Annotated in this window: 45 protein-coding genes; 20 read left to right on the top strand and 25 right to left on the bottom strand. The window is 73.3% G+C overall.

The annotated features are described in order from the left end of the window. On the bottom strand, positions 1–2,496 hold a 2,496-nt coding region (locus ACFV6I_RS07690; RefSeq protein ID WP_380423878.1), incomplete at its 3' end, for a helicase-associated domain-containing protein. 343 nt (positions 2,497–2,839) lie between these two features. On the opposite strand from ACFV6I_RS07690, the gene ACFV6I_RS07685 reads away from it, so the two are divergent. Further along, entirely contained in the window at positions 2,840–3,673 is an 834-nt protein-coding gene (locus tag ACFV6I_RS07685) for a hypothetical protein (protein WP_380423877.1), read from the top strand. Here ACFV6I_RS07685 and ACFV6I_RS07680 read toward each other — a convergent pair. Next, positions 3,570–4,304: a TetR/AcrR family transcriptional regulator gene (locus tag ACFV6I_RS07680; RefSeq protein WP_380341644.1), complete on the bottom strand. Its 735-nt coding sequence runs from the start codon at positions 4,302–4,304 to the stop codon at positions 3,570–3,572. The genes ACFV6I_RS07685 and ACFV6I_RS07680 overlap by 104 nt on opposite strands. A 102-nt stretch (positions 4,305–4,406) precedes the next feature. On the opposite strand from ACFV6I_RS07680, the gene ACFV6I_RS07675 reads away from it, so the two are divergent. Continuing rightward, entirely contained in the window at positions 4,407–5,057 is a 651-nt protein-coding gene (locus ACFV6I_RS07675; protein WP_380423876.1) for a hypothetical protein, read from the top strand. A 153-nt stretch (positions 5,058–5,210) separates the two neighbouring features. Here the strand turns inward: ACFV6I_RS07675 and ACFV6I_RS07670 are convergent, their stop codons facing one another. Beyond that, positions 5,211–5,573: a nuclear transport factor 2 family protein gene (locus ACFV6I_RS07670; RefSeq protein WP_380341650.1), complete on the bottom strand. Its 363-nt coding sequence runs from the start codon at positions 5,571–5,573 to the stop codon at positions 5,211–5,213. A 70-nt stretch (positions 5,574–5,643) separates the two neighbouring features. Here ACFV6I_RS07670 and ACFV6I_RS07665 point away from each other — a divergent pair, with 70 nt between their 5' ends. Then, positions 5,644–6,522: a LysR family transcriptional regulator gene (locus ACFV6I_RS07665; RefSeq protein ID WP_063348217.1), complete on the top strand. Its 879-nt coding sequence runs from the start codon at positions 5,644–5,646 to the stop codon at positions 6,520–6,522. Between the two features lie 28 nt (positions 6,523–6,550). Here the strand turns inward: ACFV6I_RS07665 and ACFV6I_RS07660 are convergent, their stop codons facing one another. Then, complete coding sequence (locus ACFV6I_RS07660) at positions 6,551–7,165, bottom strand: TIGR03086 family metal-binding protein (RefSeq protein WP_380423875.1); 615 nt, start codon at positions 7,163–7,165, stop codon at positions 6,551–6,553. 235 nt (positions 7,166–7,400) lie between these two features. Here ACFV6I_RS07660 and ACFV6I_RS07655 point away from each other — a divergent pair, with 235 nt between their 5' ends. After that, entirely contained in the window at positions 7,401–8,810 is a 1,410-nt protein-coding gene (locus ACFV6I_RS07655; protein WP_380423874.1) for an MFS transporter, read from the top strand. Here the strand turns inward: ACFV6I_RS07655 and ACFV6I_RS07650 are convergent. Beyond that, positions 8,807–9,250: a MarR family winged helix-turn-helix transcriptional regulator gene (locus tag ACFV6I_RS07650; RefSeq protein ID WP_371517520.1), complete on the bottom strand. Its 444-nt coding sequence runs from the start codon at positions 9,248–9,250 to the stop codon at positions 8,807–8,809. The genes ACFV6I_RS07655 and ACFV6I_RS07650 overlap by 4 nt on opposite strands. Positions 9,251–9,351: 101 nt before the next feature. Here ACFV6I_RS07650 and ACFV6I_RS07645 point away from each other — a divergent pair, with 101 nt between their 5' ends. Beyond that, positions 9,352–10,185 carry a DUF6597 domain-containing transcriptional factor gene (locus ACFV6I_RS07645; protein ID WP_380341665.1) on the top strand — a complete coding sequence of 278 codons (834 nt, stop codon included), beginning with the start codon at positions 9,352–9,354 and terminating at the stop codon, positions 10,183–10,185. On the opposite strand, the gene ACFV6I_RS07640 is transcribed toward ACFV6I_RS07645, so the two are convergent. The 4 genes from ACFV6I_RS07640 to ACFV6I_RS07625 form a co-directional block, all read right to left on the bottom strand. Continuing rightward, on the bottom strand, positions 10,148–11,119 hold the full coding sequence (locus tag ACFV6I_RS07640) for an ABC transporter substrate-binding protein (RefSeq protein WP_380341668.1): 972 nt from the start codon (positions 11,117–11,119) through the stop codon (positions 10,148–10,150). The two genes, ACFV6I_RS07645 and ACFV6I_RS07640, sit on opposite strands and share 38 nt — an antisense overlap. A gap of 67 nt (positions 11,120–11,186) precedes the next feature. Then, positions 11,187–11,993 carry an ABC transporter ATP-binding protein gene (locus ACFV6I_RS07635; RefSeq protein WP_063348212.1) on the bottom strand — a complete coding sequence of 269 codons (807 nt, stop codon included), beginning with the start codon at positions 11,991–11,993 and terminating at the stop codon, positions 11,187–11,189. Then, positions 11,993–13,096: an iron chelate uptake ABC transporter family permease subunit gene (locus tag ACFV6I_RS07630; protein ID WP_063348211.1), complete on the bottom strand. Its 1,104-nt coding sequence runs from the start codon at positions 13,094–13,096 to the stop codon at positions 11,993–11,995. Before ACFV6I_RS07630 ends, ACFV6I_RS07635 begins: the two co-directional genes overlap by 1 nt. After that, positions 13,093–14,124 carry a FecCD family ABC transporter permease gene (locus tag ACFV6I_RS07625; RefSeq protein WP_380341672.1) on the bottom strand — a complete coding sequence of 344 codons (1,032 nt, stop codon included), beginning with the start codon at positions 14,122–14,124 and terminating at the stop codon, positions 13,093–13,095. The genes ACFV6I_RS07630 and ACFV6I_RS07625 overlap by 4 nt, the downstream gene beginning before the upstream one ends. Before the next feature lie 100 nt (positions 14,125–14,224). Between ACFV6I_RS07625 and ACFV6I_RS07620 the strand changes: the two genes are divergently transcribed. Beyond that, entirely contained in the window at positions 14,225–14,851 is a 627-nt protein-coding gene (locus tag ACFV6I_RS07620) for an HAD family hydrolase (RefSeq protein WP_363377331.1), read from the top strand. 47 nt (positions 14,852–14,898) lie between these two features. Here ACFV6I_RS07620 and ACFV6I_RS07615 read toward each other — a convergent pair whose 3' ends face one another. Next, complete coding sequence (locus ACFV6I_RS07615) at positions 14,899–15,141, bottom strand: hypothetical protein (RefSeq protein WP_063348208.1); 243 nt, start codon at positions 15,139–15,141, stop codon at positions 14,899–14,901. 472 nt (positions 15,142–15,613) lie between these two features. On the opposite strand from ACFV6I_RS07615, the gene ACFV6I_RS07610 reads away from it, so the two are divergent. Next, positions 15,614–15,997 carry a cold-shock protein gene (locus tag ACFV6I_RS07610; RefSeq protein ID WP_063348207.1) on the top strand — a complete coding sequence of 128 codons (384 nt, stop codon included), beginning with the start codon at positions 15,614–15,616 and terminating at the stop codon, positions 15,995–15,997. Positions 15,998–16,007: 10 nt separating this feature from the next. Here ACFV6I_RS07610 and ACFV6I_RS07605 read toward each other — a convergent pair whose 3' ends face one another. The 4 genes from ACFV6I_RS07605 to ACFV6I_RS07590 all read right to left on the bottom strand — a co-directional run bounded on the left by ACFV6I_RS07605 (position 16,008) and on the right by ACFV6I_RS07590 (position 19,585). Beyond that, on the bottom strand, positions 16,008–16,859 hold the full coding sequence (locus ACFV6I_RS07605) for a 1,4-dihydroxy-6-naphthoate synthase (RefSeq protein WP_380341677.1): 852 nt from the start codon (positions 16,857–16,859) through the stop codon (positions 16,008–16,010). Then, entirely contained in the window at positions 16,852–17,616 is a 765-nt protein-coding gene (locus tag ACFV6I_RS07600) for a futalosine hydrolase (protein WP_380341679.1), read from the bottom strand. Before ACFV6I_RS07600 ends, ACFV6I_RS07605 begins: the two co-directional genes overlap by 8 nt. A gap of 10 nt (positions 17,617–17,626) precedes the next feature. Further along, on the bottom strand, positions 17,627–18,157 hold the full coding sequence (locus ACFV6I_RS07595) for a hypothetical protein (protein ID WP_063348205.1): 531 nt from the start codon (positions 18,155–18,157) through the stop codon (positions 17,627–17,629). Between the two features lie 72 nt (positions 18,158–18,229). Beyond that, complete coding sequence (locus ACFV6I_RS07590; RefSeq protein WP_380341709.1) at positions 18,230–19,585, bottom strand: MFS transporter; 1,356 nt, start codon at positions 19,583–19,585, stop codon at positions 18,230–18,232. Positions 19,586–20,161: 576 nt separating this feature from the next. On the opposite strand from ACFV6I_RS07590, the gene ACFV6I_RS07585 reads away from it, so the two are divergent. Together ACFV6I_RS07585 and ACFV6I_RS07580 are read left to right on the top strand one after the other, a co-directional pair. Beyond that, positions 20,162–21,043 (top strand): DUF3027 domain-containing protein, encoded by an 882-nt coding sequence (locus ACFV6I_RS07585; protein ID WP_063348204.1) that lies wholly within the window; start codon positions 20,162–20,164, stop codon positions 21,041–21,043. A gap of 176 nt (positions 21,044–21,219) precedes the next feature. After that, positions 21,220–24,516, top strand: a complete 3,297-nt coding sequence (locus tag ACFV6I_RS07580; protein ID WP_380341684.1) for a sacsin N-terminal ATP-binding-like domain-containing protein — start codon at positions 21,220–21,222, stop codon at positions 24,514–24,516. Between the two features lie 4 nt (positions 24,517–24,520). On the opposite strand, the gene ACFV6I_RS07575 is transcribed toward ACFV6I_RS07580, so the two are convergent. From ACFV6I_RS07575 to ACFV6I_RS07565, 3 genes are read right to left on the bottom strand one after another with little or no spacing between them, the layout of a single operon-like run. Next, entirely contained in the window at positions 24,521–24,778 is a 258-nt protein-coding gene (locus tag ACFV6I_RS07575) for a hypothetical protein (RefSeq protein WP_063348203.1), read from the bottom strand. Between the two features lie 57 nt (positions 24,779–24,835). Next, entirely contained in the window at positions 24,836–27,310 is a 2,475-nt protein-coding gene (locus tag ACFV6I_RS07570; RefSeq protein WP_380423873.1) for an HAD-IC family P-type ATPase, read from the bottom strand. A gap of 52 nt (positions 27,311–27,362) precedes the next feature. After that, on the bottom strand, positions 27,363–27,665 hold the full coding sequence (locus ACFV6I_RS07565) for a DUF2530 domain-containing protein (protein ID WP_063348201.1): 303 nt from the start codon (positions 27,663–27,665) through the stop codon (positions 27,363–27,365). Between the two features lie 162 nt (positions 27,666–27,827). On the opposite strand from ACFV6I_RS07565, the gene ACFV6I_RS07560 reads away from it, so the two are divergent. From ACFV6I_RS07560 to ACFV6I_RS07540, 5 genes are all read left to right on the top strand, one after another. Continuing rightward, positions 27,828–29,288: an NCS2 family permease gene (locus ACFV6I_RS07560; protein WP_063348200.1), complete on the top strand. Its 1,461-nt coding sequence runs from the start codon at positions 27,828–27,830 to the stop codon at positions 29,286–29,288. Positions 29,289–29,525: 237 nt separating this feature from the next. Next, the gene (locus ACFV6I_RS07555) at positions 29,526–31,205 is read left to right on the top strand and encodes a recombinase family protein (RefSeq protein ID WP_380423879.1); all 1,680 of its coding nucleotides are present in this window, start codon (positions 29,526–29,528) and stop codon (positions 31,203–31,205) included. A 396-nt stretch (positions 31,206–31,601) separates the two neighbouring features. After that, positions 31,602–31,838, top strand: coding sequence for a hypothetical protein (locus tag ACFV6I_RS07550; protein ID WP_380423872.1), 237 nt, complete (start codon positions 31,602–31,604; stop codon positions 31,836–31,838). A gap of 1 nt (position 31,839) precedes the next feature. Continuing rightward, entirely contained in the window at positions 31,840–32,340 is a 501-nt protein-coding gene (locus ACFV6I_RS07545) for a hypothetical protein (RefSeq protein ID WP_380423871.1), read from the top strand. A gap of 117 nt (positions 32,341–32,457) precedes the next feature. Beyond that, positions 32,458–32,952: a phage terminase small subunit P27 family gene (locus tag ACFV6I_RS07540; RefSeq protein WP_380423870.1), complete on the top strand. Its 495-nt coding sequence runs from the start codon at positions 32,458–32,460 to the stop codon at positions 32,950–32,952. Positions 32,953–33,096: 144 nt separating this feature from the next. On the opposite strand, the gene ACFV6I_RS07535 is transcribed toward ACFV6I_RS07540, so the two are convergent. The 3 genes from ACFV6I_RS07535 to ACFV6I_RS07525 form a co-directional block, all read right to left on the bottom strand. Next, complete coding sequence (locus tag ACFV6I_RS07535) at positions 33,097–34,341, bottom strand: tetratricopeptide repeat protein (RefSeq protein WP_380423869.1); 1,245 nt, start codon at positions 34,339–34,341, stop codon at positions 33,097–33,099. 35 nt (positions 34,342–34,376) lie between these two features. After that, a complete protein-coding gene (locus tag ACFV6I_RS07530) occupies positions 34,377–35,303 on the bottom strand; it encodes a hypothetical protein (RefSeq protein ID WP_380423868.1) in 927 nt (308 codons plus the stop codon). Between the two features lie 114 nt (positions 35,304–35,417). Further along, the gene (locus tag ACFV6I_RS07525) at positions 35,418–35,573 is read right to left on the bottom strand and encodes a hypothetical protein (RefSeq protein ID WP_380423867.1); all 156 of its coding nucleotides are present in this window, start codon (positions 35,571–35,573) and stop codon (positions 35,418–35,420) included. 246 nt (positions 35,574–35,819) lie between these two features. Here ACFV6I_RS07525 and ACFV6I_RS07520 point away from each other — a divergent pair, with 246 nt between their 5' ends. Then, positions 35,820–37,175, top strand: a complete 1,356-nt coding sequence (locus ACFV6I_RS07520; RefSeq protein WP_380423866.1) for a tetratricopeptide repeat protein — start codon at positions 35,820–35,822, stop codon at positions 37,173–37,175. A gap of 22 nt (positions 37,176–37,197) precedes the next feature. Here ACFV6I_RS07520 and ACFV6I_RS07515 read toward each other — a convergent pair whose 3' ends face one another. After that, a complete protein-coding gene (locus ACFV6I_RS07515; RefSeq protein ID WP_380423865.1) occupies positions 37,198–37,491 on the bottom strand; it encodes a winged helix-turn-helix domain-containing protein in 294 nt (97 codons plus the stop codon). A gap of 839 nt (positions 37,492–38,330) precedes the next feature. Beyond that, positions 38,331–38,786 carry a VOC family protein gene (locus tag ACFV6I_RS07510; RefSeq protein ID WP_380423864.1) on the bottom strand — a complete coding sequence of 152 codons (456 nt, stop codon included), beginning with the start codon at positions 38,784–38,786 and terminating at the stop codon, positions 38,331–38,333. Between the two features lie 129 nt (positions 38,787–38,915). Here ACFV6I_RS07510 and ACFV6I_RS07505 point away from each other — a divergent pair, with 129 nt between their 5' ends. Both ACFV6I_RS07505 and ACFV6I_RS07500 read left to right on the top strand, forming a co-directional pair. Then, positions 38,916–39,839 (top strand): DUF4231 domain-containing protein, encoded by a 924-nt coding sequence (locus tag ACFV6I_RS07505; protein ID WP_063348198.1) that lies wholly within the window; start codon positions 38,916–38,918, stop codon positions 39,837–39,839. A 260-nt stretch (positions 39,840–40,099) separates the two neighbouring features. Beyond that, entirely contained in the window at positions 40,100–41,812 is a 1,713-nt protein-coding gene (locus ACFV6I_RS07500; RefSeq protein WP_380341695.1) for a hydrogenase maturation protein, read from the top strand. 224 nt (positions 41,813–42,036) lie between these two features. Here ACFV6I_RS07500 and ACFV6I_RS07495 read toward each other — a convergent pair whose 3' ends face one another. Beyond that, a complete protein-coding gene (locus tag ACFV6I_RS07495) occupies positions 42,037–42,852 on the bottom strand; it encodes an MHYT domain-containing protein (RefSeq protein WP_063348196.1) in 816 nt (271 codons plus the stop codon). Positions 42,853–43,175: 323 nt separating this feature from the next. Then, the gene (locus ACFV6I_RS07490) at positions 43,176–43,607 is read right to left on the bottom strand and encodes a VOC family protein (RefSeq protein WP_380341698.1); all 432 of its coding nucleotides are present in this window, start codon (positions 43,605–43,607) and stop codon (positions 43,176–43,178) included. Positions 43,608–43,758: 151 nt separating this feature from the next. Between ACFV6I_RS07490 and ACFV6I_RS07485 the strand changes: the two genes are divergently transcribed. After that, a complete protein-coding gene (locus ACFV6I_RS07485; protein WP_063348195.1) occupies positions 43,759–44,193 on the top strand; it encodes a MarR family winged helix-turn-helix transcriptional regulator in 435 nt (144 codons plus the stop codon). Between the two features lie 237 nt (positions 44,194–44,430). Next, a complete protein-coding gene (locus ACFV6I_RS07480) occupies positions 44,431–45,840 on the top strand; it encodes an MFS transporter (RefSeq protein WP_380341712.1) in 1,410 nt (469 codons plus the stop codon). 81 nt (positions 45,841–45,921) lie between these two features. Here ACFV6I_RS07480 and ACFV6I_RS07475 read toward each other — a convergent pair whose 3' ends face one another. Beyond that, complete coding sequence (locus ACFV6I_RS07475) at positions 45,922–46,440, bottom strand: GNAT family N-acetyltransferase (RefSeq protein ID WP_208869080.1); 519 nt, start codon at positions 46,438–46,440, stop codon at positions 45,922–45,924. Positions 46,441–46,485: 45 nt separating this feature from the next. Between ACFV6I_RS07475 and thpR the strand changes: the two genes are divergently transcribed. Further along, positions 46,486–47,073: an RNA 2',3'-cyclic phosphodiesterase gene (gene thpR, locus ACFV6I_RS07470; RefSeq protein ID WP_363378227.1), complete on the top strand. Its 588-nt coding sequence runs from the start codon at positions 46,486–46,488 to the stop codon at positions 47,071–47,073. Positions 47,074–47,403 lie beyond the last annotated feature (330 nt).

Genomic DNA, 47,403 nt, shown 5'->3' with positions numbered 1-47,403 from the left:
CCCTCCCTCGTTCGTCGACCAACCCCGGAACGGAGAATCCGCCCCTGGGCCCCACCCCCCCCCCCCCGGGGGGCCTCCCCCCCCCCCCCCCCCCTTGACCGGGTCGATGATCCGCTGGCTGGCGATGCCCTCGGCGTTGAGGTAGCCGATCCACATCCGTTCGCCGAGCAGGACGGCGGTCTGCAGGGCCGCGAGGGTCTCGGCGGCGGCGGTGCGGGGCAGCTGGCGCGGGTCGGGGGTGGAGTCACGGCGGTTGACGGTGGCGGCGCGGTCGCCGGCCCGGATGGCCTTGATGGCGGCGGCGAGCAGGGTGTCGTCGGGGGTCGGCGGGCCGTCCGGGACGGGCGCGGGGGCGGTGCGGGGCGGGGTGCGGTGGCTGTCCTGGCGGGTGATCAGCACGTCGCCCTCGGCGGACTCGGCGGCCGGGGCGTAGCCCATCGTGCGCAGGGCGGCGAGCAGGACGTCCGGGGCGGCCTGGGCGGCGAGGACGGTGGGGGCGAGCAGCCGCAGCCGCAGGTCGGCGGAGCGGCGGTCGGCGAGGACCTCGTTCAGCAGGGACGGGTCGTCGCAGCGCAGGTAGGAGGAGGCGGCGCCGACCCGCAGGATGCCGTGCCGGCGGGCGACGTCGTCGATCAGGTAGCCGAGCGGCTGCGGGACGGGCGTCCGGGAGTGCTGCTCCAGGAAGGCCCGCAGGTCGGCGGCGGTGCGTCCGGCGTCGAGGGCGCGGCGCACGGACACCGGGGTGAAGCGGTAGACGGTGGCGCCGCCCTTGGACTCGATGTCGGCGCACAGCGCGAGGGCCTGGGCGAGCGGGGTGAGCAGCGGGCCGGGGGCGATCGCGGTGAGGTCCGGTTGCAGGATCACGTGGTCGAGCGGCTGCGGCAGCAGCGGGGCGAGCACCTCGGCCGGGTCGGATTCTGCGGTGAGCAGGGCGCGGGCGGGGGCGGCGAGGGCGCCGCGGCCGGTGACGCCGAGGAGTTCGGCCTCGGCGAGGGTCCAGGCGGTGAGGTCGTCGCGCAGCTCGTGGCCGTCCGGGCCGGTCGGGCCGCCGCGCAGCGGGCGCTGCCAGCGCAGGGTGGGCAGGAGCTCGGCGGCGGTGGCGGGGGTGCCGGGCGGGAGTTCGGCGAGCAGCGCGAGGGTGGCGCGGCGGACGGACGGGGCGAGGGTGCGGTCGAGCTCGGGCCCGAGGGCGGCGCGCGGCTTGCCCTTGCCGTCCGGGGTGCCGGTGAGGGCGGGGACGCGGGTGGCGGCGAGCCAGGCGGCGGCGAGGACGGACCAGCGTTCGGCGGTGTCCCGCTGGAGCCAGCCGTCGTAGGCCGGGGTCGGGGCCCAGCGTTCGTCGGCCTCGCCGTCGGGGGCCAGCAGCCCGGCGGCGTAGGCGAGTTCGAGCCAGAAGGCGGCCTGCTGCTCGGTGGTCTCCAGGGCCTGCGCGGTGCGCTTGAGGTCGCGGATGCCGAGGCCGCCGGCGCGCAGTGTGGGCGGTGGGGTGAGGCCCCAGGTGTCGAGGAGTTCCTCGACGGTCTTGACGGCGGTGTGGGCCTGGCCGGCCGCCGCGCCGTCCACAGCCTGCGGATCGCGCGGGGCGGCGGCCGGGGCGGGCTCGGGCTGGACCGGCTCGACGGCGCGGTGGGTGCGGCCGCCGCGCAGGTGCAGGGCCAGTTCGCGCGGCAGGACGACGCTGCCCGGCCCGCTGGGCAGCAGCAGCCCGCGGGCGAGCAGCCACTCGACGGGGCTCTGCGCGTCCTCGGCGGTGACCGGGCGGGTGGCGTCCGGGACGGTGCCGGTCGGCGGCCCCCAGACCAGCCGCTCCAGCAGCCGCAGCGCGGCCTCGGGGGCGGTGTCGAGCAGCGCCGCGCAGCGGGCGCGGTCGTTCAGCAGGGCGGCGAGCGCGTCGACGGCGGTGACCGGGTCCGGGGTGGCGGGTTGCCCGGCGGAGGCGAGCAGCTGCTGCAGCCGGGCAGGGGACATGCCGACGGTCGCGTCGGAGAGGGTCGGGCCGAGGCCGGTGCGGCCGGGGTTGGCGGCCGTCGGGGCGAGTGCCTCGCGGACGGCGAGGACCAGCCGCAGGCCGTTGTCCGGGCCCCAGAGCAGGGACCGGTCGCGCAGGGTGGCGATCGCCCGGGGGAGGGCGGCGGCGACGGCGGACCGGTCGGCGGGCGTCAGCGGGGTCGCGCCGGGGTGCGGCTTGACCTTGGCCGGGCCGGTCAGCAGGGTGCGGACGGTGGCCAGGCCGGTGCCGTCCGGGGCGGTGGCCAGGACCTCGGCGACCTGCAGGGTGAAGCGGTCCAGGCGCTCCAGGGCGCGCAGCGCCGAGGCGCGGGAGGAGAGCCGGGCGGACAGCTGGGTGAGGTCGCCGGGGACGGGGTTGAGCAGGTCGGGGCGGGAGCGGAGCAGGGCGGCGAGCGCGTCGTCGGGGCGGGCGCGCAACTCCTCGGCGAGGGTGCGGGGGCCGGCGGCGGACCTGCCCTGGCGTTGAGGGCCCTGCTGTGTGGTCATTCGACCTAGGTTAGTCGGGCGGGCGGACGGCGGGGTGTCCGTGCGGCGGCCCGTGGTGGACCGGTCCTCAGGACTCGCGCGGGCGGGGGCGGGGTGGGTAGCGTCACGGCCGAGGGTGGTTCGGTGGGCCGGGGTTCGGGCGCGAGGCGGGGTGTCGGTGATGACGGACGGCGAGTGGTGGCGCAGGAGCGGGCCGTGGAGCGGCCGTTCGGGGGGCGGGGCGGGGGCCTCCGGCGGGTCTGCCGGGGCCGGTGCTGCCGGCGACAAGGGCGGTTCGGGCGGTCCGGGTCCGTCGGGTGGGTCCGGGGCCTCCGGTCCGTCCGGCGCCTCCGACGGGGACAGCGTGTACGACACGGCGGCGCCGGGCGGCGGGACTCCGTCGGTGCCGCTGGATCCGCCCCGGACGCCGCGCGCCCCGGGGGCCGGGGCGCCGCCCGTACAGCTGGACAAGTCGCGTTTCGACGGGCCCGAGGACGATTCGGACTCCATCCCGCCGCCCCAGGTGTACAGCTCCGGTGCGAACGGCTGGGATCTGGTGTTGCTCAACTTCTCGGACTCGCCGCAGGCTCCGCCGAAGCCGATCCCTGAGCAGCGCGCCGGGGGCGGGGCGGGTGCGGCGGGCGCGCAGGCTGCCGATCCGGCGGGAGCTGCGGCGGGGGCGGCTGCGGCGGCTGCGGGGAAGGGTAAGAAGCAGCGCAAGGCCAAGGCGAGGGCGGCCGCCGCGGGGAAGGCGAAGGCGCAGCCGGCCGCCCCCGTCGGCCAGGCCGGTGCCGATGCGGGTGCGGGTGCGGGTGCGGGCGCGAGCGCGGGTGTCGGGGCCCGGCGGCCGTCCCTGCTGGTCCTGCTCTCCTGCGGGCTGCTGATCGGCGGCGCCGCCATGAGCTTCTTCCCGGCCATGCTGGTGGGCTGGGCCCTCGGCTACCTGTCCCGCCAACTCTCCGATCTGATGCGCAAGTTCGTCATCCTCGGGATCCCGCTGATCACGATGAGCGCGGCCACCCTGCACGCCATGCAGGCCAAGCCGGGCGCCCAGGGCGGCGCGGGCGTGCAGGCCGGTGCGCAGTTCAGCCAGATCAGCTGGTCGGCGGCCCCGGGCGTGCTGCGCCTGTCGGCGGTGCTGTCGGCGGTGGTGCTGCTGCTGTTGAGCCTGCGCCGTCGCCCGCCGCAGCAGGGCTGAGGCCCGGGACGAGGGCGGCGAAGCCGGTGCAGAGCAGCCGGATGCTCTGGGTGAACTTCTCGTCCTGGCTGATCCGGGGGATCAACTCGCCCATGATCAGCGGGAACTGCGCGCACAGGTCGGCGTAGAGCTCGGCGCTGACGGGTGGTGGGGCCGGTGGCTGGTTCTGTTCCTGGAGGACGAAGCCGGTGACGTGGCTGAGCAGGATGTCGGCGGCGATGCCGCAGTGGACGGTGGGCAGGCCGGCGTCGAGGAGGGTGCGCAGCAGGCGTTCCATCAGGGAGAGGCCGCCGGAGCTGAGGACGCCGGGGCTCTCGGCGAGGAGCAGTGCGCCGCCGGGGTGTTGCTGGATGCTGCGGCGCAGGGTGGTGGCCTGGGCCTCGACCCGGTCCCGCCAGGTGGCGTCGGGGCCGAGGGCGGCGAGGGCTCCGGTGCCGGTGTCGTAGGCCTGCCGGCAGACGCGGTCGGCCATCAGGGTGAGCAACTCGTCCTTGCCGCGCACGTGGTAGTAGAGGCTGCCGGCGTGGGCGTCGAGGCGGTCGGCGACCTGGCGCATGGACAGGTTGTGGTAGCCGACCTCCGCGAAGACGGCCATGCCCGCATCGACGATGCGCTCCTTGGTGAGCTTCATGGCTCCACCGTACAACGTTTTCAAACACCGTTCGAAAGCTGTGCTAGCTTTGCCCTGCCCGGTTTTCGAACGGTGTTGGAATGCAATGGGGGAGGGGCAGTCATGGGGGCGATCCTGTTCAACGTGACCACGGCCGCGCTGATGGTCATGATGGTCAACTGCGGGCTCGGCGTGGTCGGCCGGGACACGCTGCGGGGGCGGCCGATCCCGTGGGCGGCAGTCGCCCTGACCACGCTCGCCGTCGGCGGCGTGCTGCTCCAGCTGCTCTGGTCCGGCGCCATGGACGCGCTCGACGCCGACCCCGCCAAGTCCGGCTGGTGGCGCGAGTTCACCTCGGTCTTCCTGCAGAACGGCGGCCTCGGCGGCGGCCTGTGGAACCTCGCCACCCTCGCCGCCGTCGCCGCGCTCGCCCAGTGGTACTGGGGCGGCCCGCTCACCCTCGCCTTCTTCCTCGCGGGCATCCTGCTGCCCGGCCGGATCGACGACCTGCTCGGCTTCGGCGACGGCCCCAGCACCGACCCCCGCAACTTCGCCGGCAGCTCCGGCGCCACCTACTTCCTCGGCGCCACCCTGGCCCTCGCCTTCCTCACCCGCACCCGCCTGCCCAAGGAGCGCGCCCTGGCCGTCGGCGTCCCGGTGCTGGGCCTCGCCATGTGGCTCGCCCAGGACAACGGGCACGGCCTGGTGGCGGTCTACGGCTTCGCCCTCGGCGCGGCGGCCTGGGCGGTTCGCGGCCGGCTGGCGCGACGGTAGCCGGGGCCGCCGCGATCCGACCCGCCGGGCTGGGCGATCCGGCCCGGCGGATCGGACCGCTTGGCCCCGCTTGGCCCGGCGGCGGATCGCTCAGCCCCTCAGTCCCTCAGTCCCTCAGTCCCTCAGCCCGGTGGCGCGGTGCGCCCCAGCCGCTCAGCGGGCGAAGCCCGCCAGCAGCTCCCGCGGGTCGAAGGTCACCCGGATCCGGGTGATCCGCCCGTTCTCCACGTGGCTCCAGTTCGCCGTCGGCGCCGGCGGTGCGACGCTCGTGTGCAGGTCGAACCAGGTGATCACGTCGTCCCCCTCGACCACTCGGGCGTGCACCTCGATCTTCTCCAGGACCTGCCCGAGCCCCTTCAGCCCGGCCAGGGCGTTCTCCACCCCCGACACCGTGGCCAGCGGCCCCACGAAGTCGACGTCCTCCGCCAGCAGCCCCCGCAGCGTCTCGAAGTCGCCCGCCTGCCAGGCCGCGAAGTAGGTCTCGGAAATCTCACGCGCAGTCTTCGTCGTCGTCATGCCTCCATCCTCCCGAGCACTCCGCCATCCGTCCAACAGATGGATCAGATCCCGGCTATCATCATTGGTTATGGAGATGCACCAGCTGCGCTACTTCGCGGCCGTCGTCGACGAGGGCTCCTTCACCGCCGCCGCGACCCGCCTGCACGTCAGCCAGTCCGGCATCAGCACCCAGGTCGGCAAGCTGGAACGCGAGTTGGGCCAGCTGCTCCTCGACCGTTCCGGCCGCCGGGTCCGCCTCACCCCCGCCGGCGAGGCCGTCCTGCCGCTGGCCAAGGACGCCCTCGCCACGCTCGAAGCCATTCAGCACACCGCCGCCGAGTTCGCCGACGCCGTCCGCGGCCGCGTCCGGCTCGGGATGATCATGGGGTGCGCGATCCCGCCGTTCCTCGACGTCGTCGCCGACCTCGGCCGCACCCACCCCGGCATCGAACTGAGCCTGCACGAGGGCCACTCCGAGCTGCTCCAGGCGCAGGTCCTCTCCGGCGCCCTCGACCTGGCGCTGATCGGTTTCGCCAAGGAGGCCGACCCCGGCCTGGACGTCACCGTCGTCGTCGACGAGCCGATCGCCGCCATCGTCCCCGCCGGCCACCGCCTGGACCGCCCCTCCCTCCGGCTCGCCGACCTCGCGTCCGAGAAGATCCTCTGCCTCTCCCCGGGCACCGGCATCCGCGCCGCCTACGAGCACTCCTGCCTGCAACTCGGCCTCGAACCGCGGGTGGACATCGACGCCAGCTCCCCGGCCACGCTGTTCCGGCTCGCCCAGCGCGGGGCCGGCGTCGCCGTCCTCAGCCCCTCCTCCGCCGCCGGCGAGGGCCTCCGGACCGTCCCCGTCGCCGATGCGCCGGTCCGGGCCCGCCTCGGCCTGGTCGCCCGCCCTGGCCAGCACTCGCCGGCCGTGCGCCTGCTGCACGCCCGGCTCCGCGCGTCCCTGCGGGCGACGGGCTGAGGGTCTGACCAGCTGAGCGCTCAGCCGCTCAGGCGTTCCAGCGCGGATCGCGCCCGGAGGCGGCCAGCGCGCGGTCCAGCGCCGGGGCGCCGTCCGGCACCGCCACCGGGGCGGCGAACCCGCCGTACTGGCGGTACAGCTCGGCGTTCTCCCCGACGACCTCCAGCACCAGCTGCGCGAGCTCCTCGTCGATCCCGATCCGACCGCCGGTCGCCCGGGCGACGTCCCAGCCGTGCAGGACGAGCTCCGCGATCAGCATCCGGGCGACGCCCTCCGCCGGTGCCGGGGAGCCGCCGAGGTCGACGTCCCCCGCCCAGGGGGCCGGGTCGGCCCAGGCCGCGACGGCGCGGTCCAGCTGAGCCGCGTAGGCGGCGGGCCAGCCGGGGTCGGCGGTGAAGTCGTGGTCGACCAGCGCCTTGGGCAGTTCGGTGCGGCGGGCCCGGTGCTCCAGGCCGTGCGAGGTGTAGAGCACCCAGTGGTTGACGAGCGCGCGGGTGTCGAAGTCCGCGCAGGGCGTCGGGCCGTCCAGCGGGTGGCCCGCCGGGACGCCGTCGGCGACGCGTGCGGCGGCCGCGGCGGCGCGGGCCAGCAGGGGGTGCAGGGGGTGCGGCGGGTGGGTGTCCGGGGTGGGGTGATCGTTCATGCCCCGATCCTGCGCCGGTCGGGGCTGCCGGGTCTTGAAGAAACGCGACGGTCGGCGCTCTGACCAGGAGCGTCGGGCCGGGGCTCGCGGCGGCCCGCCCCGACTGCGGCGAACGGTTCAAAATAGGCAGGCAGACTGCTAATGTTAAGCAGGCAGCCTGCCTATCTCCGCCGGGATCTCCCCAGCAGGCCCCGCCCCGTCGCAGAGGTCCCGGAGGAAGCGGAAGGAACCCGGCATGCCTCTCCCCGGCGACACCCGCACCCCGCGGCAGACGACCCCGGCGCCCGCCGGAAACCCCTTCGGCCCGCGCTTCGTGGCCCCGCTGTACCTGGGGGCCTCGCTCAACCCGGTCAACAGCTCGATCATCGCGACCGCGCTGGTAGCCATCGCGGCCGCCCTGCACCTCCCCGTCGGGGACACCGCGGTCCTGATCTCCTGCCTGTACCTCACCAGCGCGCTGGCCCAGCCCGCCGCCGGGCGGCTCGCCGAGGAGTTCGGGCCCCGGCGGATCTTCATCGCCGGGATCGTGCTCGTCTTCGCGGCCGGAATCGTCGGCACGCTGGCCCACTCGATGGCCGCCCTGATCACGGCCCGGGTGCTGATCGGCGCGGGCACCTCGGCCGGCTACCCGGCCGCGATGCTGCTGATCCGCCGCCGCGCCGAACAGGCCGGTTACCAGGCCCCGCCGCGCGGGGTGCTCGGCGGTCTGGCGATCACCGGCGCCGCCACCGTCGCCGTAGGCCCCGCCCTCGGTGGGCTGCTGGTGGGCTGGTTCGGCTGGCAGACCGCCTTCTGGATCAACATTCCGGTCGCCGCCGTCGCCCTGGTCCTGGCGGTGGTCGGGATCGCGCCGGACCCCGACCCGGTGCGCCCCGGTTCACCCCGCGCCCTCGCCTCCCGCCTCGACCTGCCCGGCATGCTGGGCTTCGGCGGCTCGCTGACCGCCCTGATGGTCTTCCTCTCCGCCCTGCCGCGCCCGGACTGGCCCGCGCTCGCCGCCGCCCTCGTCCTCGCCGCCGTGCTGGTCGGCTGGGAACTGCGCGCCGCCCACCCGTTCCTCGACGTCCGGCTGCTCGCCTCCAACGGGGCCCTGACCCGCGCCTACGTGCGCAACGGCCTGACGCTGATGGGGACGTACGTGATCCTCTACGGGCTCACCCAGTGGCTGGAGGCGGCCCGCGGGCTGTCCGCCTACCAGGCCGGCCTGGCGCTGATGCCGATGGGCGTCCTGAGCGCCGTGGCCGCCCGGGTGGTGGCACGACGGACGGGCGTGCGGCTGCCGTTGATCGTCTGCTCGGTGCTGCTGCTGTTCGGCGCCGTGGCCGTGCTGTTCGTGGGCGGCGGCACCCCGATGGCGGCGGTCGTCGCCGTCAGCGCGGTGTTCGGACTGACCTCCGGCGCCGGGACGGTCGCCAACCAGACCGTCCTCTACCAGGAGGCCCCCGCCGCCACGGTCGGCACCGCCTCCGGGCTGCTGCGCACCTTCGGCTACCTCGGCTCCATCGCCTCGGCGGCGATCACCGGCACCGCCTTCCACGACCGGGTGGACGACGGCGGCCTGCACTCCATCGCCTGGGTGCTGGTCGCGATCTCCGCACTCCTCCTCGCCCTGACCGTCTGCGACCGCCGACTCGCCGAGTCCTAGCTGTCCGCCAGGCGGTTCATGATCTCGGCGGCCCGGTCGAGCGTCTTGCGCTCGCCGGCCCGGAGGGTGGAGCCGATCACCTCGGCCAGCCACGCCTCCCGCGCCGCCGGGATCCGCTCGCACAGGTCGGCTCCGGCCGGGGTCGCGCTGAAGAGGGACTTGCGCCCGTCGTTCGGGTCCTTGGCGGCGCTGACCAGGCCGCCGGCCCGCAGCGCGGCCACGGTCTCCGCCATGGACTGGCGGCGCACGTGCTCGGCCTGGGCGAGTTCGGTCACGGTCGCCGGGCCCTGCTGCACGACGCGGTGCAGGGTGGTCAGGTGCGACCAGTTCCACGGCAGGTCGTCGATCGGGGCCTCGGTGCGCAGCCGTGCCCGCAGCCGCGTCATCGCGCGCATCAGCTCGACGGCGGTGTCCTCGGGCGGGGCCGGTTCGCTACTCACCGCGCCAGCTTATGGCAGGGTGCAGCCACCCCGACCGGCGCCGGAACCCGGGCGTCGCGGGCCCGGAGAGTCCATACCGGACAAGGCCTAGCCTGGTGGGTATGGACTCTCCCGACCTCGGACGCGGCGTGCTCCACCCCGCCCGTGCGGCGGAGGCGATCAGGGTGGAGCGGCGCGCGCCCGCCCCCGCCGTGGCGCGCTTCGTCGAGTTCTACTGGCTGGTCCGCTGGGACCGGCGCGGCCGGCCCCCGTACGAGCAGAAGGTGCTCGCCCACCCGAACGTGCACCTGGTCTTCGAGGCCCCGAGGGCCCGCGTCTACGGGGTCGACCGGTCGCTCTTCGTCCGCCGCCTGGAGGGCGCCGGGCACGTGCTGGGAGTGAAGTTCCGGCCGGGCGCGTTCCGTTCGTTCGCCGGGCACCCGGTGGCCGGGCTCGCGGACCGGTCGGTGCCCGCGGCCGCCTACTTCGGCCCCGAGGCGGACCGGCTCAACGAGGACGTGCTCGGTGAACGGCTGCGGGACCAGGCCGCCCTCGCGGACGCCTTCCTGCTGCCCCGGCTGCCCGCGCCCGACCCGGTCGCGCAGGAGGTCGCCGCCATGGTGGAGCGGATCACCGGCACACCCGACCTGTGCCGGGTCGACGACCTGGCGCGGGAGCTGGGCCTCACCGTCCGCCGGCTCCAGCGGCTGTTCGCCGAGTACGTCGGCGCCTCCCCGAAGTGGGTGCTGCGCCGCGCCCGCCTCCACGAGGCCGCCGAACGCGCCGACGCGGGCGGCGCGTTGGACCTGGCGGCGCTCGCGGCCGAACTCGGGTACGCGGATCAGGCCCATCTCACCCGCGACTTCACGGCCGCCGTCGGCACCTCCCCGGCCCGCTACGCCGACGCCGCGCGGCGGGTCACGCCTCCAGGAAGCGCTGCAGCTCGGCCAGCATGAAGTTGGCGCCGGTGTACCCGATCCCCTGGAACCACAGCTGGTCGTCCACCGGGAACGCCCGGTGCGCCTTGACCGCCCCCAGCGCCTGCCAGCCCGGGCTCTCCAGCGCGGCGTCGGTGCCGGCCAGGGCCGGGTCGCCGGAGGTGGCGTACAGCAGCAGGTCGCCGTCCGCCTTCGCGATCTGGTCCAGCGGGATCTCGACGTCGGACTGGTCGACGTTCTGTGCGTCCGGCCGCCCCACCTGGGCGTCCGACAGCACGATCCCGGGGAAGCTCTGCTTCCCGAACAGCCGGATCCCGCCGCCCTCCACGAACCGCACCAGGCTCACCTTCCGGCCGGACGCCTTCGCCGCCGACAGGGCCTGCACCACCTGGTTGGCGTGCCGCTGGTACGAGGAGACGAAGGCCGCCGCCGCGGCCTCCCGGCTCAGCGCCTGGGCGTGCACCTGGAAGTCGGCCTTCCACGGCGCGCCGGTGGTCTGGGTGAGTACGGTCGGCGCGATCTCCCGCAGTTGGTCGTAGCGGTCGCCGTCGCGCGCCTGGTTGGAGAGGATCAGGTCCGGCCGCAGGGCCCGGATCGCGACCAGGTCCGGGGCGCCGGCCAGGCCGACCCGGTGGATCCCGGCGACCCGGGAGGCCGGCCAGTAGCTCGGGAACCGGATGTCGGCGGCCGGCAGCGCGGCGCCGACCGGGGTGATGCCGAGGGTCAGCGCCGAGTCCAGCACGTCCGTGTCGAGGACGACCACTCGCAGCGGCTCGCCCGGCACCAGCACCGGCCCGGTGGCCGTGTCCACCGTGACCGGCGGTACCGGGGTGGGCGAGGCGGCCGCGCCCAGGCCGTCGGCGGTCGGCGGCGCCGGCCGCCGGGTGGTGCAGGCCGCGAGCGCGGCCCCGCCGAGACCGGCGAGGAACGAACGGCGGGCGATCCGGTGCATCGGCGGTCCTCAGGCGGTGAGGCTTCGGGGGCGCGCCGATTATGTCCGGTTTGGTGTGGAATTTCCGTCAGGCGTCCACGGCCGCCGCCCACGGGGCCCCCGGAACGACCAACGGCGTGCCCGTCACCGGGTCCGGCACCACCACCGACTCCAGCCCGAACACCTCCCGCACCAGCTCCGCCGTCACCACCTCGGTCGGCGCGCCCTGCGCCACCACCCGGCCGTCCCGCATCGCCACCAGGTGGTCCGCGTACCGGGCCGCCTGGTTGAGGTCGTGCAGCACCGCCACCACCGTGCGGCCGCGCTCGACGTTCAGCCGGCGGACCAGGTCCAGCACCTCCACCTGGTGCGCGATGTCCAGGTAGGTGGTCGGCTCGTCCAGCAGCAGGATGTCCGTGCCCTGCGCCAGCGCCATCGCGATCCACGCCCGCTGCCGCTGGCCGCCGGACAGCTCGTCCATGCTGCGCTCGGCCAGCTCCGCCGTGGACGTCCGCTCCAGCGCCTCCGTCACCGCCGCCTCGTCCTCCGGCGACCACTGCTGCCACCAGCTCTGGTGCGGTTGGCGGCCCCGCGAGACCAGGTCCGCCACCGAGATGCCCTCCGGCGCCGTCGGCGACTGCGGCAGCAGCCCCAGCCGCTGGGCGATCCGCTTCGTCGGGATCCGCGCCAGCTCCTCGCCGTCCAGCAGCACCGCGCCCCGGACCGGCTTCAGCAGGCGCCCCAGGGCCCGCAGCAGCGTCGACTTGCCGCAGGCGTTCGGGCCGACGATCACCGTCACCCGCCCGTCCGGGATGCCGACGTCCAGGCCCTCGACGACCGTGCGCGCCTCGTAGGCCAGGGTGAGGCCCCGGGCCTCCAGTCGGTGAGCGGACATCAGGAACCTCCACGACGGATGGGGGTACCCCCGAACGGAGTTCGGGGGAGGATCAGCAGCCACATCAAGTACGGCGCGCCGACCATGCCGGTCACCACGCCCACCGGCAGTTCGGTCGGCGCCATCAGCCGCCGGGCGATCAGATCGGCCAGCACGACCACCAGCGCGCCCGTCAGCGCCGAGCAGAACAGCGGGACCTGCGCGGACCGGACCAGCCGCAGCGCGATCTGCGGCGCCATCAGCGCCACGAAGTCCACCGGCCCGGCGGCGCCCGCCGCGCACGAGGCCAGCACGATGCCCAGCAGCGCCATGCCGAGGCGGATCCGGTCCAGCCGCAGGCCCAGACCGACGGCCGTCGCGTCGTCGAAGGAGATCGAGCGCTGCGCCCGCGCCGCCCACAGGACGACGGGCACGGCGGCGAGCAGCACCCAGGCCAGCCAGCCGGCCTGGTCGTAGCCGGCGCCGTTCAGGCTGCCCGTCATCCAGACCTTCGCGGCCTGCGCCTGGAAGCCGTCGCCCTTGGTCAGGAACACGGAGGTCAGCGAGGACAGGGCCACGCTGATCCCGATCCCGATCAGCACGAAGCGCTGCGCGTGCAGGCCGCGCCGCCATGCCAGCGCGTACACCAGCAGCCCGGCCACCAGCCCGCCCGCGACCGCCGCGTACGGGGCCTGACCGGTCGAGCCGACCACGCCGTACGCCATCAGCCCGACGACGGTGGCGGTCGCGCCCCAGGTCACGCCCACCACGTCGGGGCTGGCCAGCGGATTGCGGGCGACGGTCTGGATCAGTGCCCCGGCCAGCCCCAGCGCCGTGCCGACCAGCAGGCCCACGACCACCCGGGGCAGCCGGAACTCGCCGACCACCAGCTCGTGCGGGCTCGGCTGCCCGAGCACCACCTTCACCACCTCGACCGGCGACACGGCCGACTCGCCCAGGCAGAGCGAGGCGACGACCGTCCCGGCCAGCGCGACCAGCAGGCCCAGCGCCACCACCGCCGACCGGCGGTGCAGCAGCACGGACGCCCGCCCGGCCCGCAGCACGGCGTACCCGCGCGGGGAGACGGCGCCGCGCCCGACGGTTCGCCCGCCCTGCGCGCTCATGACGCGACCACCTTCCGGCGGCGCACCAGCGCGACCAGGACCGGGACGCCGACGAGCGCCGTCATCACGCCCGCCGGGACCTCCGACGGCGGGAAGAGGACCCGCCCCAGGGTGTCGGCGAGCAGCAGCAGGGTGGGGCCGAGGACGGCGGAGAAGGCGAGCACCCAGCGGTGGTCCGCGCCGGCGACGGCCCGCGCCGCGTGCGGGACGGCGAGGCCGATGAAGGCGATCGGCCCGGCGGCCGCGACGGCCGAGCCGGTCAGCACCGTCGCGCCGAGCGCGCCGATCGCCCGGACCAGGCCGGTCTTGGCGCCGAGGCCCTTGGCGGTGTCCTCGCCGAGCGCGAGCGCGTCCAGGCCGCGGGCCACCGCGACCACCAGCACCGTGCCGACGGCGAGGAACGGCAGCAGCTGCCAGGCCACGTCCGAGGTCCGCCCGGAGAGCGAGCCGACGTGCCAGAAGCGGAACTGGTCCATGGTGGCCGCGTCGGTCGTCAGCACCATGGTGTTGAGCGAGGCGATGAACGCGGACATCGCCGAGCCGGCCAGCGCCAGCTTGATCGGCGTGGCCCCGCCCCGGCCGCGCCCGGCCAGGCCGTACACGAGCACGGTGGCGATCACGGCGCCCGCGAAGCCGAACCAGACGTAGCCGGTGAGGGTGGAGACGCCGAAGCCGGAGATGGCGAGGACCACGCCGGCCGCCGCGCCCTGGGAGACGCCGAGGATGCCGGGGTCGGCGATCGGGTTGCGGGTGAGGCCCTGCATGACGGCCCCGGCGAGGCCGAGCGCCGCGCCGACGGCCAGCCCGACGACGGTGCGCGGCACCCGCAGCTCGCGGACGACGACGGCGTTGGCCGTGTCGCCGCCGTGCAGCAGGGCGTCGAGGGTGTCGCCGAAGGGGATGGTGCGGCTGCCGACCGCCAGGCTCAGCAGCACCGCGGCGGCCAGGACGGCCAGCGCGGCGGCGAGCCACAGTATTCGGCGGCGCGCTGTCCGTCGCGCGCCGGGTGGCGCGGTGGTGTCGGTCATGGGCCCTCTCCGCAGACAACTCAGGTAAACCTAAGTTCCCGTCGGAAGCCGGGGCAAATTGCCCCGGCTCCCCGCACCGCCCGTTGGATAGCCTGGCGGCATGCCCGAGACCCGCACCGCCCCGCTCACCGTCGGCTTCGACCTCGACATGACGCTGCTGGACACCCGGCCGGGGATCCACGCCACTTACCTGGCGCTCGCGGCCGAGACCGGCGCCCGCATCGACGCCGACCTGGTGGTCACCCGGCTCGGCCCGCCGCTGCTGGACGAGATCCGCAACTGGTTCCCGGAGGACGAGGTGGAGCGCGCCGCCACCCGCTACCGCGAGCTCTACCGCGACCTCGCCTTCGCCCCGACCGTCGCCCTCCCCGGCGCGCACGCCGCCGTCGAGGCGGTCCGCGACCACGGCGGCCGGGTCGCGGTGATCACCGGCAAGTACGAGCCGAACGCCCGCCTGCACCTGGAGCACGCCGGGCTGCACGCGGACGCGCTGGTCGGCGACCTCTGGGCGGAGACCAAGGGCGAGGCGCTGCGCGAGTACGGCGCGAGCGTCTACGTCGGCGACCACCTCGGCGACATCCGGGGCGCCCGGCACGCGGACGCCGTCGCGGTGTGCGTGGCCACCGGCCCGTACAGCGCGGACGAACTGCGCGCGGCCGGGGCGGACGTGGTGCTGGCGGACCTCACCGGGTTCCCGGCCTGGCTCGACGCCCACCTGGCCGGCTGAGCCGCGGCCCCGGGGCATGCCCTGGGGCCGGGTCCCGGGGTCGCGTTCTAGGACGCGGCCGCGGACTCCACCCGGCGGCGCTGGGCCCGCGCGTTGAGGAACAGCCCGGTCAGCGCGGCCAGGAAGCCCGCCGGCATCAGCATGCTCAGCCAGTACGCGGCCGTCGGCAGCGGCGTCAGGTGCAGGAACAGCGGGACGAAGGTGACCAGGGTGGCGAGCGCGCCCAGACCGAAGACGATCGTCCCGGCCTTGACGTACACGTCGCCGGGGTCGGCGCTCTGGCTGCTCACGTCTGCTCGCTCCTCGGGGCTGGTCGGGCGGTCGGTCCAGTCTGGCAGAGCGGCCGCCGGGCCCCGCCACCGGAGCGGTCCGGTCACGTTGCGCAGTTTCTCGGAAGCTGAACGTTTTGATCCCTGCTGGGCGGGGGTATGCAGGGGGTGCCGAGGGGTGCGACACGTGCGCCCCGTTTCCTCAGACCCGGGGGTGTGAGCCGATGGACCGTGCTGAGCCGCGCCCCGGCTGTGCCAGTACCGGGTCGCCCGTGATCGCGAGAACGCCGCGCCCGTACCGCCCCCAACGGGCCTTGGAACGCGGATCTTTCGCGGAACGCGGATGAGGCAGTGACGGACCGTTAGTCTGCTCCTGACAGCGTGCTGACCATGAGCGCCCGCGGGCGCCGAGCCGAGGTCGGCTGCCTTCCCCACCACCCAGTGATCCCCGGCCAGGGCCGGGATCCCTCACACCCATTCGAGGACTGTCGAGATGCCCACCGGCCAGGTCAAGTGGTTCAACGAGACGAAGGGCTTCGGCTTCCTGTCACGCGACGACGGCGGCGACGTCTTCGTCCACACCAAGGCGCTGCCCGCCGGTGTCACCGTGCTGAAGCCGGGCCAGCGGGTCGAGTTCGGCGTGGTCGCCGGCCACCGCGGCGACCAGGCGATGGCCGTGCAACTGCTGGACGCACTGCCGTCGGTGGCCGCCGCCCAGCGCAAGAGCGCCGACGACATGGCGCCGATCGTCCAGGACCTGATCACCACGCTGGACGCGGTGCTGCCGGGCCTCCAGCACGGCCGCTACCCGGCCAAGGCGACCGGCCAGAAGCTGGCCGGCCTGCTGCGCGCGGTGGCCGACCAGTTCGACGTCTGACCGAGGGGGATCAGAACGCCAGCGCACCCGGGTCGAGCGGGGGCACCAGCCCCTCCGCGGCGGCCCGGGTGAGCAGCGCGCGGACGGCCGCGTAGCCCTCCTCGCCGAGGTCCGCGGTGAACTCGTTCACGTACAGGGCGATGTGCTGGTCGGCGACGGCCGGGTCCATCTCCTGGGCGTGCGCCAGCACGTACTCCCGGCTGGCGCTCGGGTCCGCCCAGGCCTGCCGGACGGAGGCGCGGACGGTGTCGGTGAGCGCGCGCAGCCGTTCGGTGCCGAGCGAGCGCCGGGCGACGATCGCGCCGAGCGGGATCGGCAGGCCGGTCTCCTGCTCCCAGGCCTCGCCCATGTCGGCCAGGCTGTGCAGGCCGTACTGCCGGTACGTGAACCGGGCCTCGTGGATCACCAGGCCGGCGTCCACCCGGCCGTCCCGGACGGCGGGCATGATCTCGTGGAACGGCAGGACGACGATCTCGCCGAAGCCGCCCGGCACCGCCTTCGCGGCCCAGAGCCGGAACAGCAGGTAGGCGGTGGAGCGCTCGGACGGCACCGCCACCGTCTTCCCGGTGAGGTCCGCGGGGGCGTCCGTGCCCGGCCGGGTGAGCACCAGCGGGCCGCAGCCGCGCCCGAGCGCGCCGCCGCAGGGCAGCAGGGTGTACTCGTCCAGGACCCAGGGCAGCGCGCCGTAGCTGATCTTCAGGACGTCCAGTTCGCCGCGCTCGGCCAGGCCGTTGGTGACGTCGATGTCCGCGAAGGTCACCTCGGGGGCGTCCGCCCCGGGCACCAGGCCGTGCGCCCAGGCGTGGAAGACGAAGGTGTCGTTCGGGCAGGGCGAGTACGCGATGCTCAGCCGTTCAGCCACGGCCGGCCTCCTCGATCAGTTCGTGGACGGGCAGTGCGGCGAAGGCCCGCTCCAGGGCGGCCAGCGCCTCGCCGATCCGCCAGGCGGCCCGGTCGCGCGGGCCGACCGGGTTGGAGACGGTCCGCAGTTCGAGCACCGGCACGCCGTACCGGGCGGCGGCCTCGGCCACGCCGAAGCCCTCCATCGCCTCGGCCAGGGCGCCCGGGTGGCGGGCGGCCAGTGCGGCGGCCCGCTCGGCGCTGCCGGTGACGGTGGAGACGGTCAGCACCGGGCCGGTGGCGGCGCCCAGGGCCCGGGCGGCCAGCGCGACGGCGGCCGGGGGAGGGGTGTGCCGGACGGTGCCGAAGCCCAGTTCGGTGACGTCGGCGAAGCCCTCGGGGGTCTCGGCGCCGAGGTCGGCGGTGACGATCGCGTCGGCCAGCACGGTGGTGCCGACCGGGGCGTGCGGGGCGAACCCGCCGGCGATCCCGGCCGAGACGACCAGGCCGTAGCGGCCCCCCGAGGCCGGCTGCGCGCCCAGCGCGGCGGAGGCGGCGGCCGCGGCGGCGGCCGGGCCGACCCCGCCCGCCAGGACGTCCACCGGGGCGCCCGCGGCCCGGTGCAGCGCACCGCCGGGCAGCGGCAGCACGGTGGCCGGGCCGGGCAGGCCGCGCAGGACGGCCTCGGCCTCGGCGGGCACCGCGACGACGACGAGCAGCCGGGCCCGGTCGGGGCCCGGCTGCTCGCTGCGCTCGTCCGCGACGGCGTGTGCGGTCATCGCGGGAGCGTCAGCTGTCCTGGGTGTTCAGCTGGAAGTACCAGACGGCGACCGGGTTGTCCGAGTTCTTGTCGCCCTCGACCACGGTGACCAGGGTCTTGCCGGAGGCGTTCAGCACCTGGCTCGCCGGCTGGGAGCCGGAGAAGGTCGGGCCCTTGGCGTAGGAGAACAGGCTGAAGCGCCCGCCCTGGCCCTGCGAGCCGCCGTTGGTGAAGGCCCACCAGCCCTTGTCGGCCACGTTCGGGGAGACGCCGACGCCGACCCGGTCGCTCACCACGACGTCGGAGGTCGGGAGGGTGCCCTCCGCGAGGGCCTGGGTGGCCTTCTGCTGGCACTCCTGCTGCAGGTCCTCCGTGATCGGGCTGCCGCCGTTGAAGCACAGCGGGTCCGCGACGATCGAGGAGTTGCCGACCGTCAGGGTCGCGCGGTGGGAGCTGTGCTCGGTCTGGCCGCTCGCGATGGCGACGGACGTGCCGACCGTGGCAGCACCGACCACGACGACGGCGCCGAGGGCGGCGATGGCACGGGTATTGAGGCTCATGCGTCAGAATCTACCGGGCTTCGCCGATCACGCTACGCGGGGGTCGGCCACCGCGTGTTGCCCATGGCCGGTTCAGGCCACCCTGGGCGCCGCCGGGCGCCGCCGCAGGCCCACCCGGAACAGCGTGTGGACCGTCCACAGCAGCATCAGGCCCACCACTCCGGCGGCCACCGACAGACCCAGCACGCCGTTCAGCGGCAGCAGGATGCCGACCGCGCCGCCGGCCACCCAGGACAGCTGGAGCAGCGTCTCCGACCGCGCGAACGCCGAGGTCCGCACCGCCTCCGGGACGTCCCGCTGGATCAGCGCGTCCAGCGACAGCTTGCCCAGCGAGGCCGCCACCCCGGCCACGCCGGCGACCAGGACCACCGTCACCACGCCGTACCAGAGTGCGGCCGCCGCCGTCGCGCCGGTCGCCAGCAGCAGCATCGCGGTGACCGTCGCCTCCGGGCCCCGGGTGCGCAGCCAGGAGCCCAGCACCGAACCCAGCGCGTTGCCCGTCCCCGCCGCCAGCGCCACCAGGCCCAGCGCCAGCGTCGGCCGCAGGCCCCCGATCGGCTCTTCGCGCAGCAGGAACGCCAGGAACATCACCAGGAAGCCGACCAGCCAGCGCAGCGCCGACATCGCCCGCAGCGCCAGGATCACCGACGGGCCGACGGTGCGCAGCGAGGCCTTCGGGGCGCGGGCGTCCTCCGGCGCCCGCTCGCCGTGCATCTCGGCGTGCACCTCGGCGTGCAGGACGGCGCGCTGCTCGCCCTTGGCGGAGTCCACCGCGTGCGGCAGGTGGAAGGCCATCAGGGTGCCGATCACGAAGACCAGGAACGCGCCGCGCAGCGGCCAGCCCGGCCCGATCAGGTGCAGCAGACCGCCCACCCCGGCCGCCACCCCGGTGGCCAGCAGCCCGGCCAGGGTGACCCGGGAGTTCGCCTTCACCAGCGACAGCCGGCTCGGCAGCAGCCGCGGCACCACCACGCTGCGCACCACCCCGTACGCCTTGGACGCCACCAGCACGCCCAGCGCCTCCGGGTACAGCGCCAGACCGCCGCCGGTGATCACCCCGGCCATCGTCCAGGCCAGCACCGCCCGGGCCAGCATCGACATCGCCATCGCCGCCCGGCGGCCGTGCGGCAGCCGGTCCAGCAGCGGGCCGATCACCGGGGCCAGCAGGGCGAACGGGGCCATCGTGATCAGCAGGTACAGCGACACCCGGCCGCGGGCCTCGCCGGTGGGCACGGAGAAGAAGATGGTCGAGGCCAGCGCGACGGTGATCAGCATGTCGCCGAAGGAGTTCAGCGCGTGCAGTTCGATCAGCTTCGCCAGGCCGGATTCGCCCGCGCCCTCCGCGGAGGTGGCCTTGCGGATCCGGCGGCCGGTGCCGTGCACCACCCGGCCGGTGCGGGCGCCGGCGGCGGAGGCGGTCCGGACCAGGAGGTTGCGGCTCGGCTCGGGGTCCTCTTCGCCAGGGTCCCCGTCCAGGGCGGCGAGCTGCCGGGCGTGGACGGCCGGGTCGGCGCCGGCCACGGTGGCGGTCGCGGCGCCGGTCTTGACGAGGCTCACGGGGGCGGTGGGCGACTCGAAATCGCCCCCCGGCTGCGGTTCGCCCGCAGCGGGGGCCGGAGACTGCTGTCGCGGCACGGCGTCCGCCTGGTCGGGGCTGCCGGCCTGCGAGGCGTGCAGTGCGTGCTGCGACGGGTCCTCGTCCGCCACATGCCCATCCTGCCCCAGAATCGCCGCAGTGACGCGGGAATCCACCCCCCTCGGCGCGGCCCCGGAACGGCCGCCACCGCCCCGGACTGTGCTGGGGCGCCGACCGGCGGGTAGCCTGCCCAGGGGCCGCGTGCCGAGCGCCGGGGCGCCGGCAGGCCCGGACGAGCGGCGCGGCCGGTATCCGCGGCGGCCTCTGGTCGCGCAGAATGGACAAGGGACTATCGAGCCGCGACGGAACAGGCAACACGCCGTGGGCGACAGAAGAACTGGGAGAGAATCGACGCCGTGAGTGCTGCGATGCGAAGCCGTACCCCCGATCGGCTCTGTGCCGAGGCCGTCGAACTCGCCCGGAAGGCGGCCGAGGAGGCCGTCGGCCCGGAGACCGTCGGACCACATCTCGGCGCCCAGGCGGACGCCGACCGCGTCGTCACCCACACCTTCGAGTGCCTGGACGCCGCCTACCGTGGCTGGCACTGGGCGGTCACCGTCGCCCGTGCCCCGCGCGCGAAGAACGTCACCCTCGACGAGGTCGTCCTGCTGCCCGGCGCCGACGCCGTCCTCGCCCCCCAGTGGGTGCCGTGGAGCGAGCGGCTGCGCCCCGGTGACATGGGCCCGGGCGACCTGCTGCCCACCGACGCCGACGACGCGCGCCTGGAACCCGGCTGGAGCGGCGAGGACGAGCCGGCCCCGAACTCCGCGGTCGCCCTCGCGGCGGAGGAGGACGTGGTCGTCACCGACCCGGGCATCCAGCCCGCCCCGGCCCGGGCCCGGATCAACGCCGTCGCCGAGGAGCTCGGCATGGGCCGCAGCCGGGTGCTCTCCCGGCTCGGCCTGCACCTGGCCGCCGACCGCTGGGAGAAGGCGCACGGCTCGCAGACGCCGATGGCGCAGGCCGCGCCCGCCGCGTGCGGCAGCTGCGGCTTCCTGATCCCGATCGGCGGCTCGCTCGGACAGGCCTTCGGCGTGTGCGGCAACGAGTTCGGGCCGGCGGACGGGCAGATCGTCTCCTTCGCGTACGGCTGCGGCGGGCACTCCGAGGCGGCCGTCATCCCGGCCCCGCCGGCGCCGTCCGAGCTGATCCTGGACGAGCTGGTGGTCGAGCCGATGCAGCTGCACCCGGACCGCACCTCCGGCTCGGTCGAGCCGGACGCCCCGGCGGAGGAGCTCGGGCACTCCTGACCGGACCTGTTCTCGCTTGCGGCCCGCTCCACCGAACCGGTGGGGCGGGCCGTGGCGTTCGTGCGGGTGGGGGCCCTGCGGGCGCCCGGCGGCGGGGGCGCGGTCCGGAGCAGCGGCCGGGGCGGGGGAGAATGCCCCCCGTACGAAGTACAGGGCGGCGGAAGGCGGCAGGTCCAGTGGAACCTCGGATCATCGGCAGCAGCACGGACGAGCACCTCGCGGACCCCTTCGGGAGCGCCGCGCTGCGCCGGCGGGTGCTGGACGCCTGGGCCGCCTCGCCGGCCCGGTTCCGGGAGGACGCCAACGCCGAGGAGGAACTCGCGCTCGGCGGCTACCGCGACCGCCTGGTCGTCGAGTTGGCGCAGAACGCGGCCGACGCCGCGGTCCGGGCCGGGCACGGTCCCGGCCGGCTGCGGCTCACCCTCGCCGACGGCGTGCTCGCCGCCGCCAACACCGGGGCCCCGCTGGACGCGGCCGCCGTCGAGTCGCTGTCCACCCTGCGCGCCTCCTCCAAGCGCGGTGAGACGCCCGCCGTCGGCCGGTTCGGCGTCGGCTTCGCCGCCGTGCTCGCCGTCACCGACGAGCCCGCCGTGCTCGGCGCCGCCGGCGGGGTGCGCTGGTCGCTCGGCGAGGCCCGCTCGCTGGCCCAGGCGCAGCCCGCGCTGGCCGAGGAACTGCGCCGCCGGGACGGCCACGTGCCGCTGCTGCGGCTGCCGTTCGCCGCGGAGGGCCCGGCCCCCGAGGGCTACGACACGGTGGTCGTGCTGCCGCTGCGGGACGCCGCCGCCGAGGACCTGACCCGCCGTCTGCTCGCCGGCATCGACGACGCGCTGCTGCTCACCCTGCCCGGCCTCGCCGAGGTCGTGGTGGAGACCCCGGAGGGCACCCGGACGCTCACCCGCGCCGCCGCCGAGCCCCGCCCGGACGGCGTCACCGAGGTCACCGTCACCGACGACGCGGACGGCCGGCCGCGGCGGACCCGCTGGCAGACCGCCGGCGCCACCGGCACCCTGGCCGCCGAACTGCTCGCCGACCGCCCCACCGAGGAGCGCGCCCGCCCGTACTGGACGGTCACCTGGGCCGTCCCGGTCGCCGCCGACGGCACCCCGCAGGCGCCCGGCATCGCGCCGGTGCTGCACGCGCCCACCCCCAGCGACGAGCCGATCGGCCTGCCCGCGCTGCTCATCGCCTCCTACCCGCTGGACTCCACCCGCCGGCACGTCGCCCCCGGCGCGCTCGCCGACTTCCTCACCGAGCGCGCCGCCGACAGCTACGCCGACCTGCTGCGCGCCCGCGGCGCCGACCTCGGCTCGCTCGGCCTCGTCCCCGGGCCGCTCGGCCAGGGCGCGCTCGACAACGCGCTCCGCGCGGCCGTCCTCTCCCGGCTGCCCGGCACGCCGTTCCTGCCGCACCCGGCGCCGGTCGAGGCGGGCACGCCCGCGCTGCGCCCCCGGGACGCCACCCTGCTGGAGGGAGCGGACGGCTCGGTGGTCGAGGCGCTGGCGCCGATCTTCCCCGGGCTGCTGCCGGCCGGGCTGGAGCGCCGTACCGAGCTGCGGGTGCTGAACGTGCGCCGGGTGCCGCTGGCCGACGTGGTCGACCAGCTCGGCGGCCTGGACCGCGAGCCCGCCTGGTGGCGCAACCTGTACGCGGCGCTCGGTGCCGCAGACCCGGAGGCGCTCGGCGCGCTGCCCGTCCCGCTCGCCGACGGCCGGACCATCACCGGGCCCCGGCGCGTCCTGCTGCCCTCCGAGGACGCCGACTGGGCGGCCTTCCCCGGCTACCCCGAGTCGCTGGCCGACGCGCTCGCCGCCCTCGACCTGCGGCTCGCCCACCCCGAGGCGGCCCACCCGCTGCTCGCCAAGCTCGGCGCCAGCACCGCCACCCCGGCCGGGGTGCTCGACACCCCCGAGGTGCGGGCCGCCGTCGCCCGCTCCTACCAGGTGGCCGAGGACGACGTCGAGGCCGCGCTCGAACTGGCGGACGCCGTCCTGGCGCTGGTCAAGGTCGCCGGCCCGGCCGCCGGCGAGCACCGCTGGCTGGCCCGGCTGGCCCTGCTCGACGACGAGGGCGAGCCCGCCCGCGCCGGTGAACTCGTCCTGCCCGGCAGCCCGTTCGCGGCTCTCGCCCGCGAGGAGGACGCCGGCTGGGTGGACGACGAACTGCTGGAGCGCTGGGGCCCGGAGGTGCTCACCGCCGTCGGCGTGCTCGCCGACTTCGTCCTCGTCCGCGCCGAGGACGTGGTGCTCGACCCGGACGACCTGGAGCGGCTCGACCCCACCGCGCCCGCCGACCGCGCGGCCGGCGGCCACCCCACCGGGCTGCTCGACGAGGCGCCCGACGGCCTCGCCGACTGGGCCGAGGACGCCCTCGAAGCCCTACAGGCCGACGACGTCGCGGGCGTCCCGCCGGTGGCCGCCGAACTGCTGGCCGTCCGCGACCTCGACCTGGTCGACGACGACGCCTGGCCGGAGGCGCTCGCCGCGCTCTCCCGCCCGCCGTACCGGGACGCCGTCGTCAACCCCGTCCGCACCCTGCTGCCGGACGGCTCCTACACCGACCTGCCGCCGTACACCGCCTGGTGGCTGCGCGACCACCCGGTGCTGGACGGCCGCGAGCCCGCCGGACTGCGCGCCGCCGGTGCCGACCCGCTGCTGCGCGGCCTCTACGACGAGGCCCGGACGACCCTGGACGAGCAGTTCCTGCACGCGCTCGGGGTGCGCACCACGCTGGCCGCGCTGCTCGCCGAACCGCACGGCCCGGACGAGGTGCTGGACCGGCTCACCGATCCGGCCTCCGACCTCGGCCACCGCCAACTGCACGGCCTGCACAGCGCGTTGGCCCGGGTCGAGATCGAGCGGATCGAACCGGTCGACGTGGTGCGGGCGCTGCCGCCGCTCGACCCGGACACCGGCCGCCGGCCGGCCCACACGGTGGTCGTCGACTCCTCCAGGGCGGTCGTCGCCGACGCGCCCGACCTCGTCCAGCTCCTGCACCCGTACCCGCTGGTGCCGGTCGCCCCGGCGCTCGCCGCCGACCTCGCCGAGCGGCTGCACGTCTCGCTCGCCAGCGAGGTGGCGGGCGGGCGGGTGCTCTCCGAGGGGGTGCTGCACCGGGTCCCCGCCGTGGTGCGGGAGCTGCTGCCCGGCTGCCCGGTCGCCTACGAGGAGCACGAGGAGCTGCTGGTGGTCGGCCCGGACGGCGACGACGCCGCCGTGGACTGGCGTTGGGACGTCGAGGCGGACGCCCCGGAGGCGCCCTACGACCCGGACGCGGCCGAGGCCGCCGACGAGGACGACGAGTTCGAGCTCCCGCCGGTGCCCGGGTTGCTGCACGCGGCCACCCCGGAGGGCCTGGCGGCCGGGCTCGCCTGGTCGGTCGGGCAGTGGCACCGGCGGTTCGAGGTGCTGGCCGTGCTCACCGATCCGGACCGGGCGTACGAACTGTCCGCGGCGCGGGACTTCGAGGGCTGAGCGCTCAGCGGGCCCGCCCACGGCGCTTGAGCCGCAGGTAGACGACGGTGGTGGTGGCCAGCCAGACGGCCGCCACCAGGGCCTTCACGGCCGTCGGCACCCACGGCAGCGCCGGGGCGGTCACCTCGCCGGCGTTCGTCAGCCAGCGGCCGCCGACCAGGACCAGGACCGTCAGTCCGGCCGCCAGCAGGCCGGCCAGGAAGGCGGTGAACGCCTCCACCTGCCCGGTCTCGCGCTCGGTTTCCCCACCCGTGTGGGCCATGTCGGCACCCCCTTCCGCGATCGATCATCCAGGCTGCGGGCCGGGGGTGCCAGGGCCTCACTCCATCCCGCGGCGCTTCATGAAGCGCCAGGCGATCTCCAGGGCCAGGCCGCAGACCACCGCGATACCGACGCCGACCAGGGGGTCGCGGGTGCCCACCAGCGAGAGCTGGAAGAACTCCGCCAGCCAGGGCACCAGCAGGACCAGGGCGAAGGCGCCGCCCATGGTGCCGATCAGCAGCAGGCGCCACCAGTTGTAGGGGCGGGCGACGATGGCGAGCACCCAGATGGCGATCAGGAAGAGCGTCAGGGTGGCAACGCTGGTGTCGGCCTTGAGGTCGGTCGCGTGGTCGGAGCGGGCCAGCGCGTAGGCGACGAAGGTGCCGGTGCCGGCGATGACGCCGCCCGGCACGGCGAGCCGCAGGACGCGCTTCACGAAGCCGGTGCGGGCCCGCTCGTTGTTGGGGGCGAGGGCGAGGAAGAAGGCCGGGATGCCGATGGTGAGGGTGGAGAGCACGGTGGAGTGCCGGGGCAGGAACGGGTACGGCGAGTGGGTGAAGATCACCAGCAGGGCCAGCAGGACCGAGTAGACCGTCTTCACCAGGAACAGGCCCGCGACCCGCTCGATGTTGCCGATCACCCGGCGGCCCTCGGCGACCACCGAGGGCAGGGTGGCGAAGGAGTCGTTGAGCAGCACGATCTGGGCGACCGCCTTGGTGGCGTCGCTGCCGGTGCCCATCGCCACGCCGATGTCGGCGTCCTTGAGCGCGAGCACGTCGTTGACGCCGTCTCCGGTCATCGCCACGGTGTGTCCGCGGGACTGCAGGGCGGCGACCAGCTGGCGCTTCTGCTGCGGGGTGACCCGGCCGAAGACGGTGGTCCGTTCGGCCGTGTCGGCGAGGGCGTCCGGTTCGGCGGGCAGCGTCCGGGCGTCCAGCGGGTGGTCGGCGCCGGGCAGACCGAGATGGCTGGCGACCGCGCCGACCGAGACCGCGGCGTCGCCGGAGATGACCTTGGCCTGCACCTGCTGGCCCTCGAAGTAGCGCAGGGTGGCGGCGGCGTCGTGGCGCAGCCGCTGCTGAAGTACCACCAGGGCGAGCGGGGCGAGCCCGTCGGCCGGGTCGGGGGAGTCCAGCGGGGTGGGGGTGCGGCCGAGCAGCAGCACCCGCAGGCCCTTGGCGCCCAGCTCGTCGACCTCGGTGAGCGCCGGGTGCCCGGCGGGCAGCAGCACGTCGGGGGCGCCGAGCAGCCAGCTGGCCTCGCCGCCCTGCGGCTCCAGCAGCTGCACGCCGCTCCACTTGCGGGCGGAGGAGAACGGCATCGCCTCGATCACCCGCCAGCCGTCGGCGGCCGGGGAGCCGCCGGCCCCCGGGGCGCCGCCGTCGCCGCGCCCGTAGGCGTCGATGACCGCCTGCATGGAGGGGTTGGGGCGGGCGTCGGCGCCGGCCATCACGCCGAGCGCGTGCTTGATGGTGTCCGGGTCGGGGGCGCCGGGCTCGCCGTCGGAGAGGACCCGCAGGTCGACGACGTCCATGCCGCCCTCGGTGAGGGTGCCGGTCTTGTCCAGGCAGACGGTGTCGACCCGGGCCAGGCCCTCGATCGCCGGGAGCTCCTGGACCAGGCACTGCTTGCGGCCCAGCCGGATCACGCCGATCGCGAAGGCGACCGAGGTCAGCAGGACCAGTCCCTCGGGGACCATCGGTACGATCCCGGCCACCATCCGGCGCACGGCCTCGCGCCAGTCGCGGCCCTCGACGGCCAGCTGGCTGATGATCAGGCCGATGGCGGTGGGGATCAGCAGGTAGGTGATGAAGCGCAGGATGCTGTTGATGCCGCTGCGCAGCTCCGACTTCACCAGGGTGAACCGGCTGGCCTCCTCGGCGAGCTGCGCCGCGTACGCCTCGCGGCCGACCCTGGTGGCGGTGAACGCGCCCGCGCCGGCCACCACGAAGCTGCCGGACATGACCTGGTCGCCGGGCTGTTTGAGGACGGGGTCGGGCTCGCCGGTGAGCAGCGACTCGTCGATCTCCAGGCCGTCCGCCTCGGTGACCTCGCCGTCGACGATCACCTTGTCGCCGATGCCGAGCAGCACCGTGTCGTCGAGCACGATCTCGGCGACGGAGATCTGTTCGACGGTGCCGTCCCGGCGGACCTCGGGGCGGGCTTCGCCGATCAGGGCCAGGCTGTCCAGGGTCTTCTTGGCGCGCAGCTCCTGGATGATGCCGATCGCCGTGTTGGCGACGATGACCAGGCCGAACAGGCCGTCCTGGAGCGGGCCGACGATCAGGATGATCCCGAACATCACGCCGATGATCGCGTTGAAGCGGGTGAAGACGTTGGCCCGGACGATCTCCTTGGCGGAGCGGCTGGACCGTACGGGGACGTCGTTGACCTGTCCGCGCGCGACGCGTTCGGCCACCTCGGCGGAGGTCAGCCCGCCGCGTCGGCCGGGCAGCAGCCCGAGGGGGTGCGCACCGTCGGGGCGGTCGGCGTCGCCGGGCTGCTCTTCCGCGGGGTGGGCAGGCTGCGTCATGGCACCGACTCTACGGGTGCCTTATGTCCGGTGCGTGCTACTAAAGGACTATTCAGTCCGACTGGGTGGCCGGGTCCTGGCCGTCGTCTCCGGCCGCCCGGTTCGCGGCCTCGGCGGCGCGGTCGCGGGCGATGGCGTCCCGTCGGGCGCGGCAGTACCAGAGGCCGATCAGGCCGAGCAGGCCGCCGGAGAGGCAGATCCACGGCCAGGTGCCGTGGCCGTGGTCGGAGAGGGTGCCCTGGAAGGGGAGCAGGGCCAGGAAGGCGACGAACCACAGCACCGTGCCGCCGCCGACGATGGCGACGTCGTTGGCCTCCAGCGGAGGGGGCGAGGGGTGCAGCGGCGTCTTGGGCATGGGGCCTAGCGTACGGTGCGGCGGCAGGCCCGCAGGGGCCCTCTGGTTTCTACGCGCGAAGATAGCGCGTGTGCGATCGGGAAACCATACTGAAAGTTCCCCGCCCGGCCACCGTCGCCCCGGGCGTCCCCCCTCCTCAGCTCCCCCACAGAGGACGCACGCATGCCTGTGGTCCAGCCGACCACCGAGTCGCCCGAACCCGCCTCCAGCGCCCCCAAGCCCCCCGCCGGCGCCCTGGACCGCTACTTCCGGATCAGCGAGCGCGGCTCCACCCTGCCGCGCGAGATCCGCGGCGGCGTCGCCACCTTCTTCACCATGGCGTACATCCTGGTGCTCAACCCGATCATCCTGGGCAGCGCCACGGACATGACCGGGGCCCACCTGGACAGCGCCCAGCTGGTCACCGCCACCGCCCTCACCGCAGGTCTCACCACCCTGCTGATGGGCGTGATCGGCAACGTCCCGATCGGCCTGGCCGCCGGCCTCGGCGTCAACACCATCGTGGCGCTCCAGCTCGCCCCCAAGATGACCTGGCCGGACGCCATGGGCATGGTCGTGCTGGCCGGCTTCGCGATCATGCTGCTGGTCGCCACCGGCCTGCGCGAGCGGGTCATGAACGCCGTGCCGCTCGGGCTGCGCAAGGCCATCGCGATCGGTATCGGCCTGTTCATCGCCCTCGTCGGCCTGGTCGACTCCGGCTTCGTCAGTCGCATGCCGGACGCCGCGCACACCACCGTCCCGCTGCAGCTCGGCGGCAGCGGGCACCTGCTCGGCTGGCCGGTGCTGATCTTCGTGTTCGGCCTGCTGCTCACCCTCGTCCTGCTGATCCGCAAGGTGCCCGGCGCCATCCTGATCAGCATCGTGGTCAGCACCGCGCTCGCCGTGGTGATCGACAAGCTCGTCGACGTCCCGGCGCTCAAGTGGGGCCTGACCGTCCCGGCCTGGCCGGGCAACCCGGTCGCCGCCCCGGACTTCGGCCTGGTCGGCAAGGTCAGCCTGTTCGGCGGCTTCGAGAAGGTCGGCGTGCTGACCGGCGTGCTGTTCGTCTTCACCGTGCTGATGTCCTGCTTCTTCGACGCGATGGGCACCATCCTCGGCGTCGCCGACGAGGCCCACCTGCTCGACGAGAACGGCGACCTGCCCGGCATCAACAAGATCCTGATGGTCGACGGCATCGCCACCGCGGCCGGCGGCGCCACCTCCGCCTCCGCGAACACCTGCTTCGTGGAGTCCACCGCCGGTGTCGGCGAGGGCGCCCGGACCGGCTTCGCCTCGATCGTCACCGGCCTGCTCTTCGTGGTCGCGCTCTTCCTCACGCCGCTCGCCACCATGGTCCCGGCCCAGGCCGCGACCCCGGCCCTGGTCACCGTCGGCTTCCTGATCCTGGCGGGCTCGATCAAGGAGATCGACTGGTCGGACCACACCATCGCGATCCCGGCCTTCCTGACGATCGTGATGATGCCGTTCACCTACAGCATCACCAACGGCATCGGCTTCGGCTTCATCGCCTTCTGCGTCCTGCGCCTGGCCGCCGGGCGCGGGCGCAGCGTGCCCGTCCCGCTGTACGCGGTGGCGTCGGTGTTCGCCTTCTACTACCTGATGCCGGCCCTCGGCCTGCTCTGACGCCGTACCGCTCCACCGGCGGCCCCGTCCTGTCCCCCTCCGGGGAAGGGCGGGGCCGCCGTCGTTCCCGGGGGCGCCGCCCCAGGGCCGGCGGTCAGTGGACGCAGAACTCATTGCCCTCGGGGTCTCCCAACACACAGAACTGGATGTTCTGGAGTGTGAGAGATGGCAGCCGCATCTGTTCTGGTCAGGGGCTCGGAAGCTGGTCAGGGGCAAGGCGCGCTCCCCAAGTGGGACATGGAAGATGCTCGCAACCCACTGTCCGGCACTGTGTTCACCGAGACGCTTCGGGGCGTCCGGTGCATCCGGCTGTCCGTCCTCACGGACGAGACCACCAGCCCCGAGCGCCAGCGGGAAGCGTGCGACCACGTAGCCGGAGAACTGCGGGTCACGTTCGGCGAGGGTGACGCGCTGCGCGAAGCGGTGGATCTTGACGTCAGCGCGTCCAAGACGTCCCCGTGGGAGCGCCCACAGCTTGTTCGCTGGCTGAACAACCCGGATGCCTACGACGCGCTGTGCTTTTGGCGGTTCGATCGCGCTATCCGGTCCATGGGGCACATGTACGCGCTCGCCAACTGGGCGCGCGAGCACCGGAAGGTGCTCATCTTCGCCGAGGGGCTGGGCGGGGGTCGGCAGGTGTTCGACTTCCGCAACCCCATGGACCCCATGGCAGAACTCCAACTGTTCATGCTGGCTTTCGCCGCACAGTTCGAGTCGCAGTCCATCAGCGACCGCGTGAGCGGCGCGCAGGCCGCCATGCGCAAGATGCCGCTTCGCTGGCGCGGCGGGGGTCGTCCGCCGTACGGCTACATGCCCGCCCCGATGCCCGAGGAGTTCGGCGGCAAGGGCTGGACCATGGTGCCCGATCCGGACGCCGTGGCGGTCATTGAGCGCATCGTCCGTGAGCTGCTGGAGGGAGCCACGGTGTCCGCCATCGCTGCGGATCTCAACGCCGATGGTGTGCTCAGCCCGCGCGACTACTGGGCCGACAAGATGGGCCGCGAGCGGGGCGGCAAGACCGGCGGGACCAAGGGTCAGCACGTCGTGCGGGAGACGTTCCAGTGGACCCCCGCTGTCATCACCCGGATGCTCCGCAATGAGGTCTTGTTGGGCTGGAAGATGCACAACGGCGTGCCCGTGCGCGACGACCAAGGGAACCCGGTCATGTGCAGCGAGACGCCGATTCTCGCCCGCGAGGAGTTCGACCAGATCGGCGCCGTTCTGGACGAACGCAGCATCAACAATGGCGAGCGGTCCGACACGGAAGCGCTGTTGCTGCGCGTCATCCACTGCGATTCGTGCGGCGGGCGCATGTACCTCAACAGGCAGGAGAGCAAGAAGAATCAGGCGCCTGTATACAAGTGCAATTACCACGCCCGGGGAGACAAGTGCGAAGCGCCCGCGAACGTCAGGGGGGACTGGGCGGACGAGTACGTGATGGCCGAGTTCCTGCGCCTGGTCGGCGGTATCCAGACCCGAACGACCAGGGTCGTCCCTGGGTACGATCCCGAGCCGGAGTTGAACGCCACCGTGGCCGAGTTCACCGCGCATCTGGAAATCCAGGGACAGCAGAAGTCCAGGCATGCCGCGCAGGAGTGGCAGCGGCGACACGATGCGCTGGACAGCCGCATAGCCGACTTGGAGTCCCGGGAGAGGACCGAGCCACAGCGCATCACCACGGCAACCGGGCGCACCTTCGCCGACGACTGGCAGGCTGCCGACACGGCGAAGCGGCGCGGCATGCTCGTTGACGCCGGAGTCCGGCTGAACGTCCGCCGGGGCACCCGTGGCGGGTGGCGCAAGCTCGACACCCGGCGGGTGGACTTCACCATGAACGACGAACTCGACCCTGCCGCCGAGGAGCTTTTCGCATGGGATACCAGCACGGTTCCCGAGGTACTGCCCGCAGCCACGTAACGGCCCCATAGAGCCCCGAATAGCCCTGGCCGGCCCCCCATGGGTCGGCCGGGGCTCTCTCGTGCCCGCAGACGGGCACCTGTGGCCTCGGCTCCCGCCGGCCCCGGACCGGCCGACAGCGCAAGAGGGGTGATGGGTGGTGGTTCTTACCTATTTTTTTGATTGCATAGAAAAAACTAAGAAAAACAAGAAACAGGACCACTCTCGCCACCTCGCCACCGAGATCCGGAACCCGCCGCCCTTCACATGAGCGAGGGCAGAGCGGGCAAGGTCCGCTCCCCATACAACCCGGGAAAGGCCACAACCGCACGCCCCGTGAGGAGCCCGGCAAGGTCCGCTCCCCATAACCAGTAGAGGGCCGCAACAACCTGCGGCCCGTGAAGGACGGACAACATCGTGAGTGACACCCTGAACCGGGTTGGCTATCTGGACGGCTTCCGGGACAAGGATGCGGCCCGCGCTGCCGAGTGGCAGCGAGACGAGCGCATGGAGCAGCTGACCGCGCTGCGGGACTCGAACCCCGAGGCGTACGGCCGCATGGGCGCCACCGCCCACATCATGCTCGGCTACTACGAGAACGCAAAGAAGATTGCAGCCCAGCACGGGCGCGACACCACGAAGGGCGGCAACTGATATGAGCACCGAAATGGAGAGGGCCGCCGAGCGCGTCGCCAAGCTGCGCGCGCAGATCGATAAGGTCTCCGGCCCGCTGGCTAATGCTGAGGCACAGTTGCGCGCCGCCGAGGACGCCGAGAAGGCCCGTCGCGCGGAACGAGAGATCGAATACAGTCGAGAGTTCGCCAGCAACTGGCCAGAGCGGGCCAGCGAAGCAGCGAATTCCGGTGACGACGCCCGACAGCGATTCTATGACGCGCTGTCGGCTGAACCCTGGTTCGCGGCATATGTTGAGTACCGGGCCGCCCGGCACAAGCGTGCATACGTGCTGACCGAGGCGCAGCGGGCACAGCGGACTATCGGCGAATTTGTGACCGTGCCCGAGCAGCGATACTACGAGGCGCGAATCCTTGATGAAATCGTTGAACGTCTCGAAGTGGAGTCGGCACAGATCGCGGCCGATTTCAATCAGAGCCTTGTTGATCGGCGAGAGACGTACGTAGCTGCACAGAACGACTAGGCCACTCACCCAGGGGGGTACTCCCGATCCGGCCGGACATTGATCGGCAGGGAGAGAAAGAACCCTCGCCGGAGCTGTAGCCACTTTTGGAGACCCGGGCGAGTGAGAGAGGAGCCCATGGCCGACCGGTACCGACCCAAGCCAGCGGCAATACGGGCCCGCGAAGGGAACCCGTCCAAGTCCGAAATTAGAGAGGGGGTGATTGTTCCGCGCGCCGTGCTCGCCGAGCCCGATTGGCGGGAGGTATTCAAGGACTCGCCGGCCGCTGAGACCCAAGCAGCCAATATCCGCTGTCGAGAAATGGCCTCGGCCGAATGGCAGCGCGTTGTGCCGATTCTCGAAGTTGCTGCCGGGCTCGGTGAGGTGGACCACTCGACCGTCAAGGATCTTTGCGTCTGCGTGGCACGGATCGACCAGGCCGAGCGTGACCTGTCCGAACGCGGACTCATGGTCACTGCCGAGCGCGGCACCGTGAAGAACGGCGCCGCCACCATCGCGGCACAGTACCGCTCCCAACTCACACGCTATATCCGAGAGTTGGGCTTGTCGCCGAGCGCCCGCGTCGCCATTGCCCCGCCGGAGCCTGACGACGATTCCGATATCTGGGACTGATCATCCCGCCAAGTGATGACGGTGAGTCGGTGGCAGAAATTGCAGAGGCCCCGTCCTGTTCTCCCGCAGTGGAGGTCAGGGCGGGGCCTTTCTGCATTTGGCGAACCGCTTCGGCGTCGCCTCAAGCGGAGGCTCCAACCGTGCTCAGTTCGGCGCCGCCGGGAGGTGAGCGGCCGAACGCTTCGCCACGTCACGCGCACGGAATCCGAAGCTGATGAGGGTCACGCGTTCTCCGGCACCGAGGGGCGTCCTTCCGTGCGGGGTGATCGCCCCGTCGAACACGACGCATTCGCCCGCCGCCAGATCGCACGCACGGTAGCCGTCAGCGCCGATGAAGACGGTAGCGCTCACGGTCGGAGTTGCGGCGGAACGCTCGTGCTTGAGACACAGGATCAGGTTGGCCTCACCGAACCCGAACTCGTCAACGTGGAAGTCGAGGAACTGCCCCTCTTCCAGATAGGCGATATAGACACCGTTGTGCGGCTGCTCGACCTCCAAGCCAGTGGACTCCGTGACGACTGCGGCGAGATCGACTTGCCCGACGAAGCGGTTCGCTGCGTCGCCAACGGCCGCGTTCCACTTGCCGTTGTGAAGGTATCCGTTGGCGGTCAGGGCCTCCTCGGCCTCCTGTGCCATGGCGGAGATCAGCTCAGCCGGGAACGGCTGGTCGCGCAGGTGTCGCGGCTGCACCCGTTGATGAGCGGTCAGCGCGCGTACGGCGCCCCGGACGGCGGGGAAGTCCTCTGCCCACCGGTCCGGGGTCCGGGCCGTGGTGTTGGACTGGAGCCACGAAGTCCACTGACCGCTCCATTGGTCGGGCACGGCGGGTTCCACCCTCGGCGCGGCGGCTTGGTCGATCAGCAGTTCCACCCGCGAGAGCGCTGCCTGTGTGGACCCGATCAGCTCGGTGTCACCCTTGGCGATCCGCAGCCGCAGCGCTTCCCGGAGATGGGCCTCCGCGCCCGCGAGGTCACCACGCTCCATCAGGTGCTTACCGGTGTGCTGGAGCGCGAAGTCCACCAGTTCCGGCTGGTGGCTCCGCGCGGTGCCCAGGGCACTGCGGTAGAGCGCATCCGCTGCCCGCATGTCACCGGCGTAGCGGTGGGCGTCGCCGAGGTTGAGGCTGGTGGCGACGACCGCTCGGGCGTTGCCGCTCGCTGCGGCCAAGTCGAGCGACTGCCGCAGGAACGTCAGGGCCTCCTCGTAGCGGCCCAAGCACACCTGCCCGACGCCGATCCACCGAGTCAGGGCCCGGGTGCGAGCGGGGTCGGCCCCCTCGGGCAAAGCCCTTAAATCGTCCTGGAGTTGGCCAACCGCAGTGGTCAACTTGCCCCGGTCGATCGGGACCATTCGCAGGCCGGCGTCTTGTGTGATGAGGTGCTGGAGCACCGGACCCTCCTCGTTCGGTTCTGCTCAGGGTGGCACTACAGGTGGTCGGTCTGCTGGCGCAGATCGGCCAGCAGCTCCACCCCATGCGGGGTGAAGTGCTCACTCAGGAGTTCGAGTTCGCGCATGAGGTAGCGGACGGCGGGCAGGCCCTCGTCATAAGCAGCCTGGAAGCACGCGCGCTCGTTGGCGGTCAGGTCGTCGCGGTCCAGCTCGGTTCGGCGAAACCTCAGCAACTGGTTGTAGACACAGGTCGCGTGGAAGGCCCGGTCCACCTCCCAGAACTGGTTGCGCGCGACGCCTTGACTCGCTCGCCACTTGATCTCGATCTTCGGGGACTCCTTGGACGAGTACCCGTCGGCGAAGACCTGGTGCTGAAGGACGTGGAAGCTGATCGACTGGTGCGTCCCCTCGTGGAGCAGGTTCTCCGCCAGGAAGCGGGGGGACGGCTCCGGGCTGACCGTGTTCGGCGGGATGTGGTGCCGGGCCTTGTCGGAGAACAAGACGATGTACGGGAGCGCCGGGTCACTGGAGCTGGTCAGCGAAGAAGCGCGGACACCGGGCTTGAGCCCGACCCACAGCAACCCGCGCACGAACTCGCGCACTCGGGCGAATCCCTCGGGGTGGACCAGCGACAGGCAGTCCAGCGCCTCGGACAGCGCCTCGCGGCGGTCGTCGGTGTGCTCGGCGATCTCGTAGTTCGTCAGGTTGATCTCGTTCGCGATCTCGCCGGGAAGCTGGGCGTCGAACCAGTCGAAGGCCACTCCGGCCACGGTCACGTTCTCGCTGCGCAGGGAACGGGCGTGCTGTGCGTAGGGCGTGCCGGACTTGAGCAGGCGTTCCATGAGGGCGAACGGCAGAGCACTCTCGGCGCCCTCCTCGCGCAGGCGGAGAAGTTCCGGGTCCTTCCGGCTGAGGTCGAAGAAGGAGCCGACCGGGACGCTTGTGGCGATGGTGGTGTTCACTGCGGACTCTCCTTGCTTGGGACTGTGTGGCGACTCGTGCGGCGGGTCGGCCCGGTGGTCACCCGAGCCGACCCGCCATGCCGTCAACTAATCGGCATCAAACGAGAGTTGGCGTCAGACCTCGACGGCCACGGGCGCGAAGTCGCCGTCCGGGACCATGTGGTCCAGGCGCCGCGTCAGGGCCTCGACGCCCACGGGCGCGAAGTCGCCGTCCGGCACCGAGTGGTCCAGGCGCCGCGTCAGGTTGCTGACCTCGATGTTGGCGGGCATAGTCCTGCTCCTTCCATGGGAACTGCTGCGGATTGGTGCTCCTCCCCGAAGACCGGGGAGGAGCATGCGGACTGCTGGCGGGGTTCACCGCGTGGCTTGCGGCCGGTGTCGCCATTGCCGCGTCAGCCGGGCGGAAACCCCCTGGCCTTCCGGTGCAATCAGTGAACAGCCAGTCACGCTCCGGCGGTACGGTGTGAGGGCACCGATCCCGTTCAACCCGTTCAAGATCGCAATTAGGGGCGACAGTTGACGGACACTAAGGCACCAAACGAGGCACTGGCCCGTGCCATCGCCGAGGCCGGATGCACGTACCAGGCGCTGGCGACGACAGTGCGCGCGGTCGCTTCCGAGGCAGGAGAGCATCTGGCAACGGCGCCCTCGGCCGTCGCTCACTGGGTGGCCGGCGGTACCCCCACCGGGCGCACGCCGCAGTATCTTGCCGAGGCCCTTACTCGGAGGACGCGTCGCAAGGTGACCGTGGCGGAGATCGGATTAGGGTCGGAGGCGATCGGGGAGGTTATGAGCGCCGACCCGCTGGCCACCGCCGCCGACCTCGGGAGAGCCGTGATGCAGTCCCGCCGTGACTTCCTCGCCAGTGCGTTCGCCACCGCCGCCGTGGCGCTGCCCCTGACCTACGATCACCAAGCCGTCGCCGCCACCCTGCGAGCGGGAAAGACCGGCGGCCGAGTGGGCGTCGGCGAGGTGGCCACTGTCCGGCACATCACCAGCGTGTTCACCGCCGCTGACGAGCGTCTCGGCGGTGGGCACGGGCTGAGTGCCGTGACCACCTACCTGACCGACACGGTGGTGCCGATGCTCCAAGCCGTGTACCCCTCCGAGTGGGTTCGTCGGGACGCCTATGGCGTGGCGGCCGAACTGTCGTACCTCGCCGCGTGGAAGTACCACGACCTGGGCCGGGAAGGTGCCGCACAGCGGTACTACCTTCTCGGCTACCAACTCGCCTGCGAGAGCGACCCAACAGGACACGGAGCCTGGATGATGCGCGCTCTCGCCCATCAGGCCCTCAACCTCAAGCAGCCGGAATTCTGCGTCGAACTGGCGGAGGAGTCCCTACGGCGAGCGCGCGGCAAGGTGGACCCGCAGACTGAGGCCCTGCTGCTGATCACGAGCGCCAGGGCGTACGGGGCCGTGGGGAGTGGACGGAAGGCTGCAGCGGCGCTTCTCGCAGCCGAGGACGCCATGCTCGACACCGCGACGCCGCCCGCGTCCTTCACGGCGGCTACCGGGCCGGTGGCGGCAACCGTCGCCTCTCACACCGCGAAGACCCTGGCCGAGCTGAAAGACCACCAGGCGGCCGAACGCCACCATCGCGCAGCCCTCGCCGGGCGTGACCCCGAGGCGTTCCGGCGCATTCACGCCCTGACGCTCGGGAACCTGGCCCGTTCCGTTGCCGCCCAGCGCCGCCACGACGAAGCCGTGGGGATCTGGGGCCAGTCCCTGGATTTCATGGACGGAGTCGTCTCGGACCGGCACAAGAAGGACCTTCACAAAGTCCGTACCACAATGACGAGTTGGTCCCGGCGCGGAATCCCCGGCGCCGCAGACCTGGGGCAGCGCGCTGCCGAACTCGTCCGAGCCTGACCCGCAGCCATCCGGCCCCGCCTTACTGGTCAACTCCGGCGGACGGGGCCTGCTGGTCTCCGGCGGTCTGGCCGGTGCGGTCCGCCACGAACGTGCCGCGCTGCGGAAGGGTCCGGACCCACCCTTCTGAGCGCAGGTGCTCGACAGCATGGCGGGCAGTGTTCCGGGCAACGCCGTATGCCTGGATCAGCGTGCTCTCGGACGGCACTCGGGCCCCGACACGCAGTTCCCCGGACCGAATGGCCCGGATGATGTCCGCCGCAATCTGCTGATACGGGTGCGCTTCGGCGTCCGGGTCGATGGGGGTTACATCCATATCCAAAAGCGTAGGACTACCCAAACGACCTCGCGCGTTTCGCTACGAGCATGAACGTATCTAGACGTACCTATAGGAGTTGGGTACGGTCGAAATCCGCACCACCACCAAAGAGCCCCGGGACTGTGCGACCAGTCACCGGGGCCATTCGTCCGCACAGCTATTAGGGAGCTGCCGACGTGCGTCATCTTATCGTTTTGGCCCTACTCCGAGCCCTGGTTCTCATCCTTCCGGCTCACAGTCGGCGCCATGCCGCATCCGTTTCTGCCGCCACTCCGGCCCCGATGGCCGAGGTCCCTCGGGGTCACCTGCGGGGACCGTGGACCGAGCCGCAGGAGCTGTACGCGGGCACAGTGGTCCGCCCGTACATAGACCACGGCGCGTGGCTCGCCGAGCTGGACGAGATGCAGCGCGAGTACGACGAGAGGCAGCGCCAGCGTGAGCGGCGCGCGGCACTCCGTGCGGTGGTTCTGGGTCTCCCTGACCCCGGGTACACCTACCCCGGGGCGCACGCTCTCGCTGGTCGGGGGGCGTGATGGCTCGGGTGTTCATAAGGCCGCTTCCGGATGGCACCCGCAGGGGCAACACGCGGGGTCTACGGCAGTGCGAGCGGGACGGGTGGCAGATCCTCACCCCGGACCGCCACGAAGCCCGCTACGAGCCCCGTACGGTCAACGACTGCCGACCGTGGACAGACGGGGTTACCCGGTTCTGGTCGCGTGACTGCTGGGCAGTGCCGCACCACTCCGTTCGCTCCTCCGAGTGAGCCTCGCCAGACAGTAGAACGCCCCGTTCGGCCAAGTGCCGGGCGGGGCTCTGTTGTTGGTGCTGACCTGCGGCTATGCTGCACAGAACTGGTAGTCGCGTGTGTTGGGGTCTGCCATGAGCGTCCACGAGCCGCCGGGCTCCTCGACGTCGTTCAGCACGGTGGCGCCGAGCGCCTGGAGGCGGGCGACGGTGGACTCGCGCTCGCCCGGGCCCGGGTGCACGTCGAGGTGGAGGCGGTTCTTGCCGTGCTTCGGCTCGGGGACGGCCTGGAAGAGCAGGCGGCGGCCCAGGCCGGTGCCGGTGGCGGGGTCGTACGGGTCCTCGGGGTGGCGGACGGCGGCGAGGGTGCGCCAGGCGGGGTGGCCGTCGACCTCGGTGACGGCGTCCGGGGTGACGGCACCGGCGTCGAGCAGGCGGGTGATCAGGGCGCTGTGCTCCTCAAGGGCGTGGTCGAGGGCGGCGGCCCAGAAGGCGGCCAGGCGGTTCGGGTCGGCGCAGTCGATGACGAGCTTCCAGTGCAGCGGCATGCAACCGGTTGTACCGGTTGCGAGGGCGGTTCGGCGATCACCGCCGGGAAAAATGTCAAAAAGGGGCCTGTGTAGCGAAGTTGACGGAGGGAATACTGCCTGGACGGACACGGGGAGGGGGCTCGACCGATGGTGCAACAGGATCCGCCCGGGGGAGACGAGGCGAAGCTGCTGCCGGAGCTGTTCTGGACGGCGGACAAGGCCTCGCTGGACGGCCAGCGCGAGACGCTGCGCTGGTACCGCGGACTGATCGCCATGCTGGTGATCGCCGCCGTGATCGGCTCGTTCCCCGGGCCGAAGGACCGCGGCTCCTTCGACAGCGTGCCGCTGTACTCGGTGGGCGCCTTCCTGATCGCCGGCTACTTCTGGTCCCGGCTGCGCCGCAGCAACCCGCAGGGGCGCTGGTACGAGGCCCGGGCGGCGGCCGAGTCGGTCAAGACGCTGGCCTGGAAGTACACCGTCCGGGCCCGGCCGTTCGACGGCGAGGCGGAGTCCGCGGACGTGGACCGCGGCTACCTGCTCCAGGTCGAGGACGTGCTGCGGGCCTTCGAGGACCCGGAGATCGTGCCGCCCGGCACCGTCCCCGAGATCACCCCGGAGATGCGGCGGATGCGGGCCGGCAGCCTGACCACCCGCCGCATGCTCTACCTGCGCACCCGGGTCGAGGGCCAGCGCACCTGGTACCGCGCCCGGGCCGAGGCGTGCGAGACACAGGCGGTGTCCTGGGGGCTCGGCATCGCGGCGCTGATCATCATCGGCGCGGCGGCGGCCGTCGCCCAGGCCACCGGCGCCCTCCAGGTGCACGTCTTCGGCGCCAGCTCGGCCGCGGCCGCCGCCGTCATCGCCTGGACCCAGCTCAAGCAGCTGCGCCCGCTGGCCGCCGCCTACCAGCTGGCCGCGCGCGAACTGGAGAACGTCGGCAACCAGCTCTCCGACCTCGACCTCAAGACGCCGGACGCCGAGGCGCGCTGGGCCCGGATGGCCGCCGAGGCGGAGGACGCGGTGTCCCGCGAGCACACCACCTGGCGGGCCCGCCGGGCGTTTCCGCGGTAGCGGCCGGGGTCGTCGACGCCGGGGAGCGGCCGGGGCCGTCAATGCCGGGGAGCGGCCGGGCCTGTCGATGCCGGCGGGCGGTCGCTGCCGTCAACTCCGGGGAGGGGCTGGGGAGATCCGGCGAAGCGGACGCCACGCCGGGCGCACAGGTGTGCGGAGTGCGTGAGGGTCGGGCGGGAAGGCGTAGAACGTAATCATTACGTGTCCATGCCCTGGTTTCATCGCCTGCGCGCGACCCCAGTCCCTGTCCGGAGGCCCTCTTGCGCATTCTCCTGATCGCCAGCGCGTTCAACAGCCTGACCCAGCGCGTCCACGCCGAGCTGCGCGGGCGCGGCCACCAGGTCGCCGTCCAACTCGCCCTCGGCGACGAGGCGATGAGGACGGCGGTGGACCGTACCGACCCCGAGCTGATCATCTGTCCGATGCTCACCAAGGCCGTCCCGCAGGACATCTGGTCCACCCGGACCGTCCTGATCGTGCACCCCGGGCCCCAGGGCGACCGCGGCCCCTCCTCGCTCGACTGGGCGATCACCGAGGGGGCGGACCGCTGGGGCGTGACCGTCCTCCAGGCCGTCGAGGAGATGGACGCCGGCGACATCTGGGCGTCCGTCGAGTTCCCCGTCACCGACTGCGGCAAGAGCGAGCTGTACCGGGGCGAGGTCGCCGACGCGGCCGTCGAGGCCGTCCTGCTCGCCGTCCAGCGCTTCGAGGGCGGGCTGTTCACCCCCGAACCGCTCGACTACGACCGGCCGGACGTCCATGGCAGGCTGCGGCCCCTCCTGCGGCAGGACGCGCGCCGGATCGACTGGGCCGCCGACGACACCGCCACCGTGCTGCGCAAGCTCCGCGCCGCCGACTCCCAACCCGGCGTGCTCGACGAGCTGTTCGGGCGCGAGTACTTCCTGCACGGCGGCCACCCCGAGGACGAGCTGCGCGGCCCGGTGCCCGGCGCCGTGCTCGCCACCCGCGACGGCGCGATCTGCCGCGCCACCGTGGACGGCGCGGTCTGGATCCCCCAGCTGCGCCCGCGCCGCACCCCGGGCGGGCCCGCCACGTTCAAGCAGCCGGCCGCGACGGTGCTCGCCGGTCTGCTGCACCGGGTCCGCGAAGTCCCGGTGACGCCGACCTCGGCGGCCCGCCGGGACACCTGGTCGGAGCTGCGCTACCGGGAGGAGGGCGACGTCGGCTACCTCGAATTCGCCTACGCGGGCGGGGCGATGAGCACCGGGCAGTGCCGCCGGCTGCTCGCCGCCTACCGCGAGGCCGCCGACCGGCCCACCTCGGTGCTGGTGCTCGGGGCGCCCCGGGACTTCTACTCCAACGGGATCCACCTCAACGTCATCGAGGGCGCGGCCTTCCCCGCGCTGGAGTCCTGGGAGAACATCAACGCGATGGACGACCTGGTCCACGCGGTCCTCACCACGACCGACAAGCTCACCGTCGCCGCCCTGGCCGGGAACGCGGCGGCCGGCGGCCTGATGGCGGCCCTCGCCGCTGACGAGGTGTGGTGCAGGGAGTCGGCGGTGCTCAACCCGCACTACCGGCTGATGGGCCTCTACGGCTCCGAGTACTGGACGTACACCCTGCCGCGCCGGGTCGGCGATGAGCAGGCCGCGCGGCTGACCACCGAGGCGCTGCCGGTCGGCGCCGAACACGCCCGCCGGATCGGCCTGGTGGACCGCACCTGCGGCGGGGACGCGGCCGCCTTCCGGCGCTGGGTGGTCCGGGAGGCCGCCGCGCTCGGCGCCTCGCCCGAACTCACCGGGCGGCTGGTCGACAAGAAGCGCCGCCGGTCCGTCGACGAGGAGGCGAAGCCGCTGGCCGAGTACCGGGCGGAGGAACTGCGGCGGATGCACGCCAACTTCTACCGGGCGGGCGAGCCGTACCACGTGCTGCGGCGGGACTTCGTGCACAAGGTCTGCCCGGTGGCCACGCCCGCGCACCTGACCGGGCTGCTGGGGCGGCCGGAGTGAGCGGGCGGCGTCGGCCGGAGTGAGCCGAGGGGGGGGGCGGGGCGGGGGGGCTCCCGGGGGGGCGCGCCGGGGCGTGGGGGGGGCTCGGGGTTGGGGGGGGTGGCCCGGGGGGGGGGCGGGGGGGGGGGGCGCCCCGGCCGCCCCCCCCGGGGGGCTTGGGGGGGACTGGGAGACGGGGGGCTTCGGGGGCTTCAGGGGCTTCGGGGCCTTGGGGCCCGCCCGGCTCAGCGCCTGGTGCCGGCCTCGTCCCGCTGCCGCCGCTGGCGCGGGACCAGCGGGACCAGCGGCGCCGCCGGGCCGAGCAGGAGCGGCTGCGTGGTGCTGCGGCTCGGCGAGACCGCGAAGGCCAGCGAGCCGAAGAAGACGTAGCAGCCGAGCCCGACCCCGAGCGGGAAGATGAACTGCAGCGCCATCACGCCGCCCTGGGTGGAGTGCGAGTAGTCGAGCCGCACCGAGAGCGCCGCCATGCCGGTGTAGTGCATCGCGCACACCGCCACGCCCATGACCGGCGCGGCCGCCAGGACGGCGAGCGTGCCGCGGATGTTCAGGGTGGCCCAGAGCGCGGCGGTGGCCGCGAACACGGCGATGGCGACGGACAGCCAGACCGTGAGCCGGTCGTAGTCGAGGTGGCCGGGCAGGACCATCGCGGCCATCCCGAGGTAGTGCATCGCCGCGACCCCGAGGCCGGTGGTCAGCCCGCCGGCCAGCAGGGACAGGACGGGGCGGCGGCTGTACCCGACGGTGAACAGGCCGATGCCGACGACGGCGATGGCGACCAGCAGGCTGAGCACGGTCAGCCCGGGCCGGTAGCTGATCTCGACCCCGGTGACGGAGAAGCCGAGCATCGCGATGAAGTGCATGGACCAGATCCCGGCGCCGAGCGAGGTCGAGGCGAAGAGCAGCCAGACCACCCTGGTCCGGCCCTGCGAGACGAGTGCCCAGCGGGCGCTGCGCAGGGCGACGAAGGCGCCGAGGCAGGCGACGAAGTACGAGACCGCCGGTGTCACCCAGCCGTGGTCGGCATGATGGATCTCACCCAAGAGAGCTCCCAGGACGGATGCGGGGGAGGAAGGGCGCCAGGCCTCGGGCGGACACGGATGGTCGGGAAGGAACGCGGCAACGGGCGCGGGAACGGCGCCGCCGAAGGGAGACCTGGCGTGTGGTGCCCCTGACAACGGGGGACAGTAGCCACTACCGGACGGTCGCACAAGGTTCGCGCTTTTCGTGAAGTCCCAGGTCAGGATGGACCTTTACGCGGCCTGCATGATCTTGGCACCAACTCCTGACACCGCCTGCGCACGGCACCCGGTCGGTTCGTCCGTTACTCCGGGTTCGTCACCTCGGGCTCGTCACTCCGGGTTCGTCACTCCAGCGGGGCTAGCCCGAACGGGTGGCCGGCCGGGTCGATCAGCACCTTGAGCGTCCGGCCGTGCTGGTACGTCGGCTCGGTCGCGCCGAGTGCGAGCGCCTTCGCGATGGCCTCGTCCAGGTCGTCCACGTAGAAGTCCAGGTGGAAGTGCTTGCCGCCGTCCGGCTCCGTCCACGGCTCCGGCCGGTAGCCCGAGACCCGGCCGAAGCCCAGCGGGCTGCCGCCCTCCGGGTTGTCCAGGATCGCGAACTGCTCGTCCAGGTGGCGGCTCTCCCAGCCCAGCAGCTCGCCGTAGAACCCGGCCAGCGCGATCGGGTCGGCGCAGTCGATGGTGACCATGGCGAGGCGGGCGAAGCCGGTGTCGCCCGGCGCGGCGGCGAGGCCGGAGGGGAGGCCGGAGGCGGGGTCGGCGGCGAGGTCGGACATGTCTGGTCGGCCCTTCCAGTCGAGATCATTCGAGACCCAGCACCAGCATCGCACCGGGCCGATCTTCCGGCGCGCGGTGAACGGACGGGGCCGGCGAGGTGGAATGGGAACGCATTTTCCTTAGCGAGAGTAATGACGTAAGCTAAAGAACATGCCCGAGATGTCCGAGCAGGACCTCGCAGCGATCAATCAGCTGCGATCGTCCACGATGCGCCTCTCCCGTCGACTCAAACACCAGCGGGTCGAGGAGTCGCTGAGCCCCACCGAGATGGGGGTGCTCGGCACCCTCGCCAGATGCGGAAAGGCGACACCGGGTGAGCTCGCCCGGAAGGAGCACGTGCAGCCGCCCTCCATGACCAGGATCGTCGCGATGCTGGAGGAGAAGGGGCTGGTGCGGCGCGAGCCGCACCCCGAGGACCGCCGCCAGGTGGTCGTCAGCAGCACCGAGCAGGCCGAGGCGATCCTCGCCGAGAGCCGCCGGCGCCGCAACGTCTGGCTCGCCGAGCTCGCCGAGGGGCTCGACGAGGAGGAATGGGCCGTCCTCCGGGAGGCCGCGCCCGTGCTCTACAAGCTCGCACACCTCTAGGCACGCCGACCCCGGCCCGCCGGCCGGGAGAAGAAGGAGTACCGCATCACCGCAGCACCGACCACAGAAACCAGGAGCGCGACGGCCGCAGTTCGGGCCGTCGCGCCCCGACGGGACACCACCCTGAAAACCCCCCCCGCCACCACCCCCCCCCCCAACCCCCACGACCACCACACCACCGACCCCACCGCGGCAGGCGCCGCGGCCGCCGACCTCCAGGCACCCGCCCCCACGGGGCTGCCCGGCAGCGGCGACGACGACCCCGACGAACGCACCGCGGCGGACGACCCCGCCGCTCCCGGACGCACCCACGCGTCCACGTCTCCCACAGGTGCCCGCTTCACGAGGCCCGGGGGGATGTTCTCCTCCCTGCGCGTTCGCAACTACCGCTACTACTTCGCCGGCCAGGTGGTGTCCAACACCGGCACCTGGATGCAGCGGATCGCCCAGGACTGGCTGGTCCTCAGCCTCACCGGCAGCCCCCTCGCGGTCGGCATCACCACCGCCATGCAGTTCCTGCCGATGCTGCTGCTCGGCCTGTTCGGCGGCGTGCTCGCCGACCGGATGCCCAAGCGCCGGCTGCTGATCTACACCCAGGGCGCCATGGGCCTGCTGGCCGCTGGCCTGGCCGTCCTGACCATCGGCGGCGTCGTGACGCCGTACTACGTGTACGCCTTCGCGCTGCTGCTCGGCCTGGTCACCGTGGTCGACAACCCGACCCGGCAGGCCTTCGTGTCCGAGATGGTCGGGCCCAAGGACCTCGCCAACGCGGTCAGCCTGAACGCCGCCAACTTCCAGACCGCCCGGCTGGTCGGCCCCGCCGTCGCGGGCCTGCTGATCGCCGTGGTCGGCAGCGGCTGGGCGTTCGCCGTCAACGCGCTGTCCTTCGCCGCCGTGATCGGCGGGCTGCTCGCCATGCGGGAGAGCGAACTGCGCCCGACCGAGCCGATCGCCCGCGAGAAGGGCCAGCTGCGGGAGGGCCTGCGCTACGTCAAGGAGCGGCCCGAGCTGCTCTGGCCGATGGTCCTGGCCGGGTTCATCGGCACCTTCGGCTTCAACTTCCCGACGCTGCTCTCCGGCTTCGCCTACGACACCTTCAAGGTCGGCGCCGGGCAGTACGGCCTGCTGAACACCGCGATGGCGGTCGGCTCGCTGGCCGGCGCGCTGCTCGCGGCCCGCCGGGGCGTGCCCAGGCTGCGCCGGCTGGTGGTGGCGGCGCTGGCCTTCGGCTCGCTGGAGGTGGTGGCCGCGTTCGCACCCGACTACTGGACCTTCGCGGTGCTGCTGACGCTGATCGGGGTGTTCGGACTCAGCTTCAACACCTCCGTCAACTCCATGCTGCAGTTGGCCACCGACCCCGCGATGCGCGGTCGCGTGATGGGCCTGCTGGTGCTGGTCTTCACCGGCGGCACGCCGATCGGCGCCCCGATCGTCGGCTGGGTGACCGCCTCGTACGGGCCCCGGCTCGGCCTGCTGGCCTGCGGACTGGTGTCCGCGCTGGCGGCCGGTGTGGTGGGCCTGGTGCTGGCCCGCAGCGCGGACCTGCGGGTGCGGTTCGACCTGCACCCCGGCCGTGGCGGCCGGGTGGTGGCCTTCGTGCCGCGGACCATCACCGCCGCCAAGTCGGAGCTGGCGCCCGCCTGCTGACGAAGCGCCATGCCCCGGGGTGGTGGTCCGCCCCGGGGCTTCGGTGCAGGGTCGGGGGTCCTTCGGTGCAGGGCCGAAGGGTCAGAGCCGGATCGCGAGGACCTGGCCGGGCCAGATGCCGTTCGGCTGCTCGGCCTCGAAGGACTCGGTCTCGGTGAACCCGAGCGCCCGGTACTGGCCGACCAGCCTGCGGTCGGCGCCCGCGTAGCAGTCCACCCGCAGCAGGCCGAGGCTGCGCCGGCGGGTCTCCTCGACCGCGTCGGCGATCAGCGCGGTGCCGATCCCCGAGCCCTTGCGGCTGCGGTCGGTGACCAGGATGCGGACGTACAGCTCGGGCTCGTCCACTGCGGGGATGTACTTCCCCCGCTGCTCGGACAGCACGCAGCAGCCGATGGTGCGGCCCTCGTCGTCCTCGGCGAGGCGGATCAGGAACGGTTCGGTGGCGTACTCGGAGACCTGCTCGACCCGGGCCGGGATGGTGCTGAAGGGCTGGTCGCCCCACTGGCCGGTGCGGCCCTGGCCGGCCAGCCAGCCCACGGCGCTGTCGAGCAGGGCGAGGATGTCGGGAATGTCGTCCGGTCCCCCGGTGCGGATCTTCATAGGAAACGTTCTAGCCCAAACCGCCTCGCGCGGGAAGATGTCTCCATGAGGCTCTTCGTGGCGGTCCTGCCGCCGGTCAACGTGCTGCAGGGGCTGTCGGACGCGGTGGCGCCGGTGCGCGGGCTGCCCGGGGCGGACCGGCTGCGCTGGACCACCGTCGAGGGCTGGCACCTGACCCTGGCCTTCCTCGGCGAGGTGCCGGCCGAGGAACTGCCGGAGCTGGAGGCGGGCCTGGCCGCCGTCGCCGAGGTGCACCCGGTGCACCGGCTGCGGCTGTCCGGCGCCGGCCGGTTCGGCGACCGGGTGCTCTGGGTCGGGGTGGAGGGGCAGACCTGGGCGCTGCGCCGGCTCGCCGAGGCCGTGTCCGAGGCCACCGCCGCGGTGACCGGGGAGGTCGACGCCTTCGCCTTCCACCCGCACCTCACGCTCGCCCGGGCCGGCTCCTCGCGCGGCCACCGGCGGGCCGTCCAGCGGCTCGCGGCGGCGGAGCTGGACACCCTGGCGGCCGCGCTGGCCGACTACCGGGGGCCCGAGTGGGAGGCCGCCGAGCTGCACCTGATGCAGAGCGACCTGGACGGCGGCTTCGCCCACTACTCGTCGCTGCGCGCCTGGCCGCTCGCCGACTGGAGCTGAGCCGGGGCGCGGTCGGGCCCGGGGTGGCGGTTTGGGTCCGGGTGGTCGTTTCGGCCGGGGTGGCCGTTGGGCCTGGGGTGGCCGTTGGGCCCGGGGCTCCGGTCCGTCGGCGGGTGGGCCGGAGGTACGCTCGTTGACCGTGGATCCCAAGACTCGTATGCGTATCGTGACCGGCACCCTGGTGCTGCTGCTGGTCGTCGTGCTGATCAGCTCGATGGTCGGCGGGTAGGCCCGGCCGGCGGGCCCGCCTACCCGGCCCGGCTGGTCGGCCCGGTTGGTCGGCCCGGCTGGTCGGCCCCGCCGCAACGGCTGAGGGCCACCGCCCGGAGG

The sequence above is a fragment of the Kitasatospora sp. NPDC059803 genome (assembly GCF_042732255.1).
Lineage (GTDB): Bacteria > Actinomycetota > Actinomycetes > Streptomycetales > Streptomycetaceae > Kitasatospora.
Note: the sequence above shows the minus strand (reverse complement) of the source record. Positions and strands in the feature narration are given on the sequence as shown.

Bases quoted from the DNA above. Each gene is read 5' to 3' on its own strand.
- ACFV6I_RS07680 (WP_380341644.1), bottom strand. From the start codon at position 4,304: ATGAAGCTCACCAAGGAGCGCATCGTCGATGCGGGCATGGCCGTCTTC.
- ACFV6I_RS07675 (WP_380423876.1), top strand. From the start codon at position 4,407: ATGGGGGCGATCCTGTTCAACGTGACCACGGCCGCGCTGATGGTCATG.
- ACFV6I_RS07670 (WP_380341650.1), bottom strand. From the start codon at position 5,573: ATGACGACGACGAAGACTGCGCGTGAGATTTCCGAGACCTACTTCGCG.
- ACFV6I_RS07665 (WP_063348217.1), top strand. From the start codon at position 5,644: ATGGAGATGCACCAGCTGCGCTACTTCGCGGCCGTCGTCGACGAGGGC.
- ACFV6I_RS07660 (WP_380423875.1), bottom strand. From the start codon at position 7,165: ATGAACGATCACCCCACCCCGGACACCCACCCGCCGCACCCCCTGCAC.
- ACFV6I_RS07655 (WP_380423874.1), top strand. From the start codon at position 7,401: ATGCCTCTCCCCGGCGACACCCGCACCCCGCGGCAGACGACCCCGGCG.
- ACFV6I_RS07645 (WP_380341665.1), top strand. From the start codon at position 9,352: ATGGACTCTCCCGACCTCGGACGCGGCGTGCTCCACCCCGCCCGTGCG.
- ACFV6I_RS07640 (WP_380341668.1), bottom strand. From the start codon at position 11,119: ATGCACCGGATCGCCCGCCGTTCGTTCCTCGCCGGTCTCGGCGGGGCC.
- ACFV6I_RS07635 (WP_063348212.1), bottom strand. From the start codon at position 11,993: ATGTCCGCTCACCGACTGGAGGCCCGGGGCCTCACCCTGGCCTACGAG.
- ACFV6I_RS07630 (WP_063348211.1), bottom strand. From the start codon at position 13,096: ATGAGCGCGCAGGGCGGGCGAACCGTCGGGCGCGGCGCCGTCTCCCCG.
- ACFV6I_RS07625 (WP_380341672.1), bottom strand. From the start codon at position 14,124: ATGACCGACACCACCGCGCCACCCGGCGCGCGACGGACAGCGCGCCGC.
- ACFV6I_RS07620 (WP_363377331.1), top strand. From the start codon at position 14,225: ATGCCCGAGACCCGCACCGCCCCGCTCACCGTCGGCTTCGACCTCGAC.
- ACFV6I_RS07610 (WP_063348207.1), top strand. From the start codon at position 15,614: ATGCCCACCGGCCAGGTCAAGTGGTTCAACGAGACGAAGGGCTTCGGC.
- ACFV6I_RS07600 (WP_380341679.1), bottom strand. From the start codon at position 17,616: ATGACCGCACACGCCGTCGCGGACGAGCGCAGCGAGCAGCCGGGCCCC.
- ACFV6I_RS07595 (WP_063348205.1), bottom strand. From the start codon at position 18,157: ATGAGCCTCAATACCCGTGCCATCGCCGCCCTCGGCGCCGTCGTCGTG.
- ACFV6I_RS07585 (WP_063348204.1), top strand. From the start codon at position 20,162: ATGCGAAGCCGTACCCCCGATCGGCTCTGTGCCGAGGCCGTCGAACTC.
- ACFV6I_RS07575 (WP_063348203.1), bottom strand. From the start codon at position 24,778: ATGGCCCACACGGGTGGGGAAACCGAGCGCGAGACCGGGCAGGTGGAG.
- ACFV6I_RS07570 (WP_380423873.1), bottom strand. From the start codon at position 27,310: ATGACGCAGCCTGCCCACCCCGCGGAAGAGCAGCCCGGCGACGCCGAC.
- ACFV6I_RS07565 (WP_063348201.1), bottom strand. From the start codon at position 27,665: ATGCCCAAGACGCCGCTGCACCCCTCGCCCCCTCCGCTGGAGGCCAAC.
- ACFV6I_RS07560 (WP_063348200.1), top strand. From the start codon at position 27,828: ATGCCTGTGGTCCAGCCGACCACCGAGTCGCCCGAACCCGCCTCCAGC.
- ACFV6I_RS07555 (WP_380423879.1), top strand. From the start codon at position 29,526: ATGGAAGATGCTCGCAACCCACTGTCCGGCACTGTGTTCACCGAGACG.
- ACFV6I_RS07545 (WP_380423871.1), top strand. From the start codon at position 31,840: ATGAGCACCGAAATGGAGAGGGCCGCCGAGCGCGTCGCCAAGCTGCGC.
- ACFV6I_RS07540 (WP_380423870.1), top strand. From the start codon at position 32,458: ATGGCCGACCGGTACCGACCCAAGCCAGCGGCAATACGGGCCCGCGAA.
- ACFV6I_RS07525 (WP_380423867.1), bottom strand. From the start codon at position 35,573: ATGCCCGCCAACATCGAGGTCAGCAACCTGACGCGGCGCCTGGACCAC.
- ACFV6I_RS07515 (WP_380423865.1), bottom strand. From the start codon at position 37,491: ATGGATGTAACCCCCATCGACCCGGACGCCGAAGCGCACCCGTATCAG.
- ACFV6I_RS07510 (WP_380423864.1), bottom strand. From the start codon at position 38,786: ATGCCGCTGCACTGGAAGCTCGTCATCGACTGCGCCGACCCGAACCGC.
- ACFV6I_RS07505 (WP_063348198.1), top strand. From the start codon at position 38,916: ATGGTGCAACAGGATCCGCCCGGGGGAGACGAGGCGAAGCTGCTGCCG.
- ACFV6I_RS07490 (WP_380341698.1), bottom strand. From the start codon at position 43,607: ATGTCCGACCTCGCCGCCGACCCCGCCTCCGGCCTCCCCTCCGGCCTC.
- ACFV6I_RS07485 (WP_063348195.1), top strand. From the start codon at position 43,759: ATGCCCGAGATGTCCGAGCAGGACCTCGCAGCGATCAATCAGCTGCGA.
- ACFV6I_RS07475 (WP_208869080.1), bottom strand. From the start codon at position 46,440: ATGAAGATCCGCACCGGGGGACCGGACGACATTCCCGACATCCTCGCC.
- thpR (WP_363378227.1), top strand. From the start codon at position 46,486: ATGAGGCTCTTCGTGGCGGTCCTGCCGCCGGTCAACGTGCTGCAGGGG.